The organism is Albibacillus kandeliae, from assembly GCF_003116585.1.
GTDB classification, from domain to species: domain Bacteria; phylum Pseudomonadota; class Alphaproteobacteria; order Rhodobacterales; family Rhodobacteraceae; genus Albibacillus; species Albibacillus kandeliae.
In genome coordinates this window covers 166,965-224,635 of the sequence record NZ_QEHM01000007.1, presented here as the reverse complement: position 1 = coordinate 224,635, position 57,671 = coordinate 166,965, and the positions used below count along the sequence as shown (strand labels likewise).

At 65.4% G+C, this 57,671-nt stretch carries 47 protein-coding genes, 1 pseudogene and 1 riboswitch (2 of these 49 cut by a window edge); of the genes and pseudogenes, 29 read left to right on the top strand and 19 right to left on the bottom strand.

Translation table 11 applies throughout. From position 1 onward, the window contains the following. The 4 genes from DDT93_RS16895 to DDT93_RS16880 all read right to left on the bottom strand — a co-directional run. Positions 1 to 467, bottom strand: the 5' end (the start) of a protein-coding gene (locus DDT93_RS16895) for a TRAP transporter large permease (protein WP_109467041.1). 823 nt of this gene lie to the left of the window's left edge; 467 of the gene's 1,290 nt are visible here — the first part of the coding sequence; the start codon lies at positions 465 to 467; its stop codon lies off the left edge, out of view. Beyond that, complete coding sequence (locus DDT93_RS16890; RefSeq protein WP_157960208.1) at positions 464 to 979, bottom strand: TRAP transporter small permease; 516 nt, start codon at positions 977 to 979, stop codon at positions 464 to 466. Before DDT93_RS16890 ends, DDT93_RS16895 begins: the two co-directional genes overlap by 4 nt. Positions 980 to 1,050: 71 nt before the next feature. Then, positions 1,051 to 2,037: a TRAP transporter substrate-binding protein DctP gene (gene dctP / locus DDT93_RS16885; protein WP_109467039.1), complete on the bottom strand. Its 987-nt coding sequence runs from the start codon at positions 2,035 to 2,037 to the stop codon at positions 1,051 to 1,053. 4 nt (positions 2,038 to 2,041) lie between these two features. Next, complete coding sequence (locus DDT93_RS16880; RefSeq protein WP_109467038.1) at positions 2,042 to 3,457, bottom strand: FAD-binding oxidoreductase; 1,416 nt, start codon at positions 3,455 to 3,457, stop codon at positions 2,042 to 2,044. Positions 3,458 to 3,658: 201 nt separating this feature from the next. Here DDT93_RS16880 and DDT93_RS16875 point away from each other — a divergent pair, with 201 nt between their 5' ends. The 14 genes from DDT93_RS16875 (at position 3,659) to DDT93_RS16810 (ending at position 19,941) form a co-directional block, all read left to right on the top strand. Continuing rightward, positions 3,659 to 4,336: a GntR family transcriptional regulator gene (locus DDT93_RS16875; RefSeq protein WP_109467037.1), complete on the top strand. Its 678-nt coding sequence runs from the start codon at positions 3,659 to 3,661 to the stop codon at positions 4,334 to 4,336. Positions 4,337 to 4,489: 153 nt separating this feature from the next. Then, positions 4,490 to 4,584, top strand: a riboswitch (TPP riboswitch). Between the two features lie 59 nt (positions 4,585 to 4,643). After that, entirely contained in the window at positions 4,644 to 5,432 is a 789-nt protein-coding gene (gene thiM, locus DDT93_RS16870) for a hydroxyethylthiazole kinase (RefSeq protein WP_109467036.1), read from the top strand. Beyond that, positions 5,429 to 6,040, top strand: coding sequence for a thiamine phosphate synthase (thiE, locus tag DDT93_RS16865; RefSeq protein ID WP_109467035.1), 612 nt, complete (start codon positions 5,429 to 5,431; stop codon positions 6,038 to 6,040). Before thiM ends, thiE begins: the two co-directional genes overlap by 4 nt. Beyond that, a complete protein-coding gene (thiD, locus tag DDT93_RS16860) occupies positions 6,037 to 6,840 on the top strand; it encodes a bifunctional hydroxymethylpyrimidine kinase/phosphomethylpyrimidine kinase (RefSeq protein WP_109467218.1) in 804 nt (267 codons plus the stop codon). Before thiE ends, thiD begins: the two co-directional genes overlap by 4 nt. Further along, positions 6,837 to 7,523, top strand: a complete 687-nt coding sequence (tenA, locus tag DDT93_RS16855; protein WP_109467034.1) for a thiaminase II — start codon at positions 6,837 to 6,839, stop codon at positions 7,521 to 7,523. The genes thiD and tenA overlap by 4 nt, the downstream gene beginning before the upstream one ends. Positions 7,524 to 7,672: 149 nt before the next feature. Next, entirely contained in the window at positions 7,673 to 8,008 is a 336-nt protein-coding gene (locus DDT93_RS16850; protein WP_109467033.1) for a YegP family protein, read from the top strand. 308 nt (positions 8,009 to 8,316) lie between these two features. Continuing rightward, complete coding sequence (locus DDT93_RS16845) at positions 8,317 to 10,848, top strand: AMP-binding protein (protein WP_109467032.1); 2,532 nt, start codon at positions 8,317 to 8,319, stop codon at positions 10,846 to 10,848. Between the two features lie 103 nt (positions 10,849 to 10,951). Then, positions 10,952 to 11,797 carry a WecB/TagA/CpsF family glycosyltransferase gene (locus DDT93_RS16840; protein WP_109467031.1) on the top strand — a complete coding sequence of 282 codons (846 nt, stop codon included), beginning with the start codon at positions 10,952 to 10,954 and terminating at the stop codon, positions 11,795 to 11,797. 968 nt (positions 11,798 to 12,765) lie between these two features. Further along, positions 12,766 to 14,895 carry a cadherin-like domain-containing protein gene (locus DDT93_RS16835; protein WP_232825487.1) on the top strand — a complete coding sequence of 710 codons (2,130 nt, stop codon included), beginning with the start codon at positions 12,766 to 12,768 and terminating at the stop codon, positions 14,893 to 14,895. A gap of 217 nt (positions 14,896 to 15,112) precedes the next feature. Next, positions 15,113 to 15,631 carry an acyltransferase gene (locus DDT93_RS16830; RefSeq protein WP_109467029.1) on the top strand — a complete coding sequence of 173 codons (519 nt, stop codon included), beginning with the start codon at positions 15,113 to 15,115 and terminating at the stop codon, positions 15,629 to 15,631. After that, a complete protein-coding gene (locus DDT93_RS16825; protein WP_109467028.1) occupies positions 15,628 to 16,647 on the top strand; it encodes a Gfo/Idh/MocA family protein in 1,020 nt (339 codons plus the stop codon). The genes DDT93_RS16830 and DDT93_RS16825 overlap by 4 nt, the downstream gene beginning before the upstream one ends. After that, the gene (locus DDT93_RS16820) at positions 16,644 to 17,771 is read left to right on the top strand and encodes a DegT/DnrJ/EryC1/StrS family aminotransferase (RefSeq protein WP_109467027.1); all 1,128 of its coding nucleotides are present in this window, start codon (positions 16,644 to 16,646) and stop codon (positions 17,769 to 17,771) included. The genes DDT93_RS16825 and DDT93_RS16820 overlap by 4 nt, the downstream gene beginning before the upstream one ends. Continuing rightward, entirely contained in the window at positions 17,768 to 18,766 is a 999-nt protein-coding gene (locus tag DDT93_RS16815) for an NAD-dependent epimerase/dehydratase family protein (RefSeq protein ID WP_109467026.1), read from the top strand. Before DDT93_RS16820 ends, DDT93_RS16815 begins: the two co-directional genes overlap by 4 nt. After that, a complete protein-coding gene (locus DDT93_RS16810) occupies positions 18,766 to 19,941 on the top strand; it encodes a DegT/DnrJ/EryC1/StrS family aminotransferase (RefSeq protein ID WP_109467025.1) in 1,176 nt (391 codons plus the stop codon). Before DDT93_RS16815 ends, DDT93_RS16810 begins: the two co-directional genes overlap by 1 nt. A 12-nt stretch (positions 19,942 to 19,953) precedes the next feature. Here DDT93_RS16810 and DDT93_RS16805 read toward each other — a convergent pair whose 3' ends face one another. After that, positions 19,954 to 20,589 (bottom strand): acetyltransferase, encoded by a 636-nt coding sequence (locus DDT93_RS16805; protein WP_232825486.1) that lies wholly within the window; start codon positions 20,587 to 20,589, stop codon positions 19,954 to 19,956. 539 nt (positions 20,590 to 21,128) lie between these two features. On the opposite strand from DDT93_RS16805, the gene DDT93_RS16800 reads away from it, so the two are divergent. Continuing rightward, the gene (locus DDT93_RS16800) at positions 21,129 to 21,908 is read left to right on the top strand and encodes a response regulator transcription factor (protein ID WP_232825485.1); all 780 of its coding nucleotides are present in this window, start codon (positions 21,129 to 21,131) and stop codon (positions 21,906 to 21,908) included. A 524-nt stretch (positions 21,909 to 22,432) separates the two neighbouring features. Here the strand turns inward: DDT93_RS16800 and DDT93_RS27170 are convergent. The 5 genes and pseudogenes from DDT93_RS27170 to DDT93_RS16775 form a co-directional block, all read right to left on the bottom strand. Next, positions 22,433 to 23,374, bottom strand: a pseudogene (locus DDT93_RS27170) (oligosaccharide flippase family protein); the annotation flags it as partial. A gap of 48 nt (positions 23,375 to 23,422) precedes the next feature. After that, positions 23,423 to 24,649 carry a glycosyltransferase family 4 protein gene (locus DDT93_RS16790; protein ID WP_109467023.1) on the bottom strand — a complete coding sequence of 409 codons (1,227 nt, stop codon included), beginning with the start codon at positions 24,647 to 24,649 and terminating at the stop codon, positions 23,423 to 23,425. Beyond that, the gene (locus tag DDT93_RS16785) at positions 24,646 to 25,695 is read right to left on the bottom strand and encodes a UDP-glucuronic acid decarboxylase family protein (protein ID WP_109467022.1); all 1,050 of its coding nucleotides are present in this window, start codon (positions 25,693 to 25,695) and stop codon (positions 24,646 to 24,648) included. The genes DDT93_RS16790 and DDT93_RS16785 overlap by 4 nt, the downstream gene beginning before the upstream one ends. Positions 25,696 to 25,754: 59 nt before the next feature. Next, positions 25,755 to 27,140, bottom strand: a complete 1,386-nt coding sequence (locus DDT93_RS16780) for a sugar transferase (RefSeq protein ID WP_109467021.1) — start codon at positions 27,138 to 27,140, stop codon at positions 25,755 to 25,757. A gap of 263 nt (positions 27,141 to 27,403) precedes the next feature. After that, positions 27,404 to 28,702: an O-antigen ligase family protein gene (locus tag DDT93_RS16775; protein ID WP_109467020.1), complete on the bottom strand. Its 1,299-nt coding sequence runs from the start codon at positions 28,700 to 28,702 to the stop codon at positions 27,404 to 27,406. A 346-nt stretch (positions 28,703 to 29,048) separates the two neighbouring features. Here DDT93_RS16775 and DDT93_RS16770 point away from each other — a divergent pair, with 346 nt between their 5' ends. From DDT93_RS16770 to DDT93_RS16730, 9 genes are all read left to right on the top strand, one after another. Beyond that, positions 29,049 to 30,197 carry a polysaccharide biosynthesis/export family protein gene (locus DDT93_RS16770; RefSeq protein WP_157960207.1) on the top strand — a complete coding sequence of 383 codons (1,149 nt, stop codon included), beginning with the start codon at positions 29,049 to 29,051 and terminating at the stop codon, positions 30,195 to 30,197. After that, entirely contained in the window at positions 30,194 to 31,147 is a 954-nt protein-coding gene (locus DDT93_RS16765) for a glycosyltransferase (protein WP_109467018.1), read from the top strand. The genes DDT93_RS16770 and DDT93_RS16765 overlap by 4 nt, the downstream gene beginning before the upstream one ends. After that, positions 31,144 to 32,265 (top strand): glycosyltransferase family 4 protein, encoded by a 1,122-nt coding sequence (locus DDT93_RS16760; protein ID WP_109467017.1) that lies wholly within the window; start codon positions 31,144 to 31,146, stop codon positions 32,263 to 32,265. The genes DDT93_RS16765 and DDT93_RS16760 overlap by 4 nt, the downstream gene beginning before the upstream one ends. Before the next feature lie 73 nt (positions 32,266 to 32,338). Then, positions 32,339 to 33,472, top strand: coding sequence for a glycosyltransferase family 4 protein (locus DDT93_RS16755; protein WP_109467215.1), 1,134 nt, complete (start codon positions 32,339 to 32,341; stop codon positions 33,470 to 33,472). Next, positions 33,469 to 35,688, top strand: coding sequence for a hypothetical protein (locus tag DDT93_RS16750; protein WP_109467016.1), 2,220 nt, complete (start codon positions 33,469 to 33,471; stop codon positions 35,686 to 35,688). Before DDT93_RS16755 ends, DDT93_RS16750 begins: the two co-directional genes overlap by 4 nt. 250 nt (positions 35,689 to 35,938) lie before the next feature. Then, the gene (locus DDT93_RS16745) at positions 35,939 to 37,249 is read left to right on the top strand and encodes a GTP-binding protein (RefSeq protein ID WP_232825484.1); all 1,311 of its coding nucleotides are present in this window, start codon (positions 35,939 to 35,941) and stop codon (positions 37,247 to 37,249) included. Next, positions 37,246 to 41,382 carry a DUF4082 domain-containing protein gene (locus tag DDT93_RS16740; protein WP_109467015.1) on the top strand — a complete coding sequence of 1,379 codons (4,137 nt, stop codon included), beginning with the start codon at positions 37,246 to 37,248 and terminating at the stop codon, positions 41,380 to 41,382. Before DDT93_RS16745 ends, DDT93_RS16740 begins: the two co-directional genes overlap by 4 nt. 162 nt (positions 41,383 to 41,544) lie before the next feature. Next, complete coding sequence (gene gmd / locus DDT93_RS16735) at positions 41,545 to 42,663, top strand: GDP-mannose 4,6-dehydratase (RefSeq protein WP_109467014.1); 1,119 nt, start codon at positions 41,545 to 41,547, stop codon at positions 42,661 to 42,663. A gap of 27 nt (positions 42,664 to 42,690) precedes the next feature. Continuing rightward, on the top strand, positions 42,691 to 43,662 hold the full coding sequence (locus DDT93_RS16730; protein ID WP_109467013.1) for a GDP-L-fucose synthase family protein: 972 nt from the start codon (positions 42,691 to 42,693) through the stop codon (positions 43,660 to 43,662). Between the two features lie 13 nt (positions 43,663 to 43,675). Here the strand turns inward: DDT93_RS16730 and DDT93_RS16725 are convergent, their stop codons facing one another. Both DDT93_RS16725 and DDT93_RS16720 read right to left on the bottom strand, forming a co-directional pair. After that, entirely contained in the window at positions 43,676 to 44,971 is a 1,296-nt protein-coding gene (locus DDT93_RS16725; RefSeq protein ID WP_109467012.1) for an NAD(P)/FAD-dependent oxidoreductase, read from the bottom strand. A gap of 28 nt (positions 44,972 to 44,999) precedes the next feature. Then, on the bottom strand, positions 45,000 to 46,361 hold the full coding sequence (locus tag DDT93_RS16720) for a glutamine synthetase family protein (RefSeq protein WP_232825483.1): 1,362 nt from the start codon (positions 46,359 to 46,361) through the stop codon (positions 45,000 to 45,002). Positions 46,362 to 46,516: 155 nt separating this feature from the next. Here DDT93_RS16720 and DDT93_RS16715 point away from each other — a divergent pair, with 155 nt between their 5' ends. The 5 genes from DDT93_RS16715 to DDT93_RS16695 all read left to right on the top strand — a co-directional run bounded on the left by DDT93_RS16715 (position 46,517) and on the right by DDT93_RS16695 (position 51,128). After that, positions 46,517 to 46,948 carry a Cif family virulence factor gene (locus DDT93_RS16715; protein WP_109467010.1) on the top strand — a complete coding sequence of 144 codons (432 nt, stop codon included), beginning with the start codon at positions 46,517 to 46,519 and terminating at the stop codon, positions 46,946 to 46,948. Positions 46,949 to 47,027: 79 nt separating this feature from the next. After that, positions 47,028 to 47,915 carry a polysaccharide deacetylase family protein gene (locus tag DDT93_RS16710; RefSeq protein ID WP_198654880.1) on the top strand — a complete coding sequence of 296 codons (888 nt, stop codon included), beginning with the start codon at positions 47,028 to 47,030 and terminating at the stop codon, positions 47,913 to 47,915. A gap of 18 nt (positions 47,916 to 47,933) precedes the next feature. Then, entirely contained in the window at positions 47,934 to 49,007 is a 1,074-nt protein-coding gene (locus DDT93_RS16705; RefSeq protein WP_109467009.1) for a C45 family autoproteolytic acyltransferase/hydolase, read from the top strand. Beyond that, entirely contained in the window at positions 49,007 to 50,227 is a 1,221-nt protein-coding gene (locus DDT93_RS16700; RefSeq protein WP_109467008.1) for a RidA family protein, read from the top strand. Before DDT93_RS16705 ends, DDT93_RS16700 begins: the two co-directional genes overlap by 1 nt. A 22-nt stretch (positions 50,228 to 50,249) precedes the next feature. After that, on the top strand, positions 50,250 to 51,128 hold the full coding sequence (locus tag DDT93_RS16695; protein WP_109467007.1) for a polysaccharide deacetylase family protein: 879 nt from the start codon (positions 50,250 to 50,252) through the stop codon (positions 51,126 to 51,128). Positions 51,129 to 51,173: 45 nt separating this feature from the next. On the opposite strand, the gene DDT93_RS16690 is transcribed toward DDT93_RS16695, so the two are convergent. The 7 genes in view from DDT93_RS16690 to DDT93_RS16660 are tightly spaced (at most 44 nt apart) and all read right to left on the bottom strand, a layout consistent with a single transcriptional unit that may run on beyond the window. After that, complete coding sequence (locus DDT93_RS16690) at positions 51,174 to 52,226, bottom strand: C45 family autoproteolytic acyltransferase/hydolase (protein ID WP_109467006.1); 1,053 nt, start codon at positions 52,224 to 52,226, stop codon at positions 51,174 to 51,176. A gap of 25 nt (positions 52,227 to 52,251) precedes the next feature. Beyond that, a complete protein-coding gene (locus DDT93_RS16685) occupies positions 52,252 to 53,169 on the bottom strand; it encodes a helix-turn-helix transcriptional regulator (protein WP_109467005.1) in 918 nt (305 codons plus the stop codon). Further along, the gene (locus tag DDT93_RS16680) at positions 53,166 to 53,945 is read right to left on the bottom strand and encodes an ABC transporter permease (RefSeq protein ID WP_157960206.1); all 780 of its coding nucleotides are present in this window, start codon (positions 53,943 to 53,945) and stop codon (positions 53,166 to 53,168) included. Before DDT93_RS16680 ends, DDT93_RS16685 begins: the two co-directional genes overlap by 4 nt. Further along, a complete protein-coding gene (locus tag DDT93_RS16675; RefSeq protein WP_109467003.1) occupies positions 53,942 to 54,811 on the bottom strand; it encodes an ABC transporter permease in 870 nt (289 codons plus the stop codon). The genes DDT93_RS16680 and DDT93_RS16675 overlap by 4 nt, the downstream gene beginning before the upstream one ends. Beyond that, entirely contained in the window at positions 54,793 to 55,887 is a 1,095-nt protein-coding gene (locus DDT93_RS16670) for an ABC transporter ATP-binding protein (protein WP_109467002.1), read from the bottom strand. Before DDT93_RS16670 ends, DDT93_RS16675 begins: the two co-directional genes overlap by 19 nt. Before the next feature lie 6 nt (positions 55,888 to 55,893). Then, positions 55,894 to 57,048 carry an ABC transporter substrate-binding protein gene (locus DDT93_RS16665; protein ID WP_157960205.1) on the bottom strand — a complete coding sequence of 385 codons (1,155 nt, stop codon included), beginning with the start codon at positions 57,046 to 57,048 and terminating at the stop codon, positions 55,894 to 55,896. Positions 57,049 to 57,092: 44 nt separating this feature from the next. Then, positions 57,093 to 57,671, bottom strand: the 3' portion of a protein-coding gene (locus DDT93_RS16660; RefSeq protein WP_157960204.1) for an SDR family NAD(P)-dependent oxidoreductase. The gene runs 204 nt beyond the window's last position; 579 of the gene's 783 nt are visible here — the last part of the coding sequence; its start codon lies off the right edge, out of view; the stop codon is at positions 57,093 to 57,095.

The window sequence follows — 57,671 nt, the reverse complement described above, 5'->3', positions numbered from 1 at the left end:
GAGGGCGGGATAACCGGCGCGATGACCGATCCTGCGGCCGCCACGGCAACGGCGAGTTCCCCGGGGAACTTGCCGAACTGCCGCATCATGCGGATCGAGACCATGCCCGGACCAGCGGCGTCGGTGACGGCGGAACCGCTCATCGACGAGAAGATGATACTGACCAGAACGGTCACGTGACCGGTGCCACCCCGGAACCGGCCCATGATGGCATCCGCCGCCGCCCAGAGCCTTTCGCTGATGCCGGCGGCGTTCATGACGTTGGCGGCAAGGATGAACATCGGGATGGCAACAAGCACGTAGGTGCCGGTCATCTGCCCCATCACCTGATCGGCCAGAAGGCCTACATCCTGCCCGGTTGCGAGGAAATAGACCGCCCCTGCCCCGAACATCGAGAGCGAGAGCGGCAGGCGGAGAATGGCGCCGACCACGAAGGCGGCGCAGAGTACCCAGAGGCCGTAGGTCACAGAATTTCCTCCGGGGTGGCGTCGAGGGATTTCAGTGCCGCGCGCCAGTCTCCGAAGATCAGCCGCGTGGTCAGGATAGCGAGCCGCAGCGTGATCCCGATCAGGAAGACCGCGAAGATCGAATAGACGTAATCGAGGCGCAGGCGCATCATGTCGGTCGTCATGATCTTCATGAACATGATGTAGTCGATGATCGCGTAGATCGAGGCGCAGATCACCGCGATGAAGGCGAGGCACCCGACGATCATCATCAACCGCTTGCCGCTTTCTGGAACAAGCCGGAAAACCACGTCGAACGAGATGTAGTCGCTCCACTTGAGGACAAAGGCCCCCGCCCAGAAGATGAGCCAGGTGGCCAGAAGCGTGACGGCCTCGTCCACCCAGGTCTGCGGCTGGCCAAAGACGTGACGCATCATGATGCCAAAGATGAAGAGTGCGAAGAGCGCGATCATGCCAAAGGTCGTTACACCTTCGGCAAGGATCGACAGCCGGGATGTCGCGGAGCGAAACATGGCTATGTCCCTGTCTGCTTGGTCGGAGAGGAGAGGACGCGGCGACCCGGGGCCGCCGCGTCCGCGCCACATCATTTCATTGCGGCGATTTCGTCGGAAAGGCCTGGTTTCCAGGCCTTGGTGAGGCCCTCTTTCTCGTAAGCGGCCCAGACCGCGGCACGGAAGGGCTCGGTGTCGACCTCGGTAATGGTCAGGCCGCGATCCTTGAAGGTCTGGATGGCGTCCAGTTCATCCTTGCGGGTCTTCTCGATCTGGATGTCCGCTCCTTCCTGGGCTGCCTTGCGCAGGGTCGCCTGCTGTTCCGGCGTCAGCTTGTCGAAGGTCGGCTTGTTGATCGCGATGAACACCGGTTGCACGAGGTGCTTGGTCAGGATGACCTGCTCGGTCTGTTCGTCGAACTTCCAGTCGCGCGTCATGTTGGTCGGATTGTCCTGCCCGTCGATCGAACCGGTCTTGAGCCCGAGGTAGACCTCGGTGATCGGCATGGAGACCGGGGTCACACCCAGCGAGGAGGCCAGCGTCTGGAACGCCGCACCCGGGGGCATCCGCATCTTCACGCCCTTCAGATCCTCCGGCCCCTTCACGTCCCGCACTTTGGCGAGGTTGACGGTCCGGGTCCCGAGGTAGGCCGTGCTGAGGATTACGATCCCCATCTTGTCGGCGACATCCTTGTAGAACTGCTCGCCGATCTCGCTGTTGAAAACCTTGAGCATATGATCGCTGTCGCGGAACAGGTAGGCCGCGCCGAACACCCCGTATTCGGGCAGCTGCTGTTCGATCTCGAAGGTGACGGGCGAGGCCATCTCGAGGTTGCCGCGCTGCATCGCCGGCAGTTCGGTGCCCTGCTTGAACAGCGTGCTGGAGTGGTGGACGGTGACGTTCACCTCGCCCGGGTAGGTCGTGTTCATGACCTCGGCGATGTGGTTGAACGCGTCCGTCAGCGGCGCGTTGCCCGGGGCTGCGGTCGAGATCCGGATCTCGGTTTCCGCGCTCGCCGCGCCCGCCACGCCCATGGCGCAGGCGAACGCCAGAGACGTGAGGTATCTTGCATGGTTCATGGTGTTACTCCTTGTTGAACAGTCTGTTATTGTTGAGAATTCCGTCAGGATCGAAGGCCGCTTTCAGGCGACGCATGACCGCGAGTTCCTCCGGTGTCCGCGACATCGGAAGCCACTGCCGCTTGGACAGGCCAATCCCGTGTTCGGCGGAGACAGACCCCCTGCGACCCGCGAGCGCATCGTAGAGGATCGTCTCGGCCTCTTCCTTGCGCCGGAGATCGCCCAGCCCGACGACCACGTGCAGGTTTCCGTCGCCGAGGTGACCGTAGAACTGCGTGCGTTCGAACCCCGCCTTCGCGAGCTTGGCCCGGATGTCGCCGACCCAGCCCTCCATCTCCGACAGCGGAAGGCTGACATCGAACCCGGCGAATGGGGCAAAGACCGTGGCCGCCTCGCCGCTCAGATCGCGGAGCGTCCAGAGCGCATCTGCCTGGGCCTCGGACTGCGCGATGATGGCATCCGCTTCCGGATGGGCCACGAGGTGATTGCCGAGGGTGGATGCCAGAGCTTCCTCGCAGGCTTCGTCCGACGTGCCGGTCACCTCGAGGAGAACGGCAAGCTCTCCGAAGCTGAACCCTGGGATGGCGGAGGCACTTGGAAGCGACAGAGCGCACTCGACATAGTCACGCCACATCACCTCGAAGCCGCTGAGCATGGGTCCAAGCCCCTGCCGCGCGGCCGTCAGCAGCTCCTGCACCTCGTCGAGTGTCTGCGCAGACACGAGTGACACACGCCGCGCGTTCGGGACCGGCACCAGTTGCACCATCGCGCGGGTGATGACCCCGAGCGTACCCTCGGCCCCGACAAGCAATTGCTTGAGGTCGTAGCCGGTGTTGTTCTTCATCAACGGGGACAGGTTCGACAACACGGTGCCATCCGCCAGCACCGCTTCCAGCCCGAGAACGCTGGCTCTGGTCATGCCGTATCGCAGCACCCGGTTGCCCCCGGCGTTGGTCGAAATTATGCCGCCCAGCGTCGCGGATCCCCGGCTTCCCATGTCCACCGTAAACATCAGCCCATGCTCACGCGCCGCCGCATCGAGGGAGGCCAGCGTGACCCCCGCTCCGACCAGCGCGGTGCCTTGCCTCGGTTCGATCTCGATGCCAAGCAACCGCTCGGTGCTCAGCACCACCTCACCCGGTTGCGGCATGCAGGCCCGGACCAGCCCGGTCATCCCGCCCTGCGTGACGATCCGCGCGCCCCGTGTCCTGCATAGGTTGATCGCAGCACGAACGCCCTCGGTATCCCGCGGGCGCAAGACAGGGGCCACCACCGTCGCAGAGCCGTACCAATCGGAATGATAACGCTCGAGTCCCGGACCCGCCGGAAGGAAGCCGTTCTCGAGTTCGGTTCCCGCGACGGAGCCCGCAAGGTCGGCGCCCTGTTGACTATCGAGACTGGGGGAAACGGCGGTGGTCATCCGTCGGCTCTCCGAAGCCCAGCAATGCCTCCGACACCCGTACGACCACACGGAAAAAGGTGCGCAAGGCTTGGCAACGCCGCCAGGACTGGACAGAGATCGCAGGCGTCAGTCAATCGAAGCTCCGGGTGAAAATCATGATTCTTGGCATTTGACATGAAGTCATTAGCATTTTATAAAATCTACAAGTCAACATAGAATATGGCTTTTCGTATGGAACCTGTCACAGCGTATGAAAAATTGCGCACGGAGATCCTCCGTGGCGGCCTGAAACCCGGAGAGCGGCTCCGGGTGTCCGAGCTGAACGGAAAGTTCCAGCTTGGCCTGACGCCGATCCGCGAGGCGCTGGTGCGCCTGAGTTCGGAGGGCCTCGTCGTGACCGAGGCCAATCGCGGCGCCCGCGTGCGCGAGACCTCCCTCGCCGAACTCCACGACCTGACAGAGACCCGTCAGAAGATCGAGGCATGGTGCCTCGAGCGGGCGATGGAAAAGGGCACGAAGGTCTGGGAGGCCGACGTTCTGCGCCACCTCTACCTGTTGAATCACGCCGAATTGCCCGAGGGACCTGACGACCGCGAGAGAGAAGCGGAATGGGAACGGCTGCACCGCGCGTTCCACTTCTCCCTCGTCCATCCCTGCGGCTCGGACTGGTCGCTGCACATCTGGAACATGCTCGTCGACCAGACCGAACGCTATCGCAACCTGCGCCTGCTGACCTTCCGCACCTCGCGGAGCAAGGTCGAGATGATGATCGAAGAGCATGAGAACATCGCAAATGCGGTGATCAAGCGCGACACGGCCAAGGCGCTGGAACTCATGCACTCCCACCTTCAGAACACTGCAACCGCAGTGGAACGCATCCTGATCGCCGACACCTGAACCCGGTTCAGGGTGGCACTGGATGCCTGGTCGGCGAAAATCGCATCGCCGACCGCTGCCACCTACAAACAGCCCGTCCCCCTGCGCGGACGCCGCCAGACGTCGCCCGCCTCACCCGCTTGACGGGAGGCGCGGGGGATGTCATCTCTCGCCGCGAAGCGACAGGGGCGCTCGGGAGACCGGGCTGAGATGAACCCTTAGAACCTGAACCGGATAATGCCGGCGGAGGGAGGCGCATGAGCTGATCAGGCGCATCCCGCCCGCCGCTCGCGTTCTTCCCGCCACCCGGCCCATGGAGGAACATGCGATGGAAAATCCCGGCACCTATCTCGCGGCGATGCGGCACACTGCGCCGCTGGTCCATAACATCACCAACTACGTCGCGATGAACGTGATGGCGAACGTCCTGCTCGCCGCTGGAGCCTCGCCCGCGATGGTCCATGCCCGCGAAGAAGTGGCCGAGTTCACGCCGATCGCGCAGGCGCTGAGCATCAACATCGGCACCATCTCGCCCCATTGGGCGGAGGCGATGGAAATGGCCGCCACTGTCGCGGGCGCGCAATCCCTGCCCTGGGTGCTTGACCCGGTAGCGGTTGGCGCGACGGGCTATCGGCGTGCGCTCGGCGCGCGGCTGGTTGCACTCCGACCGACGGTGATCCGGGGCAATGCCTCCGAGATCCTCGCCCTCGCCGGCGCGACGGCCGCGGGCAAGGGGGCGGACGCGACCGAGTCGGTCGAAACCGCCGAAACTGCAGCCCGGGCGCTGGCTCGGAGCTGCGGCGCCGTTGTCGCGGTGACCGGGGAGGTCGATTTCGTGACCGACGGAAAGTGCGCCGCTCGGGTCGCGAACGGGCACGCGATGATGCCCCGCGTGACGGCGCTCGGCTGTTCGCTGACGGGGGTGGCCGCAGCCTTCCTCACCGGGCAGGATCCCTTCGAGGCCACTGTCGCGGCTCTGGCCTACTACGGGCTGGCGGGGGAGCATGCCGGGGCCACGGCGCAGGGTCCGGGATCGTTCCAGACCGCCTTCCTCGATGCGCTCTACACGCTCGACGCCGCCGCGCTCGACGCAGGCGCGCGGATCAGCCTGACATGATACCGCCGCTCTGTTTCATCACCGATCCCGGCGCGCCCGAGCCGGTCATCGCGCAGGCCCTCGCCGCGGCGCAGGGTGGCGCGGGCTGGATCCAGCTGCGAGACAAAACCCTCTCCGATCCGGACTTCGCGACCCTCGCCCGGGAACTGATGGTTGCACTCGCCAGTGTCGGGGTGCCGCTGATCGTGAACGACCGGGTGGAGGTGGCAATCGACGTTGGTGCCGCCGGGCTGCACATCGGTCAGGGCGATGGGGACCCTGCCGAGATCCGACGCCGGTTCGGGCCGGACATGATCCTCGGCCTATCGATCGAGACCGAGGCGCAGATCGCGGCGGTGCCCGAGGGTGTCGACTATCTCGGCGTCGGACCGATCCATGCCACCGGTTCGAAACCCGACCACGCGGCGCCGATCGGCCACGCGGGCTTTGCCGCGATCCGAGCAAGGACCGATCTGCCCTGCCTCGCTATCGGCGGGATCACCACCTCCGACGCCGCCGCGATCAGGACGGCGGGCGGCGCGGGTCTCGCGGTGATCTCGGCCATCTCGCGCGCGCCCGACATGGTGCGCGCCGCGCGTGACCTTCGCACCGCATGGAGCAGCACATGATCCCCAACATCCTCTCCATTGCCGGATCCGATCCCTCGGGTGGTGCCGGTATCCAGGCCGATCTCAAGGCGATTTCGGCCAACGGCGGCTACGCGATGAGCGTGATCACCGCCCTTACGGCCCAGAACACGCGCGGCGTTCAGGCAGTCAGCCTCTGCGGCATCGATGTGATTGCGGCCCAGATCGCTTCGCTGCGCGCCGATATCCGGATCGACGCGATCAAGATCGGGATGCTGGGGGACGCCGCGATCATTGGTTGCGTGGCCGAGGGCATCGCCGGGCTCGACGCGCCGGTGGTGCTCGACCCGGTGATGGTCGCCAAGGGCGGCGACCGGCTGTTGCGAGCCGAGGCCGTGAGCGCGCTGCGCGACCTGCTGCCGCGGGCCGATCTGATCACGCCGAACCTGCCCGAAGCGGCCGATCTGCTTGGCTGCGACGAGGCCGCGACCCTGGCACAGATGCGCGATCAGGCCCATGCGCTGCTCGCCCTGGGGCCCCGAGCGGTGCTGCTGAAGGGGGGCCACCTCGCGGGCGATCAATGCCCCGACCTGCTGGTGACCGCGCAGAGCGAGCAACGCTTCGATGCGCCCCGGATCGCGACCCGCAATACCCACGGAACAGGCTGCACCCTCTCCTCTGCTCTGGCGACCCAACTGGGCGCAGGCCGCTCCCTGCCCGACGCCGTCCAGAGGGCCAAGGACTACCTGACCGCCGCGCTCGCCGCCGCCGACCGCCTCTCGGTCGGATCGGGCATCGGGCCGGTCCACCATTTCCACGCAATCCCGGAGACTGATCAATGAGTTTCACCCAAGACCTCGCGCGGCAGACCGCCACGCTCCGTCACCAGATCCACACCATGCCGTTCAATCGTGAGCTCGCGGAAGGTACCCTCGATCAGGCGCGGTTCCGGGACTACATCATTCAGGACGCGCACTATCTCGAAGGGTTCGCACGTGCGCTGGCGCTCTCGGCCGCCAAGGCGCCCGATGCCCCGAGCGTTGCCCAGCTTGCAGGGTCCGCGGCAGGCGCGATTGCGGTAGAGCGCGAGTTGCACGGGCACTACATGGGGCTTTTCGGGGTCTCAGCCGCAGATTTCGCGACAATCGAACCCTCCGCTGCCTGCGACCACTACGTTTCCCACCTGCTGCGCGTCGCCGCGACCGGCGACTTCTCCGAGGCCGTCGCGGCGCTGCTGCCCTGCTTCTGGATCTATCGAGATGTCGGCAAGGAAATCGCGCAGGAAAGCGGGGCCCAGAACCCCTATGCCGCGTGGATCGCGACCTATGCGGGCGAAGCGTTCGACCAAGGCGTCAACCGGATGCTGGACCTGACCGACCGGCTAGGGGTCGCCGCCACCGACGAAGGGCGCGCGCGGATGCACCGCGCCTTTGCGCGCAGCTGCTGGCATGAATGGCGCTTCTGGGACAGTGCCTATCACGGCGAGAGCTGGCTCCAGCCCGCGGCCCTTGCTGATGTCGCTTGAGACACTGGCCGGAGCCATCGCGCCGGCCCATGCCCATTCGCGCCGAGGGCGATCAGCTTGGAAGTGCAACGCCTTACAGCTTGCAATCTGGCGGCGCCTCGCTTCAGACTGGCCGCACAGCAAATCAATTTATGCAAGGAACAGTGACGATGGCGGGCAAATTTGAACTCTACAAGGACAAGGCGGGCGAGTTCCGGTTCCGGCTCAAGGCCGGCAATGGCGAGATCATCCTCGCGAGCGAAGGCTACAAGCAGAAGCCGAGCGCGGAAAACGGGATCGAGTCCGTCCGCAAGAATGCCCCCCTTGATGAGCGCTACGAGCGCAAGGAAACCTCGTCGGGCAAGCCGATGTTCAACCTCAAGGCCAGCAACGGTCAGGTGATCGGAACCAGCGAGTCCTACAGCAGCGACAGCGCGCGCGACAACGGCATCGAGTCGGTCAAGAAGAACGCGCCGGACGCCAAGCTCGACGACCAGACCGCCTGAGTCTGACCTGAAACGGGTCGGGGCCCTCACCGGGGCTCCGACCGACAGACACGCCATCAGCCTGACGTTGTCACTTGGTCACGGATCGCCTCCGGCCAACCACGCGGTGTGACCGCGCCACCGGTGATCACGGGGCCTCTCTCTGACCTCGTTGTCGGCCCTAAATCCGCTCTCATTTCAAAGCTCGCAGAAGTTGCATGCGACCATCGGCGCTTTGCCTCCGAGGTCGTTGGTTGAATAGTTGACTAAAATTATCGCAAAATATAGGCGATGCGCTCGTCGTGTTTTGTCAAGTTCAGCGAGCCGCCATGTTCCATTCCTTCGACGCCCTTCAGGCATATGGCGATCGCCCTGCACTCATCGCGGGAGACGCGATCACGACATATGTCGAACTGGCAGATGCCGCGGCTCGCTTTGCCCGCCGCCTTCCGAAGGAACGTGGGTTGGTCGCGATCCAGATGACACCGACCCCCGCCACCATTGCAGCCTATCTCGGCGCGATGCAGGCCGGTCACGCGGTCCTGCCGCTGCCCTGCGGGGATCGTCCGCTCGGGGATGACCTCGTGGCGAGGTTCCGGCCGGTGGCAAGCTGGCGCCGGGACGGGGCGCATTTCAGGATGCAACATCATCGCGACAGCGCCGACATCCATCCCGACCTCGGCCTGCTGTTGATGACCTCGGGCAGCACCGGAAAGGGGCGCGGTGTACGTCTCTCGAAAGATGCAATCGCCGCGAACGCAACCGCCATCGCCGAATACCTTGAACTGGGATCGAACGATCGCGCCGCACTGGTTCTGCCGCTCCACTATTCCTACGGTCTCTCGGTCCTGCACTCGCATCTCGCCCGTGGTGCAAGCCTCTGGCTCTGTCAGGACAGTCTGCTCGACCCAAACTTCCTGCCGCATCTTGCCGAGTCCGGCGCGACCAGCCTCGCGGGCGTCCCGCACCACTTCCGACTGCTCGAGAGCGCGCTTGCGAACAACGCTCTGCCGCCGCGCCTCAACTGCCTGACCGTCGCGGGCGGGGCGATGCCACCCGCACAGGTCTTGAACTGGACCCGGCGGATGGCAGAGCGGGAGGGGCGTTTCGTGGTGATGTATGGCCAGACGGAGGCCACCGCCCGCATCGCCTACCTCCCGCACGACCTCGCCGCGCAGGCGCCCGAGGCCATTGGCCGTGCCATCCCCGGCGGCCACCTTGTCCTGCGGGACGATCACGGGAGGCCGATCACCCGCGCGGGGCAGGAAGGTGAACTCGTCTACCGCGGCCCCAACGTGATGATGGGCTACGCGCAGGCAGCGGCCGACCTCTCCCGCGGCCCGGAAACCGGCGAACTCGTGACCGGCGACATGGCGGTGCTGGGCGAGGACGGGCTTTATCGGATCACCGGGCGTCGTGCGCGGCTGTCAAAGATCGCCGGGCTTCGGGTCGGGCACGATGCGCTGGAACAGGCGCTCGCCGCTGTGGGGACAGAGGCCGCGGTCTGGGGCGACGACAATCACATCTGGGTCGCGACCGGCGAAACCGGGGAGACTCTGCGCACCAAGGTCGCGCAAATGGCCGGGATCAGGGCCCAGCACGTGGTGCTCGTTCACTGCCCAAAACTCCCGCGCCGCGCCAACGGCAAGGTCGACTACCCCGCCCTGCGAGCGCTCGCCGCCCCCAAGACCGACAGGAACCTGCTCGAGATCTTCTCGCGCTCCTTTGCGCCCACGCGGGTCCGGCGGAGCGACAGCTTCCGCAGCCTCGGCGGTGACTCCCTGCAACACGTCGAACTTTCGCTGGCGCTCGATCAGCATCTCGGGGGGCTTCCAGACGGTTGGGAAGATCGCTCGATCCGCGACCTCGAGTCCGCCGCCCCGTCCGGCACCAGCCGTGTACCCATGCCGGTGCTTGCGCGGGCCCTCGCCATTCTCGCGGTGGTGGTCGCGCATCAGACCTCCTGGCCGGTGTACGGAGGCGCCGCAGCCATGGTCCTGCTCCTCGGGATGAGCATCGCCGAGCATCGCTCGAAGTTTCTCGCCGCCGGAGACGCCGCCGCCTTCCTCGCCCCGCTCGGGCGCGTGCTCGTGCCCTATTTCGTTGTCTTGGCGGGGTTTGCCATCGCCTGGCAGCAGGTGCCCTGGGCCTCGGTCGCGCTGGTCGGGAATCTCGCGCTGACCACGCCCGAGACGCACCTGATGCTGCCCTACCTCTATTGGTTCGTCGAAGCCTACGTGCAGATGTGCCTGTTGCTGGTCCTCCTGTTTCATCCGAATTGGATGCGCCAATGGCTGTCCCGCTCACTGTTCGGGACGGGGGTTGCTCTGCTCGGCCTCGCGGTTCTGCTCCGCGTGAGCCTGCCCGAGATCTGGCCGCTTCCGGCGGGTCGCTCGCAGTTCTCGGTGCCTTGGGTCTTCTACCTGCTGGCCCTTGGCTGGTGCATCGCTGCGGCGCAAACGGCACGCCAGCGCGCTGTGGCTCTCCTCCTCGCAGGGATGATCCTGCCGCTCGTGGCCTGGCTCGGCGGCAACTGGTACGGATCCTGGACCAAGTATCTCAGCCTGCTGGGGCTCGTCAGCGTACTTCTCTACGTTCAGGCCGTGCCCCTACCCCGCATGGCGGTCCGCGCGGTCATGCGTCTCGCCCATGCCGCCTTCCCGATCTACCTCCTGCACCGCATCGTTCCCGAGGTGCTGATGCCGCCGGTGCGACCCTACCTCTCGGAGGGCAGTTTTGACGCCATTGCCATCCTCGGCGGACTGGCGATCGGGATCGTTGCGGGCCACTGGCTGATGGTCGTCTCGCGCGCCCTGATTGCGTGGCCCTCGCCCAAGACAGCAGCGGCCGGGTCGCCGTAAACGCTCTACGACTTTTGGAGGATTGGTCTGGCTGAACGACCGACTCCCGCAAGGGAAGTCCAATGACCAAGCTGGTGCGAAAGCAGCCAGATCTGGATCGCCCATGAAGCCGACATCCCCCCTCCAGAACGACACATCTGCGGACGCCACGCCGTTCATCAACCTGCTCGGGGTAAAGGTCTCGGCCCTGAACCTCGACGCCGCCGTCGGCAAGGTCCGCGACGCGATCCGCACGGGGCTGCGCGGTTATATCTGCATCTGCGGGGCGCATGGCCTCGTCGACAGCCAGTCCGACGAAGGGCTGCGCGCGGTCTTCAACGGCGCCTTCCTCGTGACCCCGGACGGCATGCCACTGGTCTGGGAACTCCGGCGGCGGGGCTACCCCGAGGCCGGGCGGGTCTACGGGCCCGACCTCATGCTGGCGCTCTTCGAAAAAGGACACCGCGCCTTCCTCTACGGGGCCACCCCGGCCACGCTGCTCCGCCTTGAACGGCGGCTGGGTCGCGAGTTCCCGCAAACGCAGATCGTGGGCAGCTACGCTCCGCCTTTCCGGCCGCTGACGCGGGGCGAGGAGCTGGATGTCGCCCGGTGCATCAACAAGGCCGAGCCCGACATCGTCTGGGTCGGACTGGGCGCGCCCAAGCAGGAACGCTGGATGGCAGAGATGCGCGACCGGCTCGACGCCTCCATGCTGATCGGCGTCGGGGCGGCCTTCGACTTTCACGCTGGCAACACCCAGCAGGCGCCAGCCTGGGTCCAGAACGCCGGGCTGGAATGGGCCTTCCGCCTAGGCATGGAGCCGCGACGGCTGTGGCGCCGCTATCTGCGGGTCGTGCCGGGGTATCTTGCCCTGCTGGCCATGCAGCGAACGGGGCTGCGCCGCTACCCGGAACCCGTCACCGGCCCGGCCGGTCAGGCGGTGCTGCAGTACCCGCGAGGGCGAACCTGAGAGGAACCGAAAGGGTGACGGGACATGGCATTCAAGCAATCGGTCGACGACTTCGGGAAGTCACATGGCGCGCTTGAGAGAGCGCGCATTGTCCTTCGGAACATACCCTGGCTGAGGGCATTCCTGACCAGTCGGAAAGCCTCTGTCGGGCAACCCGTTTCGGACGGTTTCGTGGTTGTTCACCGGGCTGGAAAAGGCTCGCGGATCAAAGTTTCTGCATCGTGTCGCATTGCGTCGTAACAGCCCCAATTCGGGTCTCTTCGACGGGTTCGGGACCACGAAACCCGGCGAGAGATCTAGACCACCCTGCCTCCACCAAAAGGCGTAGGTCGCGGGTATTGCAATTGTACGAAAGGCGCGAATCCTCCCCCTCTCCGAGGGGTGAAGTAGCCCCGTTTTCGTCCTTTTCGGGCGATTTTGGCCCTCCGGAACCGCGCGGATACAGTCCTCCCGACCTTCTGTGCGCAATTCTCCGCCCATGTCTTCTCGGAATCTTCGTTCTGCTGATGGCCGTGACGCATCTTTCGGCGTCGGAGAATTTCAACGCAACTCATTGGAGTGAAACATCAATTCGAAACGCAGCCCCCTTGCAGGCGGCTACCCCGGAAGAGCGAGTCGGCGGGTCGTTGCCCGACGTGTTTCAAAAAGGGGTTGCCAAACTGGTTAGGGGAATCACGCCGCTGGTATCGCTTAGGCTGTCCACTGGTCCAATCGGACAACCTAAAAACGAAAGCGACAAACCAGAAATGGCAACTTACTACGTTTCGACAACAGGCACGAACAGCGGGAATGGCAGCGCAAGTTCCCCGTTTTCCTCCATCACCCAGGCCGTCAATTCCGGGCTACGTCCGGGCGACGAAGTCGTGGTCAAATCCGGCACCTATCGGGAGAGCGTCTATGTCGGCATCGACGGCTCCGCCGCAGGTGATATCACCATCCGTTCGGAAGTTCCCGGCGGAGCGAAAATCATGCCCGGAAGCTCCGGTAACGGCTTCACCATCGAGGGCAGCTACATCACCATCGATGGTTTCGACATCAGCGGCAGCTCCTACCACGGGATCGAGGCGAAGAACTCGCATCACATCTCCCTGCTGAACAACATCTCGCACGACAACGGCGCCTCCGGGCTCTCGGCCATCTACGGCGAGTTCTACCTGATCGAAGGCAACACCACCTACAGCAACGCGTCGAGCAACTGGTTCTCCGGCATCTCGGTCTACGAGAACCGGAACATCACCGGCGACACCACGACCGAAGGCTTCCGGACGATCATCCGGAACAACATCTCGTATGACAACGTGACCGAGTCGGGCCAGCACACCGACGGCAACGGCATCATCATCGACGACTTCCAGCACACGCAAGCCAGCGGCTATCCCAGCTACACCTACCCCACGCTGGTCGAGAACAACCTGGTCTACGAAAACGGCGGCAAGGGCATCCAGGTGACCTGGAGCGACAACGTCACCGTGCGCGGCAACACCGCCTACCACAACAACCAGGACCTTCAGAACACCGGGACCTGGCGGGGCGAAATCAGCAACTCGCAGTCGAGCAACAACACCTTCGTCAACAACATCGCGGTGGCCGATCCCTCCATCGACTCCGACAACCGCGCGCTCGATAACACCTCCTATGGTGGCTACAAGAACGAGAACGTCGTCTGGTCGAACAACCTGACCTACAACGGCGTTGACGGTCAGGCGTCGGTCCGCACCGATGGCGGCAATGCGATGCCGAGCGCGTCGGACGGCAACCTGCTGGGTGTGAACCCCGAGTTTGTCGGCGCCCCGGGCGACTTCCGCCTCGGTTCGGATTCCGCAGCGATCGACGCGGGCACCGATGAATACGGTCTCGCCTCTACCGACCTCGACGGCGGTTCGCGCGAAGATGGCCAGGTTGACATCGGCGCCTACGAAAGCGGTGACGGCGCGGCTCCGACCACGCCCAGCAACCAGGCTCCGGATGCAGTGAACGACAGCGGCTTCTCCACCTCCGAGGGCGCCGCGATCACCATCAAGGCGTCCCAGCTGCTGGCCAACGATACCGATGCCGACGGCGACTCGCTGTCGATCACCGGTGTGCGGGGTGCACAGAACGGCACCGTGACCATGGTGGACAGCAACACCATCCGCTTTACCCCGAATGCCGACTACTCGGGCGACGCCAGCTTCCGCTACACCGTGTCGGACGGCAAGGGCGGCACCGATACCGCACAGGTCGCGATCAACGTCGAGGCGGATGCAACGACGCCGGGCGGCGGTTCTTCGGTGATCGGTGAGGCCGGCGTGGTGGTGCAGGACCAGTCGGATGCCGGCACTTGGCACCATGTCACCTTCGAGAATGCCCTCGACAACCCCTCGGTGGTCATGGGCGGGTTCAGCGCCAACGGAAGCCAACCCTACACTGTGCAGATCCAGAACGTGACCAGCACCGGGTTCGACTTCCAGATCGACGAGTGGGACTACCTCGACGGGACCCACGTTGCCGAAAGCATCAGCTGGATCGCGATCGAAAGCGGGACGCATGTTCTGGCCGACGGCCGCACCATCAGCGCGGGTTCGGACTCCATCGGCAACCGCTTCGAGTCCATCAGATTCGACGATGGCGCCTTCGACGATGCTCCGGTCGTCATCGGCCAGTCGATCGGCGACATGAACGACATCGCCGTGACCGAGCGCATCAACAACGTGACGTCCAACGGCTTCAAGGCACGCCTGTTCCAGCAAGAAGCCAAGGACGGCAAGATCGCCGCGACCGACTTCAACTGGATCGCGGTCGAAGAGGGTGGCAACGCGACGGACGGGGCTCTTGCCGGTTCGACGGGTGACGCGGTCAATCACCAGGCCACCGAGCTCAGCTTTGACGGAACCTTCACGGCCGATGCCTTCGCCTTCGCGACCGGCATGCAGACGACCAATGGTCGCGACACGGCCACTGTGCAGCTGCTCGACCTCGACGAGGACTCCGTGACCCTGCGTGTCCGCGAAGAGCGCTCGCTCGACTCCGAACTGAACCACCGGATGGAAGACGTCGGCTTCGTCGGCTTCGAACTCGGTGCGATCGAAGGTACCTCCTACGATCTGACCCCCTACTGAGGTAGGTCCCGGCCCGGCTGCGCAAGCGGCCGGGCCGTCCCGTATCCATCGGAAAACACTGACAGCGCTCCATCTAGCCAATCCCGCGCAATAGATTGTCCCTTTGGATGATCACGGGAATCCGATCGGACGCTTTCGCAATTGCGCCATCCCAATACTCTCTCTTCATGTCATCGCCCCGCATCAAGGACAGGGCGGCCGAAGGGAGACAGGGACATTGCCCATCGCGAATTGCCAGATCGCGCCAGATGCGCGCGTCGTACAGCCTGACCTGACAAACCTCTACGGCTGCACCATCGGCGCCGGTACCCGCGTGGGCGCCTTCGTCGAGATCCAGGCCGGGTGCATCGTCGGGGCCCGCTGCAAGATTTCATCGCACAGCTTCCTCTGCGAAGGCGTCACGATCGAGGACGAGGTCTTCATCGGTCACGGCGTGATGTTCACCAACGACCGTTATCCCGCCAGCACCAACCCGGACGGCTCGATGATGAGCGCGGGCGACTGGTCGTGCGAGCCGACCCACGTCGGTCGGCGGGCCTCCATCGGCACCAACGCAACCGTGCTCCCCGGGCTGAAGATCGGCACCGGCGCGCTGGTTGGCGCAGGCGCGGTGGTGACCCGCGACGTGCCGGACCATGCCATCGTCGCCGGGGTTCCCGCCCGCGTCGTCGGCTACACCCGCAACGACATAGGGTCCGACAACGGCCCCCTGCGGCAAGTAGGAGAACTCTCATGATCGGTGTAGGCATCGCAGGCTACGGATACTGGGGGCCCAATCTGGCCCGGGCCGTGGCCGAAAGTGGCATCGCCCGCGTTGAGATGATTGCCGACGCATCCCCCGCGGCCTGTCAGCGCGCCGCGATCCGCCACCCATCGGCGCGCATCACCGAGGATTTCGCCGAACTTCTGCGCGACGGCAAGGTCGACGCGATCATGATCGCGACGCCGGTCCACACCCACTTTCCGCTGGCGCTCGAGGCGCTGTGCGCCGGCAAGCACGTGCTGGTCGAGAAGCCGATGACCCAGACCGTGCCGCAAGCGGTGCAACTGGTCGACGAGGCGCGGCGCCGTGGCCTGACCCTCATGGTGGATCACACCTTCGTCTACACGCCTGCCGTCCAGACCATCTCGCGTCTGGTGCGCGAGGGCGACCTTGGCGAGATCTACTACTATGACTCGACCCGGGTGAACCTTGGCCTGTTCCAGCGCGACGTGAACGTGATCTGGGACCTCGCCGTTCATGACTTCGCGATCATGGATCATCTTCTTGACCAGCAACCCGTCGCCATCTCGGCGAGCGCGGCGGGCTTTCTCTCCGGCAGCCCAGAAAACATGGCGCATGTCACCGTTCACTACAGCGGCGGGACGATGGCGAACCTGAACGTCAACTGGCTCGCCCCCGTCAAGATCCGGCAGACCCTGATCGGCGGCAGCCGCAAGATGCTGGTCTACGATGACATGGAAACCAGCGAAAAGCTGAAGATCTACGACCGGGGGGCAACCTGCAACGGCAACCCCTACGAACACCTGGTCTCCTATCGGCTGGGCGACATGTACGCCCCGGCGCTGTCCAGCAAGGAAGCGCTGCTGAGCGAGGTCGAGGAATTCGTTCGCGCCATCGACACCGGAACCGCCCCGCTCACCGATGGGGAAGGTGGCCTCCGGGTGGTCGAAATGCTCGCCGCCGCCGCCCGCTCGACCCAGCAGCGGGGCCATCCCATCGACCTTATCACCCGGAAGGAAGCATCATGATCCCATATCTCGATCTCGGGCGGCAATACGCGACCATCGCCTCGGATGTCGAAGCGGCTGTTCTCGCGACCCTGCGCAGCGGCCACTACATCCTCGGCGAGCCGGTCGAGTGCTTCGAGGCGAACTTCGCAGCCTTCTGCGGCACGAAGCATGCGATCGCGGTCAGCACCGGCACCGCCGCGCTGCACCTTGCGCTGCTCGCAGCCGGCGTCGGCCCGGGCGACGAGGTGATCACGGTGCCCACCACCTTTGCGGCCACCGTGGCCGCCGTCCTCTACTGCGGCGCGACCCCCGTGCTGGTCGACATCGACCCCGACACCTGGACCATGGACGCCGAGCAATGCGCCCGCGCCGTGACATCGCGGACCAAAGTCATTCTGCCGGTCCATTTCCAGGGCCGCCTCGCCGACATGACCGCGCTCGACCAGATCGCCTTTGCCAATCGCCTGACCCTGATCGAGGATGCGGCACAGGCGCATGGAGCCCGACGCAACGGGATCCGGGCGGGCGCCTTCGGCCAGATGGGCTGTTTCAGCTTCTACCCCGGAAAGAACCTTGGCGCTGCGGGAGAAGGTGGCGCCATCACCACCGACAACCCCGAACTGGCGGCGCGGCTTCGTGCCCTCCGGGACTGGGGCCAGTACGAACGCTCGATCCACGCACTGCGCGGCTACAACTACCGGATGGACTCGATCCAGGGCGCGGTTCTCGACGTGAAACTCAAACACCTCGACGCCTGGACTGCGGCCCGCCGCAAGGTCGCCCGCGCCTATGATCATGGCCTGCTGCCGCATATTCCGCGCCCGGCCCCGACCAGCGGCGAGGATCACGTCTACCACATCTACGCGATCGCCAGCGATGACCGCGACAGGATGCGCCAGGAACTGGGCGAGATGGGGGTGGCAACGAATGCCCACTATCCCCTGCCCGTCCATCTCCAGCCTGCCTACGCGGGCATCGCCAACGGCAAGGGAAGTTTCCCCTTCGCCGAGGCCTATGCCGCGCGCACGCTCTCTCTGCCGATCTTCCCGGAACTGACCGAGGCCGAGATCGCGCAGGTCGTGGCTGCCGTAAACGCCCTTGCGGAGCGATCCGATGTGGCCAGCGAGAGGGCTTTCGCATGACGATCCAGACCAATCTCGGCGGGGCGCGGGTCCTCGTCACCGGCGGTAGCGGGTTCGTCGGGTCCCATATCGTGGATCAGCTCCTGGAATCCGGGGTCGAACATGTCGCCGTGGTCGACAACATGGTGCGGGGCCGACCGCAAAACCTTGCCAGCGCCATGTCCTCGGGACGGGTGACGCTGCATACTACGGATATCCGCAACCGCGACGTCATGCCCCGGCTGATCGCCGACAGCGACATCGTCTTTCATCAGGCCGCCCTGCGGATCACCCACTGCGCCTCTGAACCGGACGAGGCGATTTCGGTCATGGTGCAGGCTACCTATGATCTGCTGCAGGATTGCGTGCGCAGTCAGGTGCAGAAGGTCATCATGGCCTCGTCGGCCTCGATCTATGGACTTGCCCCGCATTTCCCGACGCCCGAGACCGATCCGCCCTATGACAACCGCACCCTCTATGGCGCGGCGAAGAGCTTTGGCGAAGGATTGTTGCGTTCCTTCAATGACATGTACGGGCTCGACTACGTGGCGCTGCGCTACTTCAACGTCTACGGGCCGAACATGGATCTTCACGGCAAGTATACCGAGGTGATGGTGCGCTGGATGGAACGCCTCGCCGCCGGGCTGCGACCGGTGGTCTTCGGTGACGGATTGCAGACGCTGGACCTGATCCACGTCCGCGACGTGGCGCGGGCCAATATCCTCGCAGCGCGGAGCACCGCGACGGACCGCGTCTACAATGTCGGATCGCAGACCGAAACCTCGCTGCTCGAACTCGCGCATTTGCTGGCCCGCACCATGGGCCGCAGCGACCTCACGCCCGAACATGCGCCCGAGCGCAACGTCAATCCGGTGCCGCGTCGGTTGGCCGATTGCGCCTCGGCGGCACGCGACCTCGGCTTTACCGCCGAAATCGGGCCCGAGGAGGGCATGGCGGATCTCGTCGAATGGTGGCTGGCAGCCCAGGCGAAACCAGAGTTGCAGGACGTCGTGTAATGATACCAATTGCCAAGCCCCTTCTCGGCCTCGAGGAAGCCATTGCCGCCAGCAGGGTGGTGATGTCGGGCTGGGTGTCCCAGGGCCCACAGGTTGCCGCCTTCGAGTCGGAGTTTGCTGCCTTCACCGGCGCCGACCATGCCTGCGCGGTTTCGAACTGCACCACTGCACTGCATCTCGCCCTGCTAGCGGTCGGTGTCGGACCGGGCGACGAAGTCATCACCGTCAGCCATTCCTTCATCGCCGGGGCCAACGCCATTCGCCAATGCGGCGCGGTCCCGGTCTTCGTCGACATCGAGCCGGACGGTTTCAACATCGACCCGACCCGCGTGGCCGAAGCGCTGAGCAGCCGGACAACGGCCATCCTCTGCGTTCACCAGATGGGGATGCCCTGCAATGTCCCCGCGATCCTTGAGATCGCCAAGGGCTTTGGCGTGCCCGTGATCGAGGACGCCGCCTGCGCGATCGGTTCGGAAATCCTGACCGGCGGCGCGTGGCAGCGGATCGGGCGACCCTTGGGCGATGTCGTCTGCTTCTCGTTCCATCCGCGCAAGGTGATCACGACCGGCGAAGGCGGCATGCTGACGACGAACCGGCCGGAGCTCGACCAGATGTTCCGGCTGCTGCGTCAGCACGGCATGTCGGTGTCGGACACCGCACGACACGACAGCGCCGCGGTGATCTTCGAAAGCTATCCGGTGCGCGGCTACAATTACCGTATGACCGATATTCAGGCGTCCATCGGGCGCGAACAGCTCAAGCGCCTGCCCAAGATCATCTCCAACCGGCGAACGCTGGCCGACCGCTATCGGGTTGCTCTCGCTGACATTAAGGGCGCCACCCCGCCAAGCGAGCCGGAATGGGCGCGCTCGAATTGGCAGAGCTATCCTGTCCTGCTGTCGGATCACTTCGACCAGAAGGACGTGATGCAATCGATGCTCGATCAGGGTGTCGCAACGCGGCGCGGGATCATGAACATGCACCAGGAACCGGCGCAGGCCGACGTGCCGCTGCCCTTCCCGCTGCCCCACACCGAGGCGGCGCGTGACCATACGATCCTGCTGCCGATCTTCGCGCAGATGTCCGCGGAAGAGCAGGTCGACGTACTGACCGCCTTGTCAGACGCCCTGTCCGATCTCAATGGAAGCGGCAGGTTGCACCTCGTGCACTCCTGACAGTCAACCCGGCTAGTCCCGTCTGTTCACGGGACGCGCCGGGTTGCCCGCCACGACGGCCCCGGCCGGCACATCCCGCACCACGACCGATCCCATCCCGACCAGGGCGCCTTCGCCGATGGTGATCCCGTCGCGGATCGCGCTGCCGCTGCCGATGTAGCAGCTCTCGCCCACCTGAACGCCACCGGCGAGGATTACGCCCGTCCCGACGAGCGAGTAATCCCCGATATTGACATCGTGGTGAATTACACTGCGTGGGAGAGTCAGCACATGGTTTCCAATTCGTGCATTAGATGTCACCAGAACTCCGGAGTAAATCACCGCGCCAAGCCCAAGCTCGGCAAACCGGGAAACCGACGCATCCGGATGGACAAAGGTCGCATATCTCTTCGATTGTACCGCTACCCCATCGATAAGTCGTTTGCGTACGCGAAAGCTCCTGGTCGAGCCGATCAGGCAAAGGAACTCGGCGTTCGGATAGTCGGTCGCCCGGGACAGCGGAAAGATCGGGACGCCTTCGAAGCTGGTCCCCTGATGCTGCTCCCCGTCATCGAGGATCGCGGGCACCTCGTAGGCCGCGGTCAGCGCCTCGATGATCTCGACGCAGTTGCCGCTCATGCCGATCGGAACGAGAGTCTGTCGCTTCACTTTCAACTCCTGAGATTCTAAGCTTTATATTTAAAAATATATTATTCCTATTGGCGATTCTTTTAGATTCGAGACTCAGTCAGATTATCCATCACGACCGCGTGAACCTGTAAGGCAGTTCGTCCGACTCATGACTTTTATTATGACACGCCGCACAAACTATAACCAAAGATGATGCGGCAGCGACGGATGGCCTACCCCTAAAGAATTACTAAATCACCTTTCCGTCACCCGTACGACCATATTCCTCATGAACTGTCGAATTTTGTTACCTTTCAAAGGGCGAGAGTGTATGATCAAGGGCAGTATTGCCGCGAAAATTGAACGGTGAACGCCCGCCACCTCTTCCGTTCCGCCTTTGGCGACAATCGGTGGCAAAAGCAGAAACATGAATGTGCGATTCATCATATTACGCACCGATCATGTCGAGTGAATATTGTTATAATTTAAATTTCAATTACAGGCAGCAGGGGCGAATTAAATACTTCGCCGGGATCAATAAAGGGACATTAATAAGTTAATCATAGGATTGTCAGAACATGAAACATAGCCAGTTGGATAGTTACAGGGAACTTGAAAAAGCGGACGACGAAATTAATTCCGCATTGCATCGCCTTGAGGGCGAAGGTGCTCCCTCCGCGCCCGAAATCATCAGCATGATTTTCGGCAATCCATTCGAAATCGCAGTGCTCGGTTCACTTCTCCATCACATCTTCCCCGACGCGCAGATCCGTCGTTTCGAGAGCTCCACGGACTGGGAGAACGAAAAGTCGGACGCATCGAACATCGAGATCGTGCTCTACAACCTGGGTGATCGCCGGATCTCGGATCCGGACGTGAAGACCGAGGTCCAGGGGTTCATCAAGGACGCCGGCTCGCGGCAGGTCATCCTGATCTCGCGCAGCGGCGACTCCCTCGCGGTCTTCCACGCGATCGACTGCGGCGCCTCCAGCTTCATCCCGCCCAACGCCGGCGTTGATGAGCTGGTCGAGGCCCTCTGCGCACCGGCGTCCAAGTGCGTCGTGATCCCGAGAAGCAGCATCCCCTCCATGCTCGAAGCGCTCGGCGACCGTCCGGAGCGCAAGCCCGGGCTCGAACGCTTCTTCACCGAACGGCAGCTTGCCGTTGCGCGCGCGCTCCAGCGCGGCGATGCCAACAAGATCATCGCCTACGATCTCGGCCTGTGCGAAAGCACCGTCAAGGTCCACATCCGCAACATCATGCGCAAGCTGAAGGCAACGAACAGGACCCAGGCGGCCTTTCGTCTGAACGAGCTGGCCAACGGCAGCGACGACATCGAGGTTCTGCCCGAAGACTGACATCACGGAATGCCGATGCCACCCCGACGGCGCACTCCCCTCGCCAGAAGGCGCGGCATCGGCAGACGCGACATCTCGGAGGCCAGCGGATGCGATGTCATCGCTAGGCTGGCGCCCCAACCCACAGCCGCGCCGACCGCCCCCAGGATCGTAACCGGCCAGGACAGTTCAGCCCCGAACGCCAGAACAAGAGCCCCCGGCACCAAGCCGGTGCACAGGGTGACGACAGCGCTGCGAGAGACGATCACCGCCAGGTCCTTCCACGCAAACTGCACCGCCCGGTGGATGCAGATCAGCGTCATCCCGATGTAGACCGCATTGGCCGGGATCATGGCCCAGGCAACGGCCTGCAATCCGAAACGGCTCGCCACGAGGACGATCAGCATGGACACCGGCAACGCCAACAGGCTGATCAGCGCTAGATCGCGCACCCGGTTCATCGCCACCAGCACGGGAAAGGTCAGAAACACCGGGGCCAGCACCATCGCCGCGATCGCGACGACCCGAACCAGGGGAATGACGCCCAGCCACTGCGGCCCGAGCAGCAGCCGAACGATCGGATCCGCCAGCAGCGCAAGACAGATGAGGGCAGGCCATTGCAGCACCGTTATCAATGCGATGCCGTGCAGGTAATGCCCCGCCAGCCCCTGGTTCGACCGGACCTGCGAGGAGAACGCGGGCAAGACAACGGGTTGCACCGCGCTCAGGAACAGCTTGTCGGGCATCTGCGATAGCGACACCGCCCGGGTGAACAGTCCTACCGCGTTGAACCCCAGCACCTTGCCAAGGATCAGCCGCGGCATCGCATCGAAGAGCATGCCCAACAGCGTGACAACGGTCGTCCAGGCGCCGAAGGGCAACAGGGTGCGCCAATGGCGCAAGGTCGGGCGGAAAATCCACCACTCGGGGCGGCAGATCAACGCCCCCGCCGCCATCACGCAGGCCGCGACCACGGACCCCCATGCAAAGCTGAAGGCGCCGTAGCCCAACATGGCAAGGCCGATCGTCACCAGCGCGTTCGCCAGCGCGGCGGCCACGCTGATCCGGGCCACCGCCGCAAAATTCATGTCGCGCCGGAGCAGGGCCAACAGCGGGTTGCTAAGCGGTGCGACAAGAAAGGCCAGCGCCGCGATCCGGATGAGATCGGCCAGTTCGGACATCCCGTAGAGCCGGGCGGCAAGGTCGGCCCCTAACACGATGAACAGCCCGAGTGTCAGCGAAATCAACCCGATGAGCGTAACAGCGCTGCGCACCAGCTCGGGCTGCAATTCCTTCGCCTGGATCAGGAAGGCCGCGACTCCAAAGTCGCGCACGGCCTCGAGCAGGATCACGAGGCTGCTCGCCACGACAAACAGGCCCACCTCGGAGGGTGTCATCAGCCGCGAGACAACGGCCATTGTCACCAGAGCAAGGACAAAGCCGGTGGACTTGTCGAGGAAGGAGAAGGCGATGGAACGTCGAAACATGGATCGCTGCCTATTGAACGGATACGCGAGACGACCTTTCCGCTGGCGTCATGGTCTCAGGGGGTCGGCGTCGAAATGCTGGGGCACCGGCGGGACGATCTCATCGCGTGAGGCCACGCGGAACCGTCGCTGCCGGAGGTACCAATAGCTGAGCCGCGCGGTATCCCAGGCGCGCGTGACCGGCGCCGCACGGGTCTCGGCAGCCTGGCGGCAAAACCGCGCGAACCCCTCGGCGACCGGTTCAAGGCCATGATGCGACACCACGAAGTGACGGCCGAACTCCCCGAGTTCCGCGCGCAGGTCCGCGTCGACGGCAAGCTCGCGAATGGCCGTACTCAGCGCGCTGTCGTCGCCGTCGCCGTGACCGTACATGCCTGTCCTTAGGAACAGCGGCGACGAGCGCGGAGAGAAAACCCGCGCAAACCCGTTCTCGCCCAGCACGATGACCGGCTTGGCATGGGCCAGCCCGCGCAGGGAGGATCCGCCCATGCCCAGCAGGATATCAGCCGCCGCATAGGCCGGCCGCGGATCTTCCATCGCGCCGACCAGCACCACCGCGTTGCGGCCAAGGTGTCCGTTGACCTCGTCGGCAAGCGCCTGCAGTTGCGGGCGTGCTTCGCCATCGCCGACGACCGCCAGTTTCAGCGGCAACGTCTCGCCGAGGTCGCGCAGGACCCGGATCGTGCGGACAAGGCTTTCCGATTTCATGACGGTCGCAAGGCGTGACACGGACACCAGCAACAACTCGTCAGCGCCAACGCCTACCCGCTCGCGAAAGGACTGCCCATCAACCACGCCCGGCGCATTGGCGGTCACGTCGACGGGCGGCAGCAGCAACTCCGCTTTCGTCCAGCCCGCCCGCCGGGCTTGTGTCAGCAGATCGCGGAAGCCGAAGGTGGTGGGGATTTTTCTCGGCATCGCGTGGGTCAGGCTCATCATCATGTCGGTGATAACCAGTGGAACTCCGGACACGAGGTGGAGGCCAAGGTAGGCCTCCAACCCCTGCCACCAGTCCCAGGCGTGAACGAGATCCGGCTTTACCTCCTTCGCCACCCGTCGAAGTTCGCGCATCCGGTGAGGGGAGGGATGGAACCTCGCATCAGGAGCCGGGATGAAGGCGAGCCCCCTCGCCTTCAGGACCGGGAGGGCCGGACCCGGAGTCGCGTGCACCACGACATCCATCCCGTGGGCGTCCCGCAGCTGCGCCGCAAGTTCGATGGCGTTGATCTGCGTTCCGCCCAGTTCCAGCCGATGCGCGAACACCAGCAGCTTCATATGCGCGCCCCGTCACCGTTCCTGCCGATGATGTGCATCGGGGCCGCCGGGATCCCGGTGTCGCCGGCATCCATGAGTTCGAGGTGAATCCGGGTCTGCCGTCCGGACAGGTGGGCGTCGAAGTACTTGATCGTGCGCTCCAGCCCGACGCGCAGGGCGATTTCCGGCTTCCACTTCAGCATGTCCGTCGCCCGCGAGATGTCCGGCTTGCGCTGCAGCGGGTCGTCCCCCGGGAGGGCCCGGAACTCGACCCGAGATCTCGAACCGGTCAGCTGAACCACCAGTTCCGCCAGTTCGAGGATCGTCAGCTCGGTCGGATTCCCGAGGTTCACCGGCTGCGGCACACTGTCATCGCAGGACATCAGCGCGCGGAACCCGCGGATCAGGTCGTCGACATAGCAGAACGAGCGGGTCTGCGAGCCATCACCGTAGAGCGTCAGCGGCTCGCCCTTCAGCGCCTGCACCACGAAGTTCGACACCACGCGCCCGTCGTTCTCGCTCATACGCGGACCGTAGGTGTTGAAGATCCGCGCCATGCGGATCTGCACGTTGTACTGGCGATGATAGTCGAAGAACAGCGTCTCGGCGCAGCGCTTGCCCTCGTCATAGCAAGAGCGCGGACCGTTCGGGTTCACGTTGCCCCAGTAGCCCTCGGTCTGCGGATGGATGTGCGGATCGCCGTAGACCTCGCTGGTCGAGGCCTGGAAGATCCGCGACTTGGTCCGCCGCGCCAGACCCAGCATGTTGATCGCGCCCATCACGCTGGTCTTGACCGTCTTCACCGGATCGGACTGGTAATGCACCGGCGAGGCCGGGCAGGCGAGGTTCCAGATCTCGTCGACCTCGACATAGAGCGGCACGGTGATGTCATGGCGCATCAGCTCAAAGCGCGGATGACCCAGCAGATGCTCGATGTTGCGGCGGGACCCGGTCTGGAAATTGTCCACGCACAGCACGTCGTGGCCATCGGCAAGCAGGCTTTCGCAGAGATAGGAGCCGAGAAACCCGGAGCCTCCGGTGACCAGGGTTCGCTTGGTATTGGGCATTGTCCATCCTTTCCGGTTATGGGCCCGCGATCTTCGGGCGGAGTCGAAGTCGAGAGCCTTCAGTACGCGCCCTTGCCGCCGATCACGGCCGCGAAGGTACGCAGGAAGATTGAGAGGTCGCCCCAGAAGGAGCGCCCGGCGATGTAGTAGTCATCAAGCTGCTGCTGGCCGGCGATATCCGCAGTGCTGCGTTCCGATATCTGCCAGAGCCCGGTCAGCCCCGGGACCACCGAGGCCCGATGCGCGCGGAACTCCGGCGACATGGCCAGAAGGTGGTACTCGGGAAAGGGGCGCGGACCGACAAAGCTCATTTCGCCCCGAACGATGTTCAACAGTTGCGGCAACTCATCAAGGCTGGTTGCCCTCAGGAACTTGCCGATCACCGGCAGGATCCGGGGATCCTTGCGCAGCTTGAAGTGCTCCTCCCACTCGGCGCGAGCGTCTTCATCCTTGGCCAGCACCTCGGCGAGCATCTTCTCGGCGTCGCGGTACATAGTGCGCAGCTTGAACACCCCGATGCGCCGCCCGCCCTGCCCCTCGCGGGGCTGGACGAAAAAGGCCGGACCGGGGTCGGCCACCCGGATCAGTAGCGCGGCGATCAGCAGGATCGGGGCCGCGACCAGCATGGCGGGAACCGAAAGGACGAGGTCGAAGGATCGCTTGATCACGGCCTGCGCCGGTCCGTCGTGAACAGGAGAGAGCCGCAGGCCGATTTGCCCGCCATGTTCCGTCGGGTGCACACCGGACACGCGCAGGCGCGGCAGGTCAGACACGAGGATGATCTCGTCGTGACGCCTGCGCAGCGAGGCGAGCGTCGCCGGATCGGGCAGCGCCCGGTCAGCCCAGAGCAGGCAACGCGCGGCATACGCCTCTTCGGCCAGCCGCAATCCCATCTCCGGGTGCGAGCGGAGAAACGACTCCACCTCCTGAACGATAGCGGGGTTCCCGGCCAACCGGACCGGGACGCCCCAGATGCCGAGCGTGGACAACAGCCTGCGTACGATCAGGGTGACCACCGCCTGCAGGGCGATCACCGCCGGAAGACTGAAGCACAGGGTGACCAGGGGCATCACGCCGCCCACCGACAGGAACAGCGCCGCCGCGATGGCAACGAGGCAGGCCCCGAGCCAGGCACTGGCGCCCTTGCGCAGGCGCGCCTCGTGATAGAGACCGAAGCCGGGATAGGCGCCAAGGGCGGCCTTGATGACGATCTGAACCGCGCAGGCGAACACCAGCAGCCGAATGGCATTCGACGTGGTCTCGCTGCCCGTCACCAGCAGCTGCACAAGCTCGACCACCAACGCGACGGCAGCGACGTCGCCCGCGATCAGCGCGGCCATCGAAACGATCCGGGAACCCGACGCGCGGACAGGCGACAGCGGCGCAGCCAATGGGCCGTCGACCTCGGTGTCGCTCCACGGACGGGGCTGGAAAGAGGAATTCATGCCGCTACCGTCCCTGTCAGGCGCGCCGGGCTGGTGCTGAATTTCATAGTGAAACTTCCCACTTTCGGTCCCTTTCCGAAACTTCTTCCCCCAGACGGTGGCCGCAGCAGCCGAAGCGAGGTAGTTGTCTGAACGGTTGTCGGCCCTGTCCAAAGGGTGCAGCCCCGATCTGCGCCATCGCTCCCCCACATCCGTTCGTTGGGTCGCCCCCGGGTCAGCGTGATCGAACGAACGGGCCACTGACCCTCGTGCCATCGGGAATGTCAGGCCGCGGCCTGTTGCAGCCGCAAATGGGCCGGGACCCGACCCTTCAGTTCCGCATGTCTCAGCGAAAGGGTCAGCACAGCCGTCGCGAAGAGGACCCACATCAGGTCGTTCTGCATGAGGAAGGTACTTTCGGACAGGTTCATCGCAAGGGACGCACCAATGGTGGCAACGCACCACAACCAGCCCTGCCGGGGTTCGGCGCTGCAGAGGTCGGTGCCCTGCCGCAGTGCCCTCACGGTGACGAGTCCGAAAAGGACCAGCCCGACGGAACCGACCCCAAGCAGGAGATCGCGATAGCCGTTGTGCGCATGCGGCGCCTGCCACCCCGAGACCTCCCAGATCCGCCAGGCGACCGGGTTCGCCTCGGACCAGAAAACGCCGTAGCCATAGCCAAGCAGCGGTCGATGCACGATCTCCGGGTCGACAAGGTGCCAGAGCGGAACCCGCCCTGTCAGCGTCGCATCCTTGCCGAGGAACTCGAGCAGGGGCAGCAAGCCGATGAACAGAGCCGAAAAGACGGCAATCGCCGTGACCAGCAGAGCGAGTTTGACCGTGATCCGCGCCATGCCCTGCTTTCGCGTGATGGCGCGCACCGAGAGAAAGACGGACCAGCCGAACATGGCCGAGAGCAGACCCGTGGCCGAAGTAGACAGCGCCACCGCGACGGACCCGATCCCGAGCATGGCCCATCCCGCCTGTCGGATACCCCGCATGGTGTCGTGCTGCGCCGCCAGCCCCAGCATGACGGTATAGCTCGCCACCCAGCCCAGCACGTTCTTGTGCAGGAAGATTCCCCGCAGCGCATGATCGTCGGGCATATAGGCAAGGTGCGGCAAGGCCACCGCCGCGATGAGGCTTAGCAAGGTGGCGCCACCAAGAACCGGTATCAGAAGGAGAATCTGCTGTCGCGGCGTGAACCGTGTCGCCATCAGGTAGGCCACCCCCATCGACAGGAGCAGGGCCACCGAACGGCGCAGGGTGATGGTCTGGCTGATCGACCAGAAGGCCGAGACAAGCGGCAACAGGATCAGCAACAGCATCGGCACATTGCGCCGCAGGGCCACACCCATCAGCGCGGGCCGGCGGATCAGCAGGACGACCGTCAGGGCATAGATCGGCAGGCTGAGGCGGCGCAGCGAGCCGCGGTCGCCATCGGTGAGGATGCCCGCAGGTCCGGCCTGCAACAGCGGGAAGAGGGCCCCGGAAAACAGGAACAGCGCGGCCCCGACGCAGAACCACTCGATCCAGCGCAGGCCGTGTCTTCCCGAGGTCGGTCTGGACGTCACTCCGGTCATGTCCCTTTCAGCCGCAGATGTCTCGGCTCGATGAAACCCCCGGCAGAAGGGCTTTGAAATGTCCCGGATCGGCCTGCGGCTCCATCATTCGGATAATCCGGCGGGTCATGCCTCCGCCGCATGGGGGAGCCTCGGGCCGCGGTTTGACCGAACGAACACGTTCACCGGCTGGCGCCTCGGAGTGATCCTTTGATTGCCGTCGGCAGGAGGCAGGGGGCAGATCAATCGACAGGGCACCATGTCGCGGACACCGAAGATAGTTACCTCGTTTCGGGCTTCTTTACTTGCCTGCATGACCGCCACCTTGCTGTTGGCGGTGCCATCCACCCTCTTTGCAGGAACGACAGTGGAGCGCGGCGACGTGCTGCGTGTCGACGTGATCAATGCCCCGGAATTCTCCCGCGTGGCGCCGGTCGATGTGGACGGGCGCATCGCGCTTCCCCTGCTCGGAACCATCACCGTCGCGGGCAGCGACGTGGACACCATCCGCGACCGCATCACCGAGATTTTCGTAGACCGCTCGGTGCTGGTCGCGCCGGTGATCCTGGTCGAGGTCGCCTCCTACCGCCGAGTCTATGTCGGTGGCAGTGTCGGGGCCGCCGGATCGCTTGATTTCGTGCCCGGCCTCACCGTGCGGCAGGCGGTCATCGCGGCAGGCGGCAGCCGTCTGCCCCAGGCCGAGGGCAAGACCACCGCCGAGGCCACCCTCGCCTCACTGGCCGAACGCCGGGCCCTGACCTTCCGGCTAGCGCAGGCAAGCGCCCGCATCGTGCGGCTGAACGCGGAACTCGCGGGCGAGCCGTCGATGGGCCAGGCGGACGCGGACTCGCTGGCGCCGCCCGCCATTCTGGCCGACACCATGCAGGCCGAGGCGGCGCTGCTTACCGACATTCGCCAGCGACAGGATGACCGGAAGGAATACACCGGCAAGCTGCTGCGCATGCTGTCCTCCGAACTCGACACCCTCCTCGAACAGGTCAAGCTGCAAGAGAGCGAGGCCGACCTGCAGCAGTCCGAGATAAATGACGTGCGCCAACTGGTCGAACGCGGACTGACACCCCGCACACGCCTGCAGGAACTCCTGCGCGAGAAATCGCAGCTGACCCGCGACCGGCTGGAAACCTCCGCCTTCGCCGCCCGTGCCCGGCAACAGTCAGAGGCCGCGCGCTACGAGTATGCCGAGGAACAGGCGAAACGGCGCGAGGCGCTCAGGCTCGAGCTGCAGACGGCGGTTCAGGACCGCGCCGCGCTTGAGGCCTCCATCGAGGCGCTCGACCTGCGGCTTCAGGCCAGTGGCGTGACACCCTCGCGGCAGGCGCCGGTCATGCGCGTGACTGTCCACCGCCGGACCGGTGCCGAAACCAGCACCTTCGACGTCGAGATGGACGAACCCCTGCAACCCGGTGATGTCGTTGACGTTGCCTTCGAGGTTCCCCTGCTGCGCTCCTCCGACCAGACAACTCAGGCCGAGCGGAGCACCGGGGGGCGCCCATGACCCGATCGCCGGATATCAGCGTCGTCATCAACAACTACAATTACGGACAGTTCGTCGGCCAGGCGATCGAGTCGGCGCTCGACCAGAAGGACGTGAAGGCCGAGGTTATCGTGGTGGACGACGGCTCCACCGACGACTCGGGCGACGTCATTCGCGGTTTCGGCAGTGCGGTGCGCGCGCATTTCCAGCCGAACGGTGGACAGGCCCGCGCAATCAACAGCGGCGTGGCAATGGCCGAGGCCCCGATACTGGCCTTTCTCGATGCCGACGACTGGTTTCTGCCGGGCAAGCTGCTCTCCGTCCTCGACGCGTTCGACAGCTCCCCAAAGGCGGGGATCGTCTATCACCGTCTGCAGCCCGTCTATTCCGACGGCTCGCCCGCCTTTTCGGCCATCCCCCGGTCGCTCTGTCAGGGCGACCTTGGCCCGCGTCTCCAGCGCAGCGGCGGCCGTTGGCCCTTTCCCATGACCAGCTCGCTCGCGGTCCGCCAGTCGCTTTGGCGCAACGCGGGCAACATACCCGGAGACTTCAGCATTTCCGCCGATGCTTGGATCACCGGTATCCTGCCGATGATCTCTCCCGTGGTCGCGCTGCCCCGGCCGCTGGCCTGCTATCGCATCCACAACAACGCGTGGTTCCGCGCGCAGGATGACGCCGGGATGCTGGCGCGTCGCATGGCGCACTGGGAGCACACCGTCAGGATCACCAACACCTTCCTCGCGTCCCGCCAGATGCGCGGAAGGGTCAGGTTGCGCGACCATTTCGACTATCAGGTCGCCGCCGCCCGGCTGGGCCGCCCCGGCGCGCTGCGTCCGCTTGAACTCGCGCGACTCGGACTGCTCGATGCGGGTGAGCCCAATGTGCTGCGCCGCCTGCGCGCCATCCTCGGCGCGATGGCCGCGCTCCGCCAGGACCGGACTGAAACAGCGGGGCAGGTCGACACATCATGAGGGTTGTTCTGCTCAACTCGGAACCGATCGACTACACGATCGCCTTTGCCAACGGGCTGGCCTCCCACGTCGAAACCACCGCCATCCTGCCCAAGTCCCGCTACGAGAGCCTGAGCGACTGGATCGACCCCCGTGTCCGGGTCGAACTGCTGGATTGGCCGCGCACCCGCAGCCTGAGGAACCCGGCCTTCCTGACCTGCCTGACTCGCCGGATCCGGGCCCTCCGGCCCGATATCCTCCACGTGCTGAGCAATACCACGCTCTGGCTCAATGCCGCCGTGCCCTTCTGGTCTCCTCCCACGCTGGTGACCACGGTCCACGACGTGGCCGTGCACCCCGGCGACCGCGAGACGACGCAGCTTCCGGGTTGGGGCGCGCGGATGTTCGCGCGGCAATCGGATCACCTGATCGTTCACGGTGAAACGCTGCGCTCCGCCGCCGCAGGTGCCTTTGGCAAACCCGCCACGCAGGTCCATGTCCTGCCGCACCCGGCGATCCGCCGCTATGCCGACCTTGCCGGTTACCTGGGCATGACCCGCCGACGCCCGGCGGACGAGTTCGTGGTTCTGCTGTTCGGCCGGATCTTCGCCTACAAGGGGCTTCAGACGCTGCTCCGCGCCGAGGCGCTGGTGGGCGATGCGCTGCCCAACCTCCGGGTCGTGATTGCCGGGCGCGGGGACGACCCCCAAATGGCTGCGCACCTCATGGGCGACCCTGCCCGATACGACATCCGGCGCGGCTTCATCGAGGATCGCGAGACCGCACAACTCTTCACCGACGCCGATCTCGTCGTCCTGCCCTACGACGAGGCCTCGCAAAGCGGTGTGCTGCACGTGGCGACCACCTTCGGAAAGCCCGTGGTGGTCACCGATGTCGGTGAACTGCGGGCGACGGTCGAACCTAACGGCCTGGGGCTGGTGGTTCCTCCGCGCGACCCCGAGGCCCTGGCCCGCGCGCTGGTACAACTGGGCAAGAATCCGGAACTGCGCGCCCGGCTGGGAAAGAACGCGCTCGACTGGTCGGAAGGTCAGAACGCCCCCTGCACGATCGGTGCATCGGCAACGGCACTTTACAACGAGATGATCAATCGGCGGCGGGCCACTCACCCAAAAGGATAAGTCGGTCAACCAAGGGCGCAGATTGCCTGCCGGGCGCCGTGGCTTCGTAATGGGTCAAACGTCACGCAACTCCATGAGTATACAAGGGTATCACATGTCTCGAGCGGCATCAGGAGCGCCACGCATAAGGCACTACGTCGCTGGAGGTGCCGAGCACGGAGGTGGTATCGGCCGGCTCGTGGGCTACATCCTCTCGTCCCGGAGCACCGGCTTTGACCACAGGGTCGTCGACACCCGGGGCCCACGCCTCAGCATCCTGCGCTCCCCCGCTCACCTCGTTCATGCGATGTCCGTGCTGGTTGCCGACAGCCTCCGCGGCCATCCGACCCTTCACCACTTCCATATCGCTGGTCGCGGCAGCACCGTGCGCAAGCTCGTCCTTGGGCACTGGGCACGCCTGCTCCGGGCGCCCTATGTCCTGCACCTGCACGACTATGACTACGCGCAGGATCTGGCCCGCCGATCGAGATGGCAACGCCACAGGCTCCGATCGCTGTTCCAGAATGCCGAACGCGTGATCGTTCTGGGGCACCGCGACCGCGAGACTGTCAACCGCGCGCTCGGTGTCCCCGCCGAGCGGATCGCCCTGCTGCGCAATTGCGTCCCCGACCCGGGGCCACGCGTACCGGGGGGAAGCGCCACGGTCGAGATCATCTTCCTCGGGCAACTGGGACCGCGCAAAGGTGTGCCGGAACTCTTCGCCGCGCTGAGCGACCCGCTGATGGCGGGCGGCAACTGGCACGCAACGCTCGCTGGCGACGGATCGGTCGAAACCTACCGCGCGGACGCCGAGAGCCTTGGGTTGTCGTCGCAGGTCCACCTGACCGGCTGGGTCGACGCGGACGAGGCGGCACGCCTCCGCGCCCGGGCCGATATCCTTGTTTTACCGTCTCATGCGGAGGGTTTCGCAATGGCTGTGCTGGAAGGGCTCGCGCAGGGACTGGCGGTCGTCACGACGCCTGTCGGCGCACAGGGCGAGGTCCTGGTCGACGGCGAAACCTGCCTGCTGGTCCCGCCGGGAGATTGCGAGGCTCTGGCCCGCGCCCTGGCCCGCCTGGTCGCGGACCCCGACCTGCGCGCGCGCCTCGGCAAGGCTGGCCGCGCATTGTTTCTGTCCCGCTTCGACATCGAGGGCTATGCGAGAGCGTTCGAGGAACTGCTCGCCGATCACCTTCATGCCGCCGCTCCTGTCCCGAGATCGGCATGAACACGTCGACCAAGTTCCCGCCCGCTCAACCCCTTTCGCTGGCCGCCCCCGAGATCCATGCCGTTCCGGACGATGGAACGGCATGGATCAATATCTACCGGATCCTGCTTAGGCGATCGGCCCTGATCGGCGGGCTGATCCTGCTGATCTGCCTGCTCGCGCTGCCGGCCATCCTCGCCACCCACAAGGTCTACTATGCCGGGATGCGCGTGCTGGCCTCGCCCGCGCCCGCCCTCTCGCTGACGGCGGGTCTCGACGGGCGTCAGGTGAGCTTCGACCTGAACAGCGAGGTGGAGCGCATCCTCTCGCGCGATGTCGCGGATGCCGTCATCCGCCAGTTCGATCTGGACCAGAGAGAGGAATTCAACCGCGCGCTGGAATCATCGGACGGGTTGCTTCATCGCATGGCGGCGTCCCTGCGGTCGGCGCTGACCGGCGGCGGTGACGACGCGGCCGGTGGCGAGGACGGGGCCGATCAGGTCGCCCGCGCCTTCGCCAAGGTGCTGTCGGTAACGCGACCGAGCGGCAACAACGTGATTTCCATAGGCTTCGTCTCGCGCGATCCCGTGCTCGCCGCCGAGGTGCCGCAGGCAGTGGCCGATACCTACATCGCGCAACGCACGGCCCGATGGCAGAGCGAGATCGGCGAAACAGCCGCATGGCTTGAAAAACGGCTGGTGTTCGAACGCGCCTACGTGACCCAGATCCGCTCGGATCTCGAGGCCTTCCTGCGTGGCGAGGAATCCGGTGGCGGCGCGACGGAGGAAGCGGCCTCCAACCTCCTGATGGCGATCCAGGGCCGTCAGGCCGATCTCGCGCAGCAGAGTTTCGAGATCACCAACAACCGCCGCTCCATCAAGGAGGCGCTGGAGAACCCCGAGTCCACCGCGCTTGCCGAACCCTCGGCCCTCGTTGCCCTGCGGCAGGATCTGAAGTCCGAGGTGCGAGAGCTGGAACGGCTCACGCTGGTCTATGGCGAAAACCACGAAACGGTGATGCGCCGCATGGCACGGGTCGCCGAGATGCGGGTGGACATCCACAAGGCGCTGTTGGCCTACGACCGGGCGCTGGAACAGCGAGACGCGGCGATCCTGGTGGAGTTGGAACGGCTCGCCATCGGTTCCGAGGATGCACAGAAGCGACTGTCCGCCATCCAGATCGCCACGCCCCGCATCAAGGAACAGACCGAACTGCTGCAGGCGCGGGAGCAGTCCCTCGCGGATCTCGAACATCGCAAGCAGCTGCTGATGTCGCAGGCCCGGCTGGCCCCCGTCTCGCTCGAGGTGCTGACACCGGCGACCGTGCCGCTCGATCCTCTCGGCCCGGGCCGCAAGATCTACCTGCTGGGCACCGCCCTCGGCGCTCTGCTGATCTCGCTGCTGATCGCGGCCATCGCCGAACTGCGTGACAAGGGAATCCGCAGCCACGAGCAACTGACCCACCTGCCGCAGCTGTCGCCCGTCGGCCTCTGGTCCGAACTTACTCCGGAACAGCGCGCATCGATGGCGTCCGACCTCGGGGCCCGCGCCACCACGCCCCACGCCGAGAACCTGCGGGACATGCTGATGTTGATGGAAAGCGCGTCGGGTGATCGTCTGCCGCAGGTCCTGACCGTCTGCGCCCTGCGCGAGCAGGACATGACCCTGCCCGTCGCAGAGTGGATCGCGATCGAGATTGCTGCGACCGGTCGGCAGGTGCAACTGATCGAGACGAGCCCACCCGTCGTGGCCGACATTACCCCCGACTCGCCCATCGAAGAGCTTCACCCGCAGCCACGGCACGGTGTCATGCGGCGCTATCTCTCGGACCTTGCGCGGCAGTGCGACGAGGACATCTCGGTGGCGCTCCACGAAGTCATCGAGGACGCCGAGTTCGAGAAGGTCTTTACCATCGTGAACGCCCCGCCGCTGCTCGGTCCCGGCGCGATCCGCTATCTGCGGCTCGGCGGTCCCGTCCTCGTGGTGCTCAGATGGGGCCACACGCCCCGCAACGTGGTCGAACTCGCGGCGGGTCTGCTGACCAAGCTGAGTGTGCCGCAGGCCTTCTCGCTGATCGTCGGCGTCATCCCGGGCAAGCACCGCCGCTACGGGTTCACGGACCGCCATACGGTCGCGCCCTCCGCACACAGGCAGCGAGCCTCGTGGCATCCCGACCTGCGCCGCCGCCTGGGGCTGGACGCCTTCCACCCGGACAGCCAACAGGAAGACAAGGGATGACCGAACAGACGCCCCAAGACCCCACCCAGCGGGACAACCGCTGGTCGAAAGGAGGTGTGGACGCCTCCCCGGGGTACGCCGAAAGGATGAACCCGGCTGACCTTGGCGCAGGTTGTCCCATACGCGCCCGGCGGCAAACTGATTGCCTCGGAGGAGGGGTCCGAACGCGAGTCCCGAACAGGCACGGCCTGCGCATGTCGCACCCCCTGAACAGCCAGATGCACACCCTGCGACAGTCGGGAGCACAGCCATGACGATGACCTCGCACCACAACGGCCATACGCTCACGCGGGGCGCCTGGGCGCGGCCGCCCGAAAAGCGGGACACGCGGCTGCCGACCACGGTCTTCTCCGGCTTTCTGGGGGCGGGCAAGACCACGCTGATCAACCGCATTCTCAACAACCGGGGCGGTCTGCGCGTCGCGGTGATCGTCAACGACATGTCCGAGGTCAACATCGACGCCGATCTGATCCGCTCGGGAGGCGCGGGGCTCAGCGCGACCGAGGAGACTCTGGTCGAACTGACGAACGGCTGTATCTGTTGCACCCTTCGCGAAGATCTCCTGCTCGAAGTGCGGCGGCTGGCGCTGGCCGGGCGCTTCGACCACCTGCTGATCGAGTCCACCGGCATCTCCGAACCGCTCCCCGTAGCGGCGACCTTCGAATACTGCGACGAGTCCCGGGCGAGCCTGTCCGAAGTGGCCCGACTCGACGCGATGGTCACGGTGGTCGACGCCGCGAACCTGCTGGCCGACTATGACAGCAACGAGTTCCTGCGCGACCGCACCACGGCGCGCGACGATCAGGACGACCGGACGCTGGTCGAACTGCTGGTCGACCAGATCGAGTTCGCCGACATCATCATCCTGAACAAGGTGGGAACCGCCGGGCCAGCGCGCACGGCAGAGGCCCGCCGCATCATCCGCGCGCTCAACCCCGATGCGCGCCTGATCGAAACCGATCACGGCGCGGTCGCGCCCGAGGAGATCCTCGGCACCGGCCTGTTCGACCCGGCCCGCGCGCGCAGCCATGCCCTCTGGTTCAAGGAACTGAACGGCTTTGCCGATCACGTGCCGGAGACAGAAGAGTACGGCCTCTCGTCCTTTGTCTATCGCGCCCGGGCCCCGTTCGACTGGAACCGCGTCCGCCACGTGTTCGGCGGCGGAGCGCCCTGCCTCTTCAACGGCGTCCTGCGCGCAAAGGGGCATTTCTGGACCGCCCGGATGCCCGGAACCGTCATGGAAGTCAGCCTGGCGGGCCGCCTGAGCTCGATCCGGGCGACCGGCCGGTGGTGGGCGTCTGTCCCGCGCCCCCACTGGCCAACCGATCCCGCTGCGGTCGCCCGCATCTCAGAGCACTGGAGCCCGCCCTACGGCGACCGGCGACAAGAGATCGTCTTTATCGGGACACAACAGATGCACCGACCGGCGATCGTCGCGGCACTCGACGCCTGCTGTGTCGCGACCTCCCCGCCGCGCCGCAGACCACCGGTCCCGCTGCGACCAATGACACCACCTTCACCGCCCCTCGGTAACACGTTCAAGGTTGGAGACCTCGCATGAACCAGATCGTCGACGAGAATGCCCGCACGGACGGACGCATGCCCCAGTCCTACTGGGATGTCGAACATTCGACCTATATCGAGGGCTTTGCCACCGACATGAGCGTCAACGCCGGGGACGAGATCGATTTCAAGATCAACGTCAACGACGAAGCTGGCAGCGACTACAAGGTCGAGATCTTCCGGCTCGGCTACTATGACGGCGCTGGCGCGCGCATGGTGGCCTCCTGGACCAATACCAACGCCACGGTGCAGCCGGACGCGATCTTCATCGAGGCCACCGGGACGGCGGATGCCGGCAACTGGAGCGTCACCGATACCTGGGACGTGCCAGACGACGCCGTGTCCGGCGTCTATCTTGCCCGCCTCCAGCGGCTCGACGCCAATGGCAACCCCATCGAGGGCGAGGTGAACCAGATCCCCTTCGTGGTGCGCGAGGACGACCGCGAGGCAGATATCGTCCTGCAAACTTCCGACACGACCTGGCACGCCTACAACGGCTGGATCGGCAACAACGGTCAGATCGGCGCCAACTTCTACGGCGACAGCAGCGGCACGATCGACAACCCCACGATCGAAGGCGCGGGCGGCTATGCCGAGGATCGCGCCTATGCGGTCAGCTACAACCGCCCCTTTGTGACCCGTGGGATCAACGGCGAACAGGGCGGTCCGGCAGCGGGCGCGCAGGACTACCTGTTCGGCGCAGATTACGCGGCGATCTCCTGGCTTGAACAGAACGGCTACGACGTCGCCTATATCTCCGGCGTCGATACCGACCGGCTCGGGGCCGAATACCTCGAAAAATACGAGGCCTTCATCTCGGTCGGGCACGACGAATACTGGTCCGCCGACCAGCGCTACAACGTAGAGGAAGCCCGCGATGCGGGCGTCAACCTCCTGTTCTGGAGCGGCAACGAAGTCTACTGGAAGACCCGTTGGGAGACGAGCACCATCGACGGGCAGGAGTACCGGACGCTGGTCTGCTACAAGGAGACCTGGGCCGTCGCGGACCCCAACGCTGGCGCCGACGACTATTACAACCTCGATCCCACCAACATCTGGACCGGCACCTGGCGCGACGACCGGTTCATCGACAACCCGCTCGCCGGGGACGCGGCCGACCGGCCTCCCCTTTCGGGCCAGCCCGACCTCTGCAACTGCGCCGAGAACTCGCTGACCGGTCAGCTCTTCGGCCCTGACGGCACCGGCGAATTCGGCGGCGCGCTCGACGTGCCGGAGGAGTTCGCCAACCTGCGCTTCTGGCGCGACACGAGCGTCGCCGGGAGCGGCGCGCTCGACATGTCGCCGGGGATCCTCGGGTACGAATGGAACACCTCGCCGGTCGATGACTATCGTCCCGCCGGTCTGATCTACCTGTCCGAAACGACGATCCCCTGGAGCGGGATCCTCGTGGATCAGGGCAACACCGTGGAAGCCGGGGTCGCGACCCACAACCTCTCGCTCTATCGCGCGGAAAGCGGCGCGCTCGTCTTCGGCGCAGGCACCGTGTTCTGGAGCTGGGGCCTGAGCGACACCCACGACAACGAACCCTACGCCGCCAACATCGAGAACACGGCGCTGCAGCAGTTTACAATCAACCTGTTCGCCGACATGGGCATCCAGCCCGCCGTGGCCGATGCGGTTCTGGCGTCGCAGGGTCTGCTCCGGGCCATCGCCTCGACCGATTTCGCAGCGGCAACGGCGTCCTTCGATGCACTGCCAGAAAGCCTGCCTGCGGGTACCGTGATCCAGATCACCGGGACGGCGACCGACGATGATGGCGACCCCCTCACCAACGACGGGGCGGTCGCGCTGGTCGAGCTCTCCTTCGACGGGGGCCAGACCTGGAAGCCTGCGACCGGCACCTCGACCTGGTCCTACAACTGGGCGCCGACCGGCGTCGGCAGCTTCGAGATCCTCGCCCGCGCCATCGACGACAGCCTGAACATTCCGACCGTCACGAGCCTCGACAGCATTATCGTGAACGCCACCACGCCCGAGAGCCTCAGCCTGTTCAATCCCTGGACCGAAGTCACCGGGCAGGCCTTCTCGGACGGCACCACGCTCCAGCTGGGCACCCAGTTCTCCGTGACACAGGCCGGGCAGGTCACTTCGCTGCACTACTATCGCGACACCTCCGATGCCGGTGACACCGACGTCCGGGCCGGTCGCCTCTGGAGTGCGGACGGAACGCTACTCGCGACCGTCGAATTTGTCTCCAACCCCGGAGAGGACGGCTGGCAGAATGCCGTGCTGAATGCCCCGGTCACGCTGCAGGCCAACCAGACCTACATCGTCACTTACGAAACGGCGGACAATTACATCGCAAGCTCCGGCTTCTTCTCCTCCGCCTATTCCGATCCCTTCGGCGTACTGGTCGCACCGGCCACAACCGGCGGCGTCTTTGCCGTCGGTTCCGGGGCGATCCTGCCCACGTCGAGCTATGCCTCCTCGACCTATTGGGTCGATGTCACCTTCGAAGCAGGGGAGGTCACCGGCACATCCCCCGTGTTCACCTCGGCCTCGGCATTTAGCGTTACCGAAAACGCGCTGATCGCTGCCTCGGTGACCGCGACGGATACCGACCCGATTGTCTATGGCATCGCCGGAGGGGCCGATGCCTCGGCCTTCAGCATCGATGCCTCGACCGGTGTGCTGAGTTTCGTCTTCGCCCCTAACTACGAGGCGCCGTCGGACAGCAACGGTGACAACGTCTACGAGATCCAGCTCAGTGCGACCGACACCGAGGGTCAGGTCGGAACCCAGACCGTACAGGTGACCATCACCGACGATCCCGCCGAGTCGGGCAAGCTGATCTCGACACTCTTCGCCCCGGGAACGGCCCCCGCGCTCACCGAGACCGGCGACACGACCGACTACGAACTGGGAACCCGCTTCACCGCCGCGAGCGACGGCGAGATCGTCAGCCTACGCTACTGGCGCGGTGCGGCGGACTCCGGCGATGTCGACACGAGAACACTCAACCTGTGGAACGCCTCCGGCGTCCTGATCGCCTCCACGACCGTCGTCTCGGGTCAGGGTCAGTCCGGCTGGCAGGTGGGCGTGCTGTCCTCGGCGGTCGAGATCGACGCGGGCCAGACCTACACGGTGTCCTATGGCACCACCCAGAACTACGCCCTCAGCCAGAACTACTTCGGCTCCGGCCACACTGGCCCGGATGGCGTGCTGGGAACCTCGACCAACGCCGGGGTCTACTCAGCCGGGAGCACGGGTCTCTACCCGACGCAGAGCTATCTCGCCTCCAACTACTGGGTTGATGTCGGCTTCCGCGCGGAGCCCGAGACCAATACCGCGCCCACCTTCACGCTTGCCAGCACTGCGCTCACCGCACCGGAGGAGCAGACGGCGGTCGCGACCATCACGGCCTTCGACGCGGACAACGACACCTTCGTCTTCGCGATCGCGGGTGGCGACGATGCGGGTGCCTTCGCAATCACCCCGGACACCGGTCTGCTGACTTTCGTCAACGCGCCCGACTACGAGAACCCGGCGGATACCGGCGGCGACAACATCTACGACCTGGTCCTGTCCGTCTCGGATGGCATCAACCCGGCCGTGCTGCAGGCAATCACCGTGGAGGTCACGGACCAGAGCGAACCGGGCACCCCGGACGCAACCAGCCTCTTCGGCGATACCGATCTCCCCTCCCAGATCGTCACCAACGACCCCACCGATTACGAACTCGGGGTGCGGTTCTCGGTCGAGACGGATGGCGATATCACGGCGCTGCGCTACTACCGGGGTGCCGCCGACGCATCGGATACCGATACGCGCACGCTCAACCTGTGGGACGGGTCCGGAACACTGCTGGCGAGTGCAACGCTCGCCTCCACGCCGGGCCAGACGGGATGGCAAACCGCCGTCCTCACCACCCCGGTCGCCATCGACGCCGACACCACCTACATCGCCTCCTACGGCACGACCCAGAACTACGCCTTCAGCGGCAATTTCTTCGGGAGCGGCTGGTCGGGACCGGACGGAACCGTCAATGCGGCGGGCGGCAACAACGGCGTGTTCAGCAGCGGCTCCACCGGCCTGTTCCCGACCCAGAGCTACCAATCGTCCAACTACTGGGTGGACGTCATCTTCGAGGCCTCCGATGCGATCCTCTGATCGCAGGAGGCCAGCCTGCCCTTTGGGTGCGGCGACACACCGAACGGATGAGCGCGCAGCCATTTGGGCAAGCCGTAGGCAGCCCTGTCTCTCTGCTATGAGCGGTTGACGAAGGCCTTCATGCGGCGTGCCGCGTCCCCACCGAAAGGAAAAGGTACAGGAATGAAACGTGCGCTCATAACCGGGATCACCGGTCAGGACGGCTCCTACCTTGCGGAATTCCTGCTGGAAAAGGGGTACGAGGTCCACGGCATCAAGCGCCGGGCATCGCAGTTCAACACCCAGAGGATCGACCATCTCTACGAGGACCCGCACGATCACGACCCGCGCCTGCACCTGCATTTCGGCGATCTGAGCGACAGTTCGAACCTGACCCGTATCCTGGCCGAGGTCCGCCCCGACGAGGTCTACAACCTTGCCGCACAGAGCCACGTGGGCGTCAGCTTCGAGTCTCCGGAATACACCGCCGATATCGACGCCCTCGGCACCCTGCGTCTGCTCGAAGCGATCCGCTTCCTCGGCCTGCAGGACACCACCCGCTTCTATCAGGCCTCGACCTCCGAGCTCTACGGTCTGGTGCGCGAGTCACCCCAGACGGAAACGACCCCGTTCTATCCGCGCTCTCCCTACGCCGTGGCCAAGATGTATGCCTATTGGATCACCGTAAACTACCGGGAAGCCTACGGGATGTATGCCTGCAACGGGATCCTCTTCAACCACGAGAGCCCGCGCCGGGGCGAGACCTTTGTGACCCGCAAGATCACTCGGGGTCTGGCTAATATCGCCCAGGGGCTCGAACCCTGCCTCTACCTCGGCAACCTGGACGCGCTGCGCGACTGGGGCCACGCGCGCGATTACGTGCGCATGCAATGGCTGATGCTGCAGCAGGACACGCCCGAGGACTTCGTGATCGCCACGGGCGAACAATACTCGGTGCGCGACTTCCTCACCTGGTCGGCGGCGGCGCTCGGCCTCACGCTTGCCTTCGAGGGATCCGGAGAGAACGAGATCGCCCGCGTGGTTCGCGTGGCCGGTCATTCGGCCCCGGCCCTGCACTCCGGCAGCGTGATCATGCGGGTCGACCCGCGCTACTATCGCCCGGCAGAGGTGGCGACACTCCTTGGCGATGCTTCAAAGGCGCACGCCCGGCTTGGCTGGAAACCCGAAACGGATGTGCGCCAGATGTGCGCCGAGATGGTCGCCTCCGACCTGGCGGCAGCCCGCCGGATAGCGGCGTTGCGGGACACCGGCCACCACGTGCCTATCGCGATCAACTGGTAGCTTGGCCCACTTGGCAGGGAGGCGAGAATGACCAGGTACTACGTCGCAGGCCATCGCGGAATGGTGGGGAGCGCCATCGTTCGCGCGCTCGAGTCCCGGCGACAGGCCGAACCCTCCCTGCAACTGATCACCCGCGAGCGCAGCGAACTTGACCTGACCAACCAGGCCGCCGTGCGGGACTTCTTTCACCAGGTCCGGCCGGAGGTCGTCATCCTCGCCGCCGCCAAGGTGGGCGGTATCTACGCAAACGCGACCTACCCCGCCGAGTTCATCTACCAGAACCTCATGATCGCCTCCAACGTGATCCAGGCCTCGCACGAGGTGGGGGTGCAGCGGATGCTGCAATGCGGATCCTCCTGCATCTATCCACGCCACGCCCAGCAGCCGATCCGCGAAGCGGCGCTCCTGACCGGCAAACTCGAATCCAGCAACGAGCCCTATGCGATTGCCAAGATCGCGGCGATCAAGCTCTGCGAGAGCTACAACCGACAGTACGGGCGCGACTACCGCTCGGTCATGCCCTGCAACCTCTACGGCCCGCGCGACAACTTCGACCCCGAGAACGCGCATGTCATCCCTGCCCTGATGCGGCGGTTTCACGAGGCGGTGCAATCCGGCGCGAGCGACGTGACCATCTGGGGCACCGGTACGCCCCGGCGCGAGTTCCTGCACGTCGACGACATGGCGCTGGCCGCGCTCTACATCCTCGACCTCCCCGTCCGCATCTACGCCGACAACACGCGCCCGATGCTGTCCCATATCAACATCGGCAGCGGAACCGATGTCTCGATCCGGGAACTGGCTGGCATGATCGCCCGGGCCACGGGTTTTCGCGGGCGCATCCTCACCGATCCGTCCAAGCCTGACGGAACACCCCGCAAGCTGATGGACAACTCGCTGATGAAGGCGATGGGATGGCGTCCGCGGATCGAGTTGGAGGAGGGCCTCGCCGCCACCTACCGCTGGTTCGTCGAAAACCATTCCGAACTGCGGCTCTGAGGGCGGCGCGGCCTTATTGTCCCAACAGCAGCGCCTTCTTCTGAAAGTACCACATCCCGAGCGCCAGCATGACGTTCCCGGCCTTCCGGCCTAGCGGATTGCGGAAGTGGAAGGCGCCCTCGAAGATCTCGAACTCGCGCGGATCCCCCGTCATCGCCTGCGCCATGATCTCGCCGACGATGTGGCTGGTGGCAACGCCATGCCCCGAGTACCCCTGCGCATAGAAGATGTTCGGCGCCAGTCGCCCGAGCTGCGGGATGCGGTTCACCGTAATCCCCGCCTGACCCTGCCAGGCAAAGTCGATGCCGATCCCGGCGAGGTCCGGAAATGTCCGCTCGATGGCCGGGCGCAGTTCCGCCGCGATGTCGGCGCTGGCACGGCCCGAATAGTTGGTGCCGCCCCCGAACAGCAGCCGCCCGTCGGCGGTGAACCGGTAGTAATCGAGCACGAAACGCGTGTCGTAAACGGCGAGGTTCTGCGGATTCAGCCTCTGGCGCAGGGCCTCCGGGACCGGCGCGGTCGCCACCACGCCCAGCGAGGCGGGGAACAGCATGTTCTGCAACCTTGCGCCGCCCAAGCGGTGATAGGCATTGCCCGCCAGCAGCACCTTGTCTGCCCGCACCACCCCACGCGGCGTCACCAGCGAAACACGGGCGCCCCTCCGCACCTCGATCACCTCGGCATCCTCGAAGATCCGCGCGCCAAGACCGCGCGCCGCATCCGCTTCACCAAGGCAGAGGTTCAGCGAATGGACATGCATGTTGCGCCGATTGATCAGCCCGGCGGCATAGAGATCGGTCGCCACCACCTCGCGCAGCGCCGCACCCTCGACCAGTTCGACCTCGTCGCCCATGCCATGCGCCCGGCAGCTCTCGAGCTGCTCACGCAATTCCGCCACGTGAGAGGGCTTCCAAGCGGCAAGCATATGGCCGGGGGTCAGATCGCAGGAAATGCCATAACGCGCGACCCGCTCGCGGATGATCGCATGGCCGCGCCAGCGCAGGTTCCAGACAAACTCATCCACGCCCGGCCCGAGCGCGCGGCGAAACTGGCGCAGCATTGCCATGTCGCCGGACAGTGACCCGGTGATCTGACCGCCGTTCCGGCTCGTCGCGCCCCAGCCGATCCGGTTCTGTTCGAGGACAGCGACGCGAAAACCGCGTTCGGACAGTTCGACGGCACTCGCGATGCCGGTAAATCCACCGCCGACGATGGCGACATCGACGTCGAGATCTCCCTCGAACCGTTCGAAGGGGGCAACGGGGTTTGCCGTCGCGGCGTAATAGGAGGCGGCATAGGGCGCGGCCATGGTCAGTCCTTTCGGTTCGGGTGCGGTCCTACACGGAAACCCGGTAGGTCGCGAATTCAAAGGGCGATATGCGTCCGGCGAAAACCTCCTGTTCTTGCCGTTTGCAGGCCACGAAGGTCTCCACCAGCTCGGGGTGCAGGATCAGCCTCGCCAGCTCTGACGTCTCGAAACGGTCGGTGGCCGAGAGCCAGTCCCACGCCAGTTTCGGCGCCGCCTCGCGATAGGCGTTGCCGCTGACCGGGGCCGGCGGCTGCTTGGCAAGTTCGATGCCACGTTCCGCCGCGCCGAGGATCGCGGCGAGGATTAGATAGGGGTTGGCATCGGCCCCCGCCACGCGGTGCTCGATCCGGCGCGCGGCACTGGGTCCGCCGGGCACGCGGATCGCGGCCGTCCGGTTCTCGTAACCCCATGCGGCCTGCGTCGGCGCGAGGCTGCCCGCCCGAAGGCGGCGGTAGGAATTCAGATGCGGTGCAAAGACGAGGCTGAGATCCGGCATCGACTCGATCAGCCCGCCGATGGCATGGCGCAGCATGTCCGTGCCAGCCGGACCACCATCGTCGAACACGTTGACCCCCGCCTGATCGACCAGCGAGAAATGGACATGCATCCCGCTTCCGGCCTGATCCTCAAACGGCTTGGCCATGAAGCTCGCCATGATCCCCTGCCTGCGCGCAGCGCGGCGGATGATTTCCTTCAGATAAACCGTATCGTCAGCCACCCGCAGCGCATCGGAGCGATGCTTGAGATTGATCTCGAACTGCCTTGAACCGCCCTCGGCAATGGTCGCGTCCAGTTCGATCCCGCAGGCCCCGGCGGTCGCATAGACTGCGTCGAGAAACGGCTCGACCACGGCCAGTTCCGCCAGCGAATAGATGTTCTCGAACCCGCTCGGCGGGGACCCCGCCCCGCCCGCCATCGGCGCCGCGGCCCGGTCGCCCGGCGCCAGCAGGTAGAATTCCAGCTCGGTCGCCACCATCGCCCGAAGGCCACGGGTCGCAAGCCTTTCGACCGCAAGCGACAGCATATTGCGGCAGTCCGCGTAGTAAGGTCCGCCGCTCTCTTTCCCCATTACCATCGGCAGCAGGCGCATCCCCCGGGCTGGTCCGTCGAGCGGCAGCGGATCGCGCCCCGTCGGCAGGCACACGCCATCGAGATCGCCGCTGTCGAGCGTCAGCCCGCTGCCGACCACGTCGCTGCCCCAGATGTCGACACCGATGGAGGACATCGGCATCCGGATGCCCGAGGCCAGCAGCTTGCCCTCCTGCGCCCGCGGCACCCGCTTGCCGCGCAGCACACCGTTCATGTCGCAGATCGCGGCGAGCACGTGACCCTCTGCGGCCCCGTGCCGGTCCGCGCCCGGCATCATTCGCTCCATCGCTCCATCGTTCATCTGGCTTCTACCTCGATCATGGCGTTGCCGCCGTCAACGGCCAGACCCCTAGCGCTCCGAACGAAGGCCGCGCATTACCCCCGGCGGGTTATACGAATCCTCCTCCGTCCCATGCAGTCTGGGTCCAGAACATGTGACGAAGGAAGGAACCTGCTATGGCAGACAAGGATATTGCCGGCGTCCGTGCCGCGATCGATCGCTGGATCGACGGCTGGACCTTCAGCCCCGAGAACCCCTGGAGCCTCGACAAGTTCGAAGCCATCCTCGACCCGGACTGCATGGTAATCGACGACTACGGCGGCGAGCTCTCGCTGCTCTACGGTCACAAGGACTATGCCGGTATCTGGGGCCCGATGGTCGCCAAGTACATGAAGATCTGGAAGATCCTTCCCGAGGAGGACAGCATCCAGATCTGGACCGAGGGCTCCATCGCCTGCGCCTCCTTCATCCTGCGCGGCGGCGGCGAACTTGCCGACGGAACCCAGGCCAAGCTCCGCCAGTGGTGCACCTTCCCGATGGAAAAGCGGGGAGACCGGTGGATCATCCTCAAGGAGCACATCACCACCGATCCCGAGTACTCGACCTGAGCGCGGGGGCCCCGCCCCCGCCACACTCCCCATCACGCGGGGCGGGCGCCCTGCCGGACAGATTTCCAAGGACTGCCAAATGACACTCCACTGCGGCCTCACCTTCGACTTTGACGCCATGTCGGTCTGGCTCGGCTCCTACAAGAGCCGCAACCCCTCGATGATCTCGCGCGGTGAATTCGGCGCCATCGCGGTGCCGCGCATCCTCGACCTGCTGAAGAAACACGACCTGCAGGCGACCTTCTGCGTTCCCGGACATACCGCGCTCGCCTACCCCGACCTCGTCCGGCGCATCGACGCCGAGGGCCACGAGATCGCGCATCATGGATGGGTCCACGAAAACCCCGCCGACTTCAGCGAGGCAGAGGAACGCGCCAACCTCGACCGGGGGCTGGACGCACTGCAACGCGCGGCAGGCGTCCGCCCGCGCGGCTATCGCTCCCCCTCGTGGGATTTCTCGACCCGCACCATCGGACTGCTGCTCGAATACGGGTTCACCTACGACAGCTCGCTGATGGGGGCCGACTTCACCCCCTACTATGCCCGGCGCGACGATGCGTTCGACAGCCTAACACCATATCACTTCGGCCCCAACGTCGACATCGTCGAGTTGCCGGTCACCTGGCTGATGGACGACTTTCCGCATTTCGAGTTCGTCGACAACGACACCTTCGGCCTCTCCGCACCCTCGAAGGTGCAGGAGATCTGGCAAGCCGAGTTCGACTATGCCTACGAGAACGTCCCCGGCGGTCTCTATTCGATCACCATGCACCCGCAGGTCATCGGGCGCGGCCACCGGCTGATGATGCTCGAACGGCTGATCCTGTCCTTCAAACAGCGCGAGGATGTCCGGTTCACCCGCATGATCGACTATGCCGATGCCTGGCGCAGCGCGAACCCGCTGGCCCAGTGGGAAACATCCGGCGCACCCCAGGCGACCAACGGCTGCGGCCGCGACACGCTCTGACCCATTCGGAAAACTGCCATGACCTATGTCTACCGCTCGCAAGAGAGCGACCCTTTCGCGCGCGGCCGTGCCTTCGGCGCGGCACACCCCCGCCAGATCGCGACAACCGTCGCGAATTACCGCGCCATGTGCGATGACCTATCGGCAACGGCCTACGATCTGGAGAGCGACGGCGCCGAAGCCCTGGTGGCAATCGAAGGTTTCGCACCGCACCTCGCCGAAGAGGTCCGCGGCATGGCCGAGGGCGCGGGCCTCGATCCGCGTCTCGTCGCCGCGATCAACGCCCGCACCGAGATCCTCGCGCGGATCGGCACACGCACGCGCGGCGAATGCTCCGCCGTGATCGCGCTTCCGGCAGGCGGCGGCGCGCCGGTCGCGGTACAGACATGGGACTGGTATCACCGGTTTTCCGGCGGCTGGCTGGTCTGGGAAATCCCCCACGCCGACGGCAGTATGACCAAGACGATGACCGAGTACGGTATCGTCGGCAAGGCGGGCCTCAACACGCGCGGGATCGGCCTGCTTTTCACCATCCTCCATCACACCGGCGACGGCGCCGGGATCGGCGTGCCCGTTCACGTCGCCGCCCGCGCTGCCCTCGACCTCGGCGCCGACATCAACCGCGCGGCGCAGATCCTCGCCGCCGCCCGTGTTTCGGCCTCCAGCTCGATCAACCTCGCAGCCTACGAGGATGGCACCGCAGCCGCGCTAACCGTCGAGCTGCACCCCGGCGGCCCGAGCTTCGTTCTGCCCGACAACGACGGGTTGCTGATCCATACGAACCACTTCCTCGCCCCCGCGCCCGCGCAGTGCGACACCGAACCTGCCGCCTTTCCCGATACGCTCGTCCGGCACAACCTGCTGCACCGGCGCATTGCCGGACAACGGATCACCTCGCCAATGCAGGTGGTCGAAGCAATGACCTCGCACCTCGGCTCCATCGCGGCGGTCTGCTGCCACCACGACCCCCGCCGCAACGCCGCCGACCAGTACGAAACCCTCGCGACCCTCAGCCTCGACCTCGCCGCCGGTGTCCTGAACGTCCACGCGGGCGGTCCCTGCACGGCGCCAAGTCTAGAGGCAACGCTCTGATGGACCGAGAGATCGTCGGCCCCGCCTGCCACCCCGCCGAAGCCTTCAAACAGGAGCTCCCCTTCAGCCGTGCGGTGCGATCCGGCGACATGATCTGGCTCTCGGCCGAGGGCGATTTCGGCCACGGTTCCCCGCGCCCCGTCAGAGTTCAGGCGGCCCACTGCCTTTCCGCCCTCTCGGCATCGCTCGCCGAGGTCGGCGCCGACCTCACCGACCTAGTGAAACTGCTGGTTTTCTTCCGGTCCGACGAGACCACCGAGTCCGAGGTCCTCGGGGCGCTGGCCTTTGCCCTGCCTCCGAACGCCTGCCCCGCCATCACCGCGCTGCCGGTGCCATACCTTCCCTACCCGGGCTGTTCCATTCTGGTCGAGGGCATCGCGATGCGCGCTGCCGACGGCACCCCGCTCGCCCGCCATCGGATCGCGACCCCCGAGATGGCCTCCCACCCCGCGCCCTTCTCGCAGGGCATTCGCTGCGGCAAGATGATCTTCCTCTCGGCCCAGTGGGCCTCTCTGGAGGGTACGGTGGCCGCCCCGGGCGACATCGTCAGCCAAACGCGGCAGCTGATGCGCCAGCTCAGCGCCGGGCTCGCGACTTGCGGCGCGGGCTTTGGCGACGTGGTCAAGATCAACCGCTGGTATCTCGGACACGGCACCGTCGAAGACTTCGAACCCGCCGCGCTCGCCTGTGCCGCGCACTTCACCGAACCGGGGCCCGCCGCCACCGGCATCCCGCTTCCCGCCATGGCGCAGGAGGACGAGATGATCCGCATCGAGATGGTCGCCATGCTCGGCGAGGACGGCGCCCACCTGCCGCGCCGCCACGCCTGGCCCGACAGTCTCTGGGACTGGACCACCAGTCTGCCCTACCACCACGGCCTCAAATGTCATGACATGATCTTTCTCGGCGGCCAGGTCTCGCTCGACAAACAGGGCCGTGCGGTCGACCCCAACCAGCTCGCAGCACAGACCCGAACGGCGATGGGGCACATTGAGGCGATCCTCTCGGACCTTGGTGCCACCCCTGCCGACATCGTCAAGCTGACCACCATGTACGAGGGGTCGTCAGGCCTGCCCGCTCTGCGCGAGAGCCTTCTGCCCCGCGCCGAGCGTTTCACCGCGCCCGGCCCCGCCACCACCGAGATCGCACAGCCCGCGCTCGCCTATCCCGGCATGATCATCGAGATCGACGCCTTTGCGATGACCGAGCCAGACCACTGACACGCCAGACCAGGAGGTTTCCATGACCGAAAAAGACGTCAGCGTCGCGCTGAGTTTCGACTTCGACGCAATGTCCGTGTGGCTCGGCGGGTTCGGATCGACCGCGCCCAGCATGCTCTCTCGCGGCGAGTTCGGCCCGCAGGGCGTGCGGCGAATCCTCACTCTCCTTGCCGAACATGCCATTCCCGCCACCTTCTTCGTCCCCGGCCACACCGCGCTCGCCTTTCCCGCGACGGTCGAGGCCATCGCCGATGCCGGTCACGAAATCGGGCACCACGGCTGGATACACGAAAACCCGGCCCTGTTCGGTCCGGACGACGAACGCCGCTTTCTCGACAAGGGGTTCGAGGCGCTGGAACAGGTCGTCGGCCTGCGCCCGGTGGGCTACCGTTCTCCTGGCTGGGAAGTGACCGCCAACACCTTTCCCCTGCTGCGCGAATACGGCTTTGCCTACGACAGCAGCCAAATGGGATCGGAGTACGAACCCTACTGGTGTCGCGAGGGCGACGTCGCCTCCATGACCGAGGCCTGGAGCTGGGGCACACCTGTCGATCTGGTGGAGGTGCCAGTGCACTGGATGCTCGATGACTTCCCGCACTTCGAGTACGTCGGCTTCAACGGCGGTGTCCTGCAGGGGGGCGGCAGCCCACGCCAGGTCCTGCAGACCTGGATCGACGAGTTCGACTACCTCTATGACCGGGTCGGAACCGGGATCTTCGTGCCGACCATGCACCCGCAGGTCTCCGGGCGCGGCGCGCGTCTCCAACTGCTCGAAGGGCTGATCGCCCACATCAAGGGGCGCCCGGGCGTCCGCTTCACTACCATCTCGGATCACGTTACACGTTGGCGGGTTGGCCGGGTGCCCTGTCTCCCGGCAGACGCGATCTCCGGACGATCCTGAGGACAGCCTCCACCGAGAACGGCTCGCGTCTCCGCGCGGGCTTTTTCACATCGGGAAGACGCTCCAGCGCGCCGAACCGGCGATCCCGCCCCTGACCTCTGCCCGTGCCCCCTCGCCGGGCCGGAAGAGGACCGAACCAAAGGTCCGCATCCCCTCGCCGGCATCACCCCGAAGACAGAGCGGTGTGGTCGAGTCGTCTAGAATCGTTCGGGCTGCACGGGCATGAAGCGTCCCGGGAACGCCTTCGAGGTATTTCATGCGTTGCCGCGAGTTGGCGATCCGCCCGGACCGGTCGAGCAGCGCCTCGGTCAAAGGATCGCACGCCTGCTCGGTTAGCGGATGGTTGGTATGGAGATACCGATCCGCACCACCGACCGCAACGACACCCCCTCCACTCGCCTCGAACCCCACGAGGTTCCTTTGATCGACCAACACGTAGTGCTGACCGCTCGCATGAGGCAATTCTTGAATCAGCGCGGCGGCCTCGGCCACAGACCGGCATGCCAGCAAGGCCCGCAGAACAAAGGCCACGCCGAGTCCACCCGCTTCATGCGGCAACATGAGTAGCGTGTTCACGCAGACGGCCAGGTGGCGTGTCATCCCTGTCAGCCCGATCATACCCGCCGCACTCAGCAGGAGGGTGTCCGGCATGTCCGGCCCGGAGAGCTGAAGGACAACGTCCTGCCCCGCCATGTGAAGCGGAAGGTCCATGTTCTGTGCGACAAAGCTTCGCCGCCGTCCGACCCCTGCCCGTCCGATCACCGAACAACCCGGCGGCGCCAACTCGGGTTCGAGCGCGAACCACCACAGCTCGTCCATCAGGTTGTACGCCATGATCACCTCGAAGGATTGACCCGACCCGGCGGCGATCCCCGCGACCTCCTCGACCAGCCCGGGGGTCAGCCGACGTGCGCTACCGCAGAGACCGGTGCCACCAAGGAACCCCTCTGCATAGACCTGCAACGCGGCCTCATCCGCCGAAGGACCAAGGAGGGCCACCCGCCATTTCGCGACTCCCGCCACGATCAGCTCGCGCAGCTGGTGGCCATGCGAAAGCCCCCGCTCGAAGGCGGTGCCGGTACAAACGACTGTCTTCATCGGGTCCTCGTCGCGCTCTCGCCGCTCACGACCTGACCGCGATAGGCGGCAGGTCGAGCGGCATCATCTGGTTGATGAACAACATGAAAAGCTCCGTCGGCGACGAGATGCGGAGCTTGGCATACAGGTTCTTGCGGTGCACCTTGACCGTCTCGGGGCTGATGTCGAGCACGAGACCGATCGAGGTGTTGGAATGCCCCCGCAGGATCAGCGCGGCGGTCTCGGCCTCGCGCATCGTCACCCCGAAGGGCTCCGCCCAGCGGTCGGCCAGCATGGTGGCGAAGGTCGTCGCCGCCCCCTGCGAGGTGCTCTGCGCATGCAGCGCCCTCTCGATCAGCGACCCGCAGTGGCGTAGCAGCACCGCGCGCAGCAACGGTTCAAGGAACCGGATCCCCTCCAGGTCCGCCTCGGTGAAGACCGGGGAACTTAGGCGCCGCCCCAGCGACAGGTGCAGCGTCAGGTGACGGTCGTAGGGCACCAGCAGCCCGATCTCGTCCCGCATCTGGACCTTGCGGTAATAGGTCTCGAAAAAGTCGGACTCCTCGAAGTTGTCCGGCGAGATGGCGCTCAGGCAATGCACCCCGTCGCGCCGGTCATCGAGGCTGGCAAGGTAAAAGGGATCAAGCTGGTAGGCCCCCTGGGCGTACATCATCTTGAAGTAGTTCGGCTCCTGCGGCGACCATTGGTGCAGGATCAGCGGCCGTCCCATCGAGGTAAAGACCACGACGACGCAATTGTCGATCGGCACGTGGGCGCAGACAAACACAAGGAGCTGATCGAAGAAGCTGTCGCAGCCGATGGAGGTGACCAGTCCGGCCAGCGTGCCCGGGTTCACCCAGGCCTCGTGGTCAAGCGCCGCGGCCGGCACAACCCCGCGATCACAGCGGACCGCGGGGCCGGCCTCCCGACCGGCCATGTCGCCTATGGCCGACGAAAGTGTCATCCGCGATACCCGGTTATCCGCAGGGCGAGCGCCGAGGTGCCGAGCGTCGCCAGCAGGATCAGAGCGCCAAGGGCGTTGATCGACGGATCAACCCCAGTCCGCAACATGCCCCAGACCAGCGTCGGCAGCGTGTTGCCGCCGCCCAGCATGAAAAAAGTGATGATGAAGTCATCGAGCGACAGCGCCATCGCGATCAGCCCTGCACCGAACAGCGTGGGCCGGATGATGGGGAAGGTGACCGACCGGAACGCGGTCCAGGGACTGGCGCCAAGGTCGCGCGCGCTGTCGAGCATGGCAGTGTCGAAATCCCGCAGCCGCGCGGTGACGATCAGGATCACGAAGGGCATGGTAAAGGTCAGATGCGCAAGCACCACGGTCATCAGGCTCAGCCGCACCCCCAGCGCCGAGAACAGCGTCAGCAGCGCCAGCGCCAGCACCAGCGGCGGCATCATCATCGGCAGTCCGAAGAGCGACATGGCCAGCGCCGAGACGCGCGGGCGCATCCGGACGATCACCATCGCGGCCAGCGTCCCGATCACCGTCGATCCCGCGCCGACCGCCAGCGTCACGATCACGCTGTTGCGCAGGGCGCCCCAGAAATCGTCACGCGACAGCAGGGTCCGGTACCAGTCAAAGGTCAGCCCCTTGATCGGAAAGGTCATGACGACAGAGTCGTTGAACGAGAACAGCACCACAAGGACCAGCGGCGCGGTCATGAACACCACCGTCAGGATCCCTACGACCAGCCCAAGGTTGCGTGCGACGTGCTGTTTCATTTCGCCCTCAGGAAAGTGCGCATCCCGATCCATGCGGCGGCGATCACCGCGATGGAGGTCAGCAGGGTGGAAAAAGTCATCGCCGCGCCAAGTGGCATGTTCATCCGCAGGCCGAACTGGCTCTCGATAAAGTTGCCCATCATCTGTGTCCGGGTGCCCCCCACCATGCGCGGCGTCACGTAGTCGCCGGCGCTGACGAGGAAACTCAGCGCAAAGGCGGTCAGCAGCGCGGGCACGATCCGCGGCAGCACCGCGTCGCGCAGAACGCCCCAGGGCGAGGCCCCGAGGTCGCGCGCCGCCTCGAGGCTGGTGGGGTCGATCGGGCGCAGCGCGCCGTAAACGGGCAGGATCGCAAAGGGCAGCAGGTAGCTGACCAGCACCAGCACGACCGCCAGCGGGCTGTAGAGCAGCGCGTCGATCGGATTGTCGGTCAGGTGCAGCCCGACTAGCGTGTTGTTCACGATCCCTTCGCGCCCCAGCAGCGTGCGCCAGGCGTAGATCTTGACGAGGTAGCCGCCGAAGAGGGTCAGCAAGGTCGCCCCCAGCAGGAAGTTGCCCCAGCCGTCGCCGCGCGACCAGATCAGGTGGGCCACCACAAAGGCCAACAGAGTGGTGACAACGGCAATCAGCGCGCTGATCCCGGCGGTATAGCCGATAGGGCCAAGGTAGTCCGACCAGATGCGCGCGTAGTTCGCGAGGTTGGGCTCGTGGACCAGCTGAAACAGCGAGACCCGGTAGAAGGAGACCACGAGGAACCAGACCAGCGGCACGAGGAACAGCCCGCCCAGCACCGCGATGGCAGGCACCAGCAGCAGATTCCGCCGCATCGTCGCAACCGCCACGCCCATCATGACGCGACCACCCATTGATCGGCGAGGTTCCAGCCGATGCGCAGGCTGTCGCCGGGGCTGAAATGCCCTTCGAGCGCATTGGCCACGAGGGTCTCCCCGCTTTCCGTCAGCACCCGGTACTGGACATGGGCGCCAAGGAACAGGCGCTCGGTCACCGAGCCGCGCAGACAGACATCCGCCCCTTCCGCCGGGGCCCCGATCATCAACCGTTCGGGGCGCACGCCGATCTCGACGTCTCCATCCTCACCCGGCGAGACCACCGTCAGCCCGTTCGACAGCGCGACACGCCCGTTGCGGCGCATTGCCCGGACAAAATTCGCCTCGCCGACAAAGGCGGAAACGAAGTGGTTGGCCGGGTGCAGGTAGATCTCCTCGGCGGTGCCAAGCTGGCGCAAATGCCCGCCCTCCATCACCGCGATCCGGTTGGCGAGCGCCATCGCCTCGGTCTGGTCATGAGTCACAAAGACGAACGTTCCGCCGATGGCATCGTGCAGGCGGCGCATCTCGTCCTGCATGGCCTTGCGCAGTTTCAGGTCCAGCGCGGCAAAGGGTTCGTCCAGCAGCAGCACCTTGGGCCGCATGATCAGCGCGCGCGCCAGCGCCACCCGCTGTTGCTGCCCGCCGGACAGGGCCGTCGGCGCCCGCTCGGCAAAGGCGCCAAGCTGGACGAGGTCCACCATCTCCTCCACCCGCTCCGCCACTTCGCGCGCGGGCGTCCTCGCCAGCCGCAGGCCATAGCCGATGTTCTGGCGCACGCTCATGTGTGGGAACAGGCCATAGCCCTGGAACACCATGTTGGTCGCGCGCTTCTCCGGCGGCAGCGCCGTCACGTCGACGCCGTCGACCTCGATCCGCCCCTGGCTCGGGGTGATGAAGCCCCCGAGCATCCGCAGCAGGGTGGTCTTGCCGCATCCCGACGGCCCGAGGATCGAGACGAAATCGCCGCGCTCGATGGTCATGTCGAGAGGGTGAACCGCCTGGAACCCGTTATAGTCCTTGGCCACCCCGGTCAGGCGCACGAGGGGTGCGCCTGCCGGAACCGCGTCGGTGATCGGGCTGTGAGGGCTGGAGTCGATCGCGCGTTGCAACATTTGTCCTCAGGCTCGCTGATAGGTTTCGTAGGCCCCGAGAACCTCGTCCCAGGACACGAAGTCGCCCTCGGGTTCCAGCGGGAACATGCCCGGCAGGAACTTGTCGCCGAAGTAGCCCTCGATCTCGTCAAAGCCGTAGATTTCGGACACCAGCGGGTTCTCGACCATGCCCATCGCCTCGGTGTTCACGATCCCGAGGATGTTCTGCTCGGCAAATGCCTTCTGGGTCTCGGCGGCCAGCCCGTGGTTGATCAGCGCGTGATCGAGGTCGCGATTGGGCGCGTCCTTGGCGATGTTCACCGTGTCGAAATAGGCGAAAGTGCCCTCGACCGGCGACGCGATCTTGAGCGTCACGCCCGTTCCCTCGACCCAGGTCAGCATCGGCTCCCAGCCCATCGCCATGTCGATCTCGCCACGGCCGAACATGTCCGAGATCTCGCCGAGGCTCGACGGAACCGTGCGCGAGTTCTCCTTGAGCTGCACCATGATCTCGACGGTCTTGTCGAGCTGTTCACGGGTCATCCGCGTCGGGTCCTCGATGCCTTCGTTGGCCACCCGCGACCAGGTCACGATCATGCTCATCACATCGGGGAAGCCGACGACCCGGCCCTTCATCGCCGGATCGAGCAGCGCCCGCCACGAGGTCGGCACCTCGACCTTCTCCGGGTTGTAGAGCAGCGGAATGGAGCTGTAGGTGAAGGGCAGCGCATAGAGTTTGCCATCGACCCGCAGCAGCTCGTCCAGCTGTTGGAAGCGCGGATGCATCTGCGCGATGTTCGGCACCAGGCTCTCGTCGATGGGGTCGAGCAGGCCGCTCTGGGCCGAAAAACCGACATACTGATGGATAAGCGTGGTCAGGTCGACCGAACCGATGCCCCCCGAGCGCAGCTTGGTGATGATATCCTCGATGGCGGCGATGTAAGTCGGCTGAAAGCTCGCCCCTGCCTCGGCCAGCAGGTCGTCGGCCTTGAAGGCGCCGTCGTAGCCCTCCCACCCGAGGAAGGCGACGTCGCCGCGCCCGGCATGGGCCGGTGCGATACCGAGCCCGCAGGCGGCCCCGGCCGTGGCCGCGCCCGCCATGAAGAAGCGGCGCGAGAAGCGCAGACCGCTCTGGTAAGTCCCGTTGGTGCCTGGGGTTCCAGTCTTGTTGGTGGTGGTCATCAGTCTCTCCTGTCGGGTTATTTTCTTGGTTTGTCTTCGGCCCATCACCGTATGATGTGGCCCCCGTCGACGACGAATTCCGCGCCGGTGGTGTAGGTGGAGTGGTCGGACGCTAGGTGCAGCGCGGTCCATGCGATCTCTTCGGCAGTGCCGATCCCGAGAGGGGCGAGGGCGTCCCACTCGGCGCGCACGGCGCTGGTGTCCGGATCGCCACGGCGCGCCGCGACATCCTCGATCTCGCGCTCCAGCATTGGCGTCGCGATACAGCCCGGGTGGATCGAGTTGACCCGGATCCGTGTCCCCCGCTGCGCGCAGTCGAGCGCGGCGGCCTTGGTGAAATGCGCGACCGCCGCCTTGGAGGCGCAATAGGCCGTGTTCAGCCCGTCCGCGATGTTGGCAAAGTTCGAGGCGATGTTGATGATCGACCCCTGCCCCGCCGGCAGCATCGCCCGCACCGCCGCCCGGGTGCCCAGGAACACGCTCTCGGCGTTGACGCCCATGACCTGCCGGAAATCCTCGATAGAGGTCTCCAGCAACCCGCGGGTCAGCTGGATCCCGGCGCAGTTCGCGAGAACGTCGAGCCTGCCGTGCGTCGCCATGACCTCGTCGAGCAGCGCATCCCA

What these genes read in the sequence shown, in the direction of transcription:
- DDT93_RS16890 (WP_157960208.1), bottom strand. Translation starts at nt 979, where the DNA reads ATGTTTCGCTCCGCGACATCCCGGCTGTCGATCCTTGCCGAAGGTGTA.
- dctP (WP_109467039.1), bottom strand. Translation starts at nt 2,037, where the DNA reads ATGAACCATGCAAGATACCTCACGTCTCTGGCGTTCGCCTGCGCCATG.
- DDT93_RS16880 (WP_109467038.1), bottom strand. Translation starts at nt 3,457, where the DNA reads ATGACCACCGCCGTTTCCCCCAGTCTCGATAGTCAACAGGGCGCCGAC.
- DDT93_RS16875 (WP_109467037.1), top strand. Translation starts at nt 3,659, where the DNA reads ATGGCTTTTCGTATGGAACCTGTCACAGCGTATGAAAAATTGCGCACG.
- thiM (WP_109467036.1), top strand. Translation starts at nt 4,644, where the DNA reads ATGGAAAATCCCGGCACCTATCTCGCGGCGATGCGGCACACTGCGCCG.
- thiE (WP_109467035.1), top strand. Translation starts at nt 5,429, where the DNA reads ATGATACCGCCGCTCTGTTTCATCACCGATCCCGGCGCGCCCGAGCCG.
- thiD (WP_109467218.1), top strand. Translation starts at nt 6,037, where the DNA reads ATGATCCCCAACATCCTCTCCATTGCCGGATCCGATCCCTCGGGTGGT.
- tenA (WP_109467034.1), top strand. Translation starts at nt 6,837, where the DNA reads ATGAGTTTCACCCAAGACCTCGCGCGGCAGACCGCCACGCTCCGTCAC.
- DDT93_RS16850 (WP_109467033.1), top strand. Translation starts at nt 7,673, where the DNA reads ATGGCGGGCAAATTTGAACTCTACAAGGACAAGGCGGGCGAGTTCCGG.
- DDT93_RS16845 (WP_109467032.1), top strand. Translation starts at nt 8,317, where the DNA reads ATGTTCCATTCCTTCGACGCCCTTCAGGCATATGGCGATCGCCCTGCA.
- DDT93_RS16840 (WP_109467031.1), top strand. Translation starts at nt 10,952, where the DNA reads ATGAAGCCGACATCCCCCCTCCAGAACGACACATCTGCGGACGCCACG.
- DDT93_RS16835 (WP_232825487.1), top strand. Translation starts at nt 12,766, where the DNA reads ATGCCCGGAAGCTCCGGTAACGGCTTCACCATCGAGGGCAGCTACATC.
- DDT93_RS16825 (WP_109467028.1), top strand. Translation starts at nt 15,628, where the DNA reads ATGATCGGTGTAGGCATCGCAGGCTACGGATACTGGGGGCCCAATCTG.
- DDT93_RS16820 (WP_109467027.1), top strand. Translation starts at nt 16,644, where the DNA reads ATGATCCCATATCTCGATCTCGGGCGGCAATACGCGACCATCGCCTCG.
- DDT93_RS16815 (WP_109467026.1), top strand. Translation starts at nt 17,768, where the DNA reads ATGACGATCCAGACCAATCTCGGCGGGGCGCGGGTCCTCGTCACCGGC.
- DDT93_RS16810 (WP_109467025.1), top strand. Translation starts at nt 18,766, where the DNA reads ATGATACCAATTGCCAAGCCCCTTCTCGGCCTCGAGGAAGCCATTGCC.
- DDT93_RS16800 (WP_232825485.1), top strand. Translation starts at nt 21,129, where the DNA reads ATGAAACATAGCCAGTTGGATAGTTACAGGGAACTTGAAAAAGCGGAC.
- DDT93_RS16790 (WP_109467023.1), bottom strand. Translation starts at nt 24,649, where the DNA reads ATGAAGCTGCTGGTGTTCGCGCATCGGCTGGAACTGGGCGGAACGCAG.
- DDT93_RS16785 (WP_109467022.1), bottom strand. Translation starts at nt 25,695, where the DNA reads ATGCCCAATACCAAGCGAACCCTGGTCACCGGAGGCTCCGGGTTTCTC.
- DDT93_RS16780 (WP_109467021.1), bottom strand. Translation starts at nt 27,140, where the DNA reads ATGAATTCCTCTTTCCAGCCCCGTCCGTGGAGCGACACCGAGGTCGAC.
- DDT93_RS16775 (WP_109467020.1), bottom strand. Translation starts at nt 28,702, where the DNA reads ATGACCGGAGTGACGTCCAGACCGACCTCGGGAAGACACGGCCTGCGC.
- DDT93_RS16765 (WP_109467018.1), top strand. Translation starts at nt 30,194, where the DNA reads ATGACCCGATCGCCGGATATCAGCGTCGTCATCAACAACTACAATTAC.
- DDT93_RS16760 (WP_109467017.1), top strand. Translation starts at nt 31,144, where the DNA reads ATGAGGGTTGTTCTGCTCAACTCGGAACCGATCGACTACACGATCGCC.
- DDT93_RS16755 (WP_109467215.1), top strand. Translation starts at nt 32,339, where the DNA reads ATGAGTATACAAGGGTATCACATGTCTCGAGCGGCATCAGGAGCGCCA.
- DDT93_RS16750 (WP_109467016.1), top strand. Translation starts at nt 33,469, where the DNA reads ATGAACACGTCGACCAAGTTCCCGCCCGCTCAACCCCTTTCGCTGGCC.
- DDT93_RS16745 (WP_232825484.1), top strand. Translation starts at nt 35,939, where the DNA reads ATGACGATGACCTCGCACCACAACGGCCATACGCTCACGCGGGGCGCC.
- DDT93_RS16740 (WP_109467015.1), top strand. Translation starts at nt 37,246, where the DNA reads ATGAACCAGATCGTCGACGAGAATGCCCGCACGGACGGACGCATGCCC.
- gmd (WP_109467014.1), top strand. Translation starts at nt 41,545, where the DNA reads ATGAAACGTGCGCTCATAACCGGGATCACCGGTCAGGACGGCTCCTAC.
- DDT93_RS16730 (WP_109467013.1), top strand. Translation starts at nt 42,691, where the DNA reads ATGACCAGGTACTACGTCGCAGGCCATCGCGGAATGGTGGGGAGCGCC.
- DDT93_RS16725 (WP_109467012.1), bottom strand. Translation starts at nt 44,971, where the DNA reads ATGGCCGCGCCCTATGCCGCCTCCTATTACGCCGCGACGGCAAACCCC.
- DDT93_RS16720 (WP_232825483.1), bottom strand. Translation starts at nt 46,361, where the DNA reads ATGAACGATGGAGCGATGGAGCGAATGATGCCGGGCGCGGACCGGCAC.
- DDT93_RS16715 (WP_109467010.1), top strand. Translation starts at nt 46,517, where the DNA reads ATGGCAGACAAGGATATTGCCGGCGTCCGTGCCGCGATCGATCGCTGG.
- DDT93_RS16710 (WP_198654880.1), top strand. Translation starts at nt 47,028, where the DNA reads ATGACACTCCACTGCGGCCTCACCTTCGACTTTGACGCCATGTCGGTC.
- DDT93_RS16705 (WP_109467009.1), top strand. Translation starts at nt 47,934, where the DNA reads ATGACCTATGTCTACCGCTCGCAAGAGAGCGACCCTTTCGCGCGCGGC.
- DDT93_RS16700 (WP_109467008.1), top strand. Translation starts at nt 49,007, where the DNA reads ATGGACCGAGAGATCGTCGGCCCCGCCTGCCACCCCGCCGAAGCCTTC.
- DDT93_RS16695 (WP_109467007.1), top strand. Translation starts at nt 50,250, where the DNA reads ATGACCGAAAAAGACGTCAGCGTCGCGCTGAGTTTCGACTTCGACGCA.
- DDT93_RS16690 (WP_109467006.1), bottom strand. Translation starts at nt 52,226, where the DNA reads ATGAAGACAGTCGTTTGTACCGGCACCGCCTTCGAGCGGGGGCTTTCG.
- DDT93_RS16685 (WP_109467005.1), bottom strand. Translation starts at nt 53,169, where the DNA reads ATGACACTTTCGTCGGCCATAGGCGACATGGCCGGTCGGGAGGCCGGC.
- DDT93_RS16680 (WP_157960206.1), bottom strand. Translation starts at nt 53,945, where the DNA reads ATGAAACAGCACGTCGCACGCAACCTTGGGCTGGTCGTAGGGATCCTG.
- DDT93_RS16675 (WP_109467003.1), bottom strand. Translation starts at nt 54,811, where the DNA reads ATGGGTGGTCGCGTCATGATGGGCGTGGCGGTTGCGACGATGCGGCGG.
- DDT93_RS16670 (WP_109467002.1), bottom strand. Translation starts at nt 55,887, where the DNA reads ATGTTGCAACGCGCGATCGACTCCAGCCCTCACAGCCCGATCACCGAC.
- DDT93_RS16665 (WP_157960205.1), bottom strand. Translation starts at nt 57,048, where the DNA reads ATGACCACCACCAACAAGACTGGAACCCCAGGCACCAACGGGACTTAC.